56 protein-coding genes and 1 tRNA gene (1 of these 57 running past the window's edge) are annotated in these 57671 nt (G+C 36.1%); 35 read left to right on the forward strand and 22 right to left on the reverse strand.

The window, feature by feature from the left end; all coding sequences use genetic code 11:
* Positions 1 to 428 precede the first annotated feature (428 nt).
* From gatB to G580_RS0104430, 5 genes are read left to right on the forward strand one after another with little or no spacing between them, the layout of a single operon-like run.
* The gene (gatB, locus tag G580_RS0104410) at positions 429 to 1859 is read left to right on the forward strand and encodes an Asp-tRNA(Asn)/Glu-tRNA(Gln) amidotransferase subunit GatB (protein WP_028841198.1); all 1431 of its coding nucleotides are present in this window, start codon (positions 429 to 431) and stop codon (positions 1857 to 1859) included.
* 44 nt (positions 1860 to 1903) lie between these two features.
* Positions 1904 to 2986, forward strand: coding sequence for an S-methyl-5-thioribose-1-phosphate isomerase (mtnA, locus tag G580_RS0104415; protein WP_028841199.1), 1083 nt, complete (start codon positions 1904 to 1906; stop codon positions 2984 to 2986).
* Positions 2976 to 3599, forward strand: coding sequence for a redox-sensing transcriptional repressor Rex (locus tag G580_RS0104420; RefSeq protein ID WP_028841200.1), 624 nt, complete (start codon positions 2976 to 2978; stop codon positions 3597 to 3599). The genes mtnA and G580_RS0104420 overlap by 11 nt, the downstream gene beginning before the upstream one ends.
* 41 nt (positions 3600 to 3640) lie before the next feature.
* A complete protein-coding gene (locus G580_RS0104425) occupies positions 3641 to 4081 on the forward strand; it encodes a dUTP diphosphatase (protein WP_028841201.1) in 441 nt (146 codons plus the stop codon).
* Complete coding sequence (locus tag G580_RS0104430; protein WP_028841202.1) at positions 4078 to 5034, forward strand: FAD-dependent thymidylate synthase; 957 nt, start codon at positions 4078 to 4080, stop codon at positions 5032 to 5034. Before G580_RS0104425 ends, G580_RS0104430 begins: the two co-directional genes overlap by 4 nt.
* Here G580_RS0104430 and G580_RS09975 read toward each other — a convergent pair.
* From G580_RS09975 to G580_RS0104450, 4 genes are all read right to left on the reverse strand, one after another.
* The gene (locus G580_RS09975; protein WP_038041571.1) at positions 5031 to 5264 is read right to left on the reverse strand and encodes an FmdB family zinc ribbon protein; all 234 of its coding nucleotides are present in this window, start codon (positions 5262 to 5264) and stop codon (positions 5031 to 5033) included. The two genes, G580_RS0104430 and G580_RS09975, sit on opposite strands and share 4 nt — an antisense overlap.
* Before the next feature lie 120 nt (positions 5265 to 5384).
* Positions 5385 to 5912, reverse strand: coding sequence for a translation initiation factor IF-3 (infC, locus tag G580_RS0104440; protein WP_028841203.1), 528 nt, complete (start codon positions 5910 to 5912; stop codon positions 5385 to 5387).
* 80 nt (positions 5913 to 5992) lie between these two features.
* The gene (gene thrS / locus G580_RS0104445; RefSeq protein WP_028841204.1) at positions 5993 to 7936 is read right to left on the reverse strand and encodes a threonine--tRNA ligase; all 1944 of its coding nucleotides are present in this window, start codon (positions 7934 to 7936) and stop codon (positions 5993 to 5995) included.
* 36 nt (positions 7937 to 7972) lie between these two features.
* Positions 7973 to 8047: transfer RNA gene (locus G580_RS0104450), tRNA-Val, on the reverse strand.
* A 177-nt stretch (positions 8048 to 8224) separates the two neighbouring features.
* Here G580_RS0104450 and lpxD point away from each other — a divergent pair.
* The gene (lpxD, locus tag G580_RS0104455; RefSeq protein WP_028841205.1) at positions 8225 to 9247 is read left to right on the forward strand and encodes a UDP-3-O-(3-hydroxymyristoyl)glucosamine N-acyltransferase; all 1023 of its coding nucleotides are present in this window, start codon (positions 8225 to 8227) and stop codon (positions 9245 to 9247) included.
* A 34-nt stretch (positions 9248 to 9281) separates the two neighbouring features.
* On the opposite strand, the gene G580_RS09980 is transcribed toward lpxD, so the two are convergent.
* Both G580_RS09980 and G580_RS09985 read right to left on the reverse strand, forming a co-directional pair.
* Positions 9282 to 9440: a bacterioferritin-associated ferredoxin gene (locus G580_RS09980; protein ID WP_038041573.1), complete on the reverse strand. Its 159-nt coding sequence runs from the start codon at positions 9438 to 9440 to the stop codon at positions 9282 to 9284.
* Positions 9441 to 9464: 24 nt separating this feature from the next.
* Positions 9465 to 9983, reverse strand: coding sequence for a flavin reductase family protein (locus G580_RS09985; protein WP_051173091.1), 519 nt, complete (start codon positions 9981 to 9983; stop codon positions 9465 to 9467).
* A gap of 192 nt (positions 9984 to 10175) precedes the next feature.
* On the opposite strand from G580_RS09985, the gene G580_RS10990 reads away from it, so the two are divergent.
* Positions 10176 to 11078, forward strand: a complete 903-nt coding sequence (locus G580_RS10990) for a GGDEF domain-containing protein (RefSeq protein WP_051173093.1) — start codon at positions 10176 to 10178, stop codon at positions 11076 to 11078.
* Here G580_RS10990 and tadA read toward each other — a convergent pair.
* From tadA to kdsA, 6 genes are read right to left on the reverse strand one after another with little or no spacing between them, the layout of a single operon-like run.
* Positions 11068 to 11538 carry a tRNA adenosine(34) deaminase TadA gene (tadA, locus tag G580_RS09995; protein ID WP_038041575.1) on the reverse strand — a complete coding sequence of 157 codons (471 nt, stop codon included), beginning with the start codon at positions 11536 to 11538 and terminating at the stop codon, positions 11068 to 11070. The two genes, G580_RS10990 and tadA, sit on opposite strands and share 11 nt — an antisense overlap.
* 6 nt (positions 11539 to 11544) lie before the next feature.
* Positions 11545 to 13188, reverse strand: coding sequence for a 4-hydroxy-3-methylbut-2-enyl diphosphate reductase (ispH, locus tag G580_RS11270; RefSeq protein ID WP_083960799.1), 1644 nt, complete (start codon positions 13186 to 13188; stop codon positions 11545 to 11547).
* Positions 13185 to 13934, reverse strand: coding sequence for a RadC family protein (gene radC, locus G580_RS10005; RefSeq protein WP_051173095.1), 750 nt, complete (start codon positions 13932 to 13934; stop codon positions 13185 to 13187). Before radC ends, ispH begins: the two co-directional genes overlap by 4 nt.
* Before the next feature lie 17 nt (positions 13935 to 13951).
* Complete coding sequence (lptC, locus tag G580_RS0104490; protein ID WP_028841206.1) at positions 13952 to 14431, reverse strand: LPS export ABC transporter periplasmic protein LptC; 480 nt, start codon at positions 14429 to 14431, stop codon at positions 13952 to 13954.
* Positions 14398 to 14931: a KdsC family phosphatase gene (locus tag G580_RS0104495; protein ID WP_028841207.1), complete on the reverse strand. Its 534-nt coding sequence runs from the start codon at positions 14929 to 14931 to the stop codon at positions 14398 to 14400. Before G580_RS0104495 ends, lptC begins: the two co-directional genes overlap by 34 nt.
* Entirely contained in the window at positions 14888 to 15712 is an 825-nt protein-coding gene (gene kdsA, locus G580_RS0104500) for a 3-deoxy-8-phosphooctulonate synthase (RefSeq protein WP_028841208.1), read from the reverse strand. Before kdsA ends, G580_RS0104495 begins: the two co-directional genes overlap by 44 nt.
* A gap of 85 nt (positions 15713 to 15797) precedes the next feature.
* Here kdsA and G580_RS0104505 point away from each other — a divergent pair, with 85 nt between their 5' ends.
* The 8 genes from G580_RS0104505 to G580_RS0104545 all read left to right on the forward strand — a co-directional run bounded on the left by G580_RS0104505 (position 15798) and on the right by G580_RS0104545 (position 23580).
* A complete protein-coding gene (locus G580_RS0104505) occupies positions 15798 to 17360 on the forward strand; it encodes a radical SAM protein (protein WP_028841209.1) in 1563 nt (520 codons plus the stop codon).
* Positions 17361 to 17425: 65 nt separating this feature from the next.
* Complete coding sequence (locus tag G580_RS0104510) at positions 17426 to 17731, forward strand: MTH1187 family thiamine-binding protein (RefSeq protein ID WP_245542841.1); 306 nt, start codon at positions 17426 to 17428, stop codon at positions 17729 to 17731.
* A 19-nt stretch (positions 17732 to 17750) separates the two neighbouring features.
* Positions 17751 to 18953: an argininosuccinate synthase gene (locus tag G580_RS0104515; protein WP_028841211.1), complete on the forward strand. Its 1203-nt coding sequence runs from the start codon at positions 17751 to 17753 to the stop codon at positions 18951 to 18953.
* Positions 18950 to 19606, forward strand: a complete 657-nt coding sequence (gene fsa, locus G580_RS0104520) for a fructose-6-phosphate aldolase (RefSeq protein WP_028841212.1) — start codon at positions 18950 to 18952, stop codon at positions 19604 to 19606. Before G580_RS0104515 ends, fsa begins: the two co-directional genes overlap by 4 nt.
* Before the next feature lie 23 nt (positions 19607 to 19629).
* The gene (locus G580_RS0104525) at positions 19630 to 20223 is read left to right on the forward strand and encodes a phosphatase PAP2 family protein (RefSeq protein WP_028841213.1); all 594 of its coding nucleotides are present in this window, start codon (positions 19630 to 19632) and stop codon (positions 20221 to 20223) included.
* Positions 20201 to 21613, forward strand: a complete 1413-nt coding sequence (locus G580_RS0104530; protein ID WP_028841214.1) for an ArnT family glycosyltransferase — start codon at positions 20201 to 20203, stop codon at positions 21611 to 21613. The genes G580_RS0104525 and G580_RS0104530 overlap by 23 nt, the downstream gene beginning before the upstream one ends.
* 3 nt (positions 21614 to 21616) lie before the next feature.
* Positions 21617 to 22945 carry a DNA repair protein RadA gene (gene radA / locus G580_RS0104535; RefSeq protein ID WP_028841215.1) on the forward strand — a complete coding sequence of 443 codons (1329 nt, stop codon included), beginning with the start codon at positions 21617 to 21619 and terminating at the stop codon, positions 22943 to 22945.
* Positions 22946 to 23112: 167 nt separating this feature from the next.
* On the forward strand, positions 23113 to 23580 hold the full coding sequence (locus G580_RS0104545) for a TVP38/TMEM64 family protein (protein ID WP_028841216.1): 468 nt from the start codon (positions 23113 to 23115) through the stop codon (positions 23578 to 23580).
* Here G580_RS0104545 and hisF read toward each other — a convergent pair.
* From hisF to cutA, 3 genes are read right to left on the reverse strand one after another with little or no spacing between them, the layout of a single operon-like run.
* Positions 23570 to 24349: an imidazole glycerol phosphate synthase subunit HisF gene (hisF, locus tag G580_RS0104550; RefSeq protein WP_028841217.1), complete on the reverse strand. Its 780-nt coding sequence runs from the start codon at positions 24347 to 24349 to the stop codon at positions 23570 to 23572. The two genes, G580_RS0104545 and hisF, sit on opposite strands and share 11 nt — an antisense overlap.
* Positions 24350 to 24402: 53 nt before the next feature.
* On the reverse strand, positions 24403 to 24606 hold the full coding sequence (locus tag G580_RS0104560) for an FmdB family zinc ribbon protein (RefSeq protein ID WP_022855546.1): 204 nt from the start codon (positions 24604 to 24606) through the stop codon (positions 24403 to 24405).
* 56 nt (positions 24607 to 24662) lie between these two features.
* Positions 24663 to 24995, reverse strand: coding sequence for a divalent-cation tolerance protein CutA (gene cutA, locus G580_RS0104570; RefSeq protein WP_028841218.1), 333 nt, complete (start codon positions 24993 to 24995; stop codon positions 24663 to 24665).
* Positions 24996 to 25150: 155 nt separating this feature from the next.
* Here cutA and ndk point away from each other — a divergent pair, with 155 nt between their 5' ends.
* Positions 25151 to 25573 (forward strand): nucleoside-diphosphate kinase, encoded by a 423-nt coding sequence (ndk, locus tag G580_RS0104575; protein WP_028841219.1) that lies wholly within the window; start codon positions 25151 to 25153, stop codon positions 25571 to 25573.
* The gene (gene thiL / locus G580_RS10010) at positions 25573 to 26523 is read left to right on the forward strand and encodes a thiamine-phosphate kinase (protein WP_051173098.1); all 951 of its coding nucleotides are present in this window, start codon (positions 25573 to 25575) and stop codon (positions 26521 to 26523) included. Before ndk ends, thiL begins: the two co-directional genes overlap by 1 nt.
* Before the next feature lie 40 nt (positions 26524 to 26563).
* On the opposite strand, the gene G580_RS0104585 is transcribed toward thiL, so the two are convergent.
* Positions 26564 to 27007, reverse strand: coding sequence for an Hsp20/alpha crystallin family protein (locus G580_RS0104585; RefSeq protein ID WP_028841220.1), 444 nt, complete (start codon positions 27005 to 27007; stop codon positions 26564 to 26566).
* 173 nt (positions 27008 to 27180) lie between these two features.
* Between G580_RS0104585 and clpB the strand changes: the two genes are divergently transcribed.
* The 12 genes from clpB to rsfS all read left to right on the forward strand — a co-directional run bounded on the left by clpB (position 27181) and on the right by rsfS (position 41013).
* Positions 27181 to 29772 (forward strand): ATP-dependent chaperone ClpB, encoded by a 2592-nt coding sequence (clpB, locus tag G580_RS0104590; RefSeq protein ID WP_028841221.1) that lies wholly within the window; start codon positions 27181 to 27183, stop codon positions 29770 to 29772.
* Positions 29773 to 29921: 149 nt separating this feature from the next.
* On the forward strand, positions 29922 to 30428 hold the full coding sequence (hpf, locus tag G580_RS10995; protein WP_169357079.1) for a ribosome hibernation-promoting factor, HPF/YfiA family: 507 nt from the start codon (positions 29922 to 29924) through the stop codon (positions 30426 to 30428).
* Positions 30429 to 30430: 2 nt separating this feature from the next.
* Positions 30431 to 31303, forward strand: coding sequence for an RNase adapter RapZ (gene rapZ / locus G580_RS0104600; protein ID WP_038041578.1), 873 nt, complete (start codon positions 30431 to 30433; stop codon positions 31301 to 31303).
* Positions 31296 to 31733, forward strand: coding sequence for a ribosomal protein S18-alanine N-acetyltransferase (gene rimI, locus G580_RS10020; protein ID WP_051173102.1), 438 nt, complete (start codon positions 31296 to 31298; stop codon positions 31731 to 31733). The genes rapZ and rimI overlap by 8 nt, the downstream gene beginning before the upstream one ends.
* Before the next feature lie 3 nt (positions 31734 to 31736).
* Positions 31737 to 35903 carry a PEP/pyruvate-binding domain-containing protein gene (locus G580_RS0104610; protein ID WP_156874785.1) on the forward strand — a complete coding sequence of 1389 codons (4167 nt, stop codon included), beginning with the start codon at positions 31737 to 31739 and terminating at the stop codon, positions 35901 to 35903.
* A gap of 14 nt (positions 35904 to 35917) precedes the next feature.
* Positions 35918 to 37141 carry a type I glyceraldehyde-3-phosphate dehydrogenase gene (locus tag G580_RS0104615; protein ID WP_028841224.1) on the forward strand — a complete coding sequence of 408 codons (1224 nt, stop codon included), beginning with the start codon at positions 35918 to 35920 and terminating at the stop codon, positions 37139 to 37141.
* A gap of 18 nt (positions 37142 to 37159) precedes the next feature.
* Entirely contained in the window at positions 37160 to 37603 is a 444-nt protein-coding gene (gene nusB, locus G580_RS10025; RefSeq protein ID WP_038041580.1) for a transcription antitermination factor NusB, read from the forward strand.
* Complete coding sequence (cmk, locus tag G580_RS0104625) at positions 37575 to 38255, forward strand: (d)CMP kinase (RefSeq protein ID WP_038041582.1); 681 nt, start codon at positions 37575 to 37577, stop codon at positions 38253 to 38255. Before nusB ends, cmk begins: the two co-directional genes overlap by 29 nt.
* The gene (locus G580_RS0104630; RefSeq protein ID WP_028841226.1) at positions 38252 to 38560 is read left to right on the forward strand and encodes an HNH endonuclease; all 309 of its coding nucleotides are present in this window, start codon (positions 38252 to 38254) and stop codon (positions 38558 to 38560) included. The genes cmk and G580_RS0104630 overlap by 4 nt, the downstream gene beginning before the upstream one ends.
* A 1-nt stretch (position 38561) precedes the next feature.
* Positions 38562 to 40406, forward strand: coding sequence for a glutamine--fructose-6-phosphate transaminase (isomerizing) (gene glmS, locus G580_RS0104635; protein WP_028841227.1), 1845 nt, complete (start codon positions 38562 to 38564; stop codon positions 40404 to 40406).
* Between the two features lie 19 nt (positions 40407 to 40425).
* Entirely contained in the window at positions 40426 to 40629 is a 204-nt protein-coding gene (locus tag G580_RS0104640; protein WP_028841228.1) for a DUF6485 family protein, read from the forward strand.
* A gap of 3 nt (positions 40630 to 40632) precedes the next feature.
* A complete protein-coding gene (gene rsfS / locus G580_RS0104645) occupies positions 40633 to 41013 on the forward strand; it encodes a ribosome silencing factor (protein ID WP_028841229.1) in 381 nt (126 codons plus the stop codon).
* Here rsfS and hflX read toward each other — a convergent pair.
* From hflX to G580_RS0104675, 5 genes are all read right to left on the reverse strand, one after another.
* Positions 40910 to 42685 carry a GTPase HflX gene (gene hflX, locus G580_RS0104650; protein WP_028841230.1) on the reverse strand — a complete coding sequence of 592 codons (1776 nt, stop codon included), beginning with the start codon at positions 42683 to 42685 and terminating at the stop codon, positions 40910 to 40912. The genes rsfS and hflX overlap by 104 nt on opposite strands.
* Before the next feature lie 569 nt (positions 42686 to 43254).
* Entirely contained in the window at positions 43255 to 44463 is a 1209-nt protein-coding gene (gene tyrS / locus G580_RS0104660) for a tyrosine--tRNA ligase (protein WP_028841232.1), read from the reverse strand.
* Positions 44464 to 44478: 15 nt separating this feature from the next.
* Positions 44479 to 45993, reverse strand: coding sequence for a uroporphyrinogen-III C-methyltransferase (gene cobA, locus G580_RS0104665; protein WP_028841233.1), 1515 nt, complete (start codon positions 45991 to 45993; stop codon positions 44479 to 44481).
* A 15-nt stretch (positions 45994 to 46008) separates the two neighbouring features.
* A complete protein-coding gene (gene hemC / locus G580_RS0104670) occupies positions 46009 to 46923 on the reverse strand; it encodes a hydroxymethylbilane synthase (RefSeq protein WP_028841234.1) in 915 nt (304 codons plus the stop codon).
* A gap of 20 nt (positions 46924 to 46943) precedes the next feature.
* Positions 46944 to 47159 (reverse strand): FmdB family zinc ribbon protein, encoded by a 216-nt coding sequence (locus G580_RS0104675; RefSeq protein WP_028841235.1) that lies wholly within the window; start codon positions 47157 to 47159, stop codon positions 46944 to 46946.
* A 165-nt stretch (positions 47160 to 47324) separates the two neighbouring features.
* Here G580_RS0104675 and G580_RS0104680 point away from each other — a divergent pair, with 165 nt between their 5' ends.
* Genes G580_RS0104680 through G580_RS0104700 form a run of 5 tightly spaced genes read left to right on the forward strand, consistent with a single transcriptional unit; the run spans position 47325 to position 56600 of the window.
* Positions 47325 to 50411 (forward strand): AIR synthase-related protein, encoded by a 3087-nt coding sequence (locus tag G580_RS0104680; RefSeq protein ID WP_245542843.1) that lies wholly within the window; start codon positions 47325 to 47327, stop codon positions 50409 to 50411.
* Positions 50412 to 50426: 15 nt separating this feature from the next.
* Positions 50427 to 51752: a histidinol dehydrogenase gene (hisD, locus tag G580_RS0104685; protein WP_028841237.1), complete on the forward strand. Its 1326-nt coding sequence runs from the start codon at positions 50427 to 50429 to the stop codon at positions 51750 to 51752.
* On the forward strand, positions 51749 to 53095 hold the full coding sequence (locus G580_RS0104690) for an ATP-dependent 6-phosphofructokinase (RefSeq protein WP_083960801.1): 1347 nt from the start codon (positions 51749 to 51751) through the stop codon (positions 53093 to 53095). The genes hisD and G580_RS0104690 overlap by 4 nt, the downstream gene beginning before the upstream one ends.
* Positions 53095 to 54942: an ATP-dependent zinc metalloprotease FtsH gene (gene ftsH / locus G580_RS10030; RefSeq protein ID WP_038041585.1), complete on the forward strand. Its 1848-nt coding sequence runs from the start codon at positions 53095 to 53097 to the stop codon at positions 54940 to 54942. Before G580_RS0104690 ends, ftsH begins: the two co-directional genes overlap by 1 nt.
* Complete coding sequence (locus G580_RS0104700; RefSeq protein WP_028841239.1) at positions 54939 to 56600, forward strand: hypothetical protein; 1662 nt, start codon at positions 54939 to 54941, stop codon at positions 56598 to 56600. Before ftsH ends, G580_RS0104700 begins: the two co-directional genes overlap by 4 nt.
* Positions 56601 to 56604: 4 nt before the next feature.
* Here the strand turns inward: G580_RS0104700 and queF are convergent, their stop codons facing one another.
* On the reverse strand, positions 56605 to 56976 hold the full coding sequence (gene queF, locus G580_RS0104705) for a preQ(1) synthase (protein ID WP_028841240.1): 372 nt from the start codon (positions 56974 to 56976) through the stop codon (positions 56605 to 56607).
* Positions 56977 to 57147: 171 nt separating this feature from the next.
* On the opposite strand from queF, the gene ligA reads away from it, so the two are divergent.
* Positions 57148 to 57671, forward strand: the start of a protein-coding gene (ligA, locus tag G580_RS0104710) for an NAD-dependent DNA ligase LigA (RefSeq protein ID WP_083960802.1). The gene runs 1543 nt beyond the window's last position; the window shows 524 of its 2067 coding nt (coding positions 1-524); it begins with the start codon at positions 57148 to 57150; its stop codon lies off the right edge, out of view.

Below are 57671 nucleotides of genomic sequence, written 5' to 3' on the forward strand. Positions count from 1 at the left end.
CCACTTCCTTTAATTAAGTCTGCTTTATACGAATTGAGGCAAATGTTTGTAAAGAGATTTTATAAGGAGACACAATTCTCTTGACAAGTGTCTAAGAAGCCTCCTTCCTAAAATTAGATATCGCTTCTTTAAATCCAGGTAAACTCCTACTCCTGTATCTCTCGTTCATCTCCAACAATACCAAATATACCACCTTGTAAATCTAACCGCTTCCCCTCCTTCTTAATTTTGAGTTTAACTTCATCATTTTTACCAGGAGAGGGAGCTTTTTACCCCAAAAATTTAGACACAATTAATGAAACACCACCTCATAGTAGATAAAAGGAAATTTTAAATACATCTTCTACAGGTTAATATTGACACAGAATAAAAAAATTGTATGATAACGTTTATATTCTCAATATCAAATTCCTCTAAAGGAGTGGTTTATGGAATTTGAGGCAGTAATAGGATTAGAAGTCCATGCCCAGCTTAACACCCAAACTAAGATGTTTTGCTCATGTTCCACCAAGTTTGGTAACCCGCCTAATACTCAAGTTTGTCCGGTATGTACAGGACAGCCAGGGGTACTTCCAGTAATCAATAAAAGAGCAGTAGAATTTGCTATAAAATTAGGTTTAGCCCTTGGTTGTAAAATCAACAAAACCTCTGTAATGGCTCGTAAAAACTATTTTTATCCAGACCTACCCAAAGGATATCAAATCTCTCAGTACGAACTTCCCATAGCTGAGGGCGGCGAAATAGAAATAGAGGTAAACGGGACACGGAAAATCATACCCTTAGTTAGGATTCATATGGAAGAAGATGCGGGTAAGCTAATCCATGACGAGAAACAACCCTTTTCTTACGTAGATTTTAACCGGTGCGGAACCCCACTTTTAGAAATAGTAAGCACTCCCACTCTTTCTTCCCCTGAAGAAGCTGTAGCTTATCTTAAAACTTTAAGAAGAATCGTAAGATATTTAGGTATTTGTGATGGAAACATGGAAGAAGGAAGTTTAAGATGTGATGCTAATGTTTCGGTTAGACCTAAAGGAAGTGATAAATTTGGTACTAAAGTAGAACTTAAAAACATGAACTCATTTAAACACGTAGAAAAGGCCTTATCTTACGAAATAAAAAGACAGATAGGATTGCTTCTCGAAGGTAAAACCATAGTTCAAGAAACCAGACTTTATGATGAAGCTACCCAAACTACCCATCCGATGAGAGGAAAAGAAGAAGCCCATGACTACTGTTATTTTCCTGATCCAGACCTTATAGAAATCCAGATTGATGATGACATGTTACAAAAGGTAAAAAATGAACTTCCAGAACTTCCTCATGTGAAAAAACAGAGATTTTTAATGCAATATCAACTCACCCCTTATGAAGTAGAAATTTTGATAGAAGAAAGAGATTTTGCTGAATTTTTTGAAAAAACCTTAGAATTTTATCCTAATCCAAAGATGGTTTCTAATTTTATGTTAACAGAAGTTTTGCGTTATTTAAATCGAGATAACATAACCATTACTCAGTCAAAACTTACCCCTGAAAACTTAGCCCAACTTCTTAAGTTGGTTGAAGATAACCTTATTTCTATAACCATAGCCAAACAAATCTTTCCAGAGGTTTACGAAAAGGGTGTTGATCCTAAAAAATTGGTAGAAGAAAAAGGGTTAGTCCAAGAAAGTTCAGAAGAAAAATTAAAGGCTATCTGCGAAGAAGTAATCAGAGAAAATCCTGCAGAAGTAGAAAAATATAAAGCAGGAAAAAAAGGATTACTTGGTTTCTTCGTAGGACAAGTTTTAAAGAAAACCCAAGGAAAAGCCAATCCTAAAGTAGTTAATAACCTTTTGGAGGAGTTGTTAGAAAAATGAAAAAGAAAAAAAACAACATAAAAGCCCCAGCTCAAGCAGACATAATACAGGCCTGGATCTGGGATGAAGAAGGACTTTTTTTATTAGACCAAAGAAAGCTTCCTTTAGAAGAAAAATATGTTTTTTGTAACACCGTAAATAAAGTCAGGAAAGCAATCAAAGAATTGGTAGTAAGAGGGGCTCCTGCTATCGGAATAAGTGCTGCCATAGGATTCACCATAGGGTTTAAAAACTTTTTAGAAAAAACTAAGACTAAAAAATTTTCCATCAAACGTATAAGCGAAGAAATAGGAAAGATTAGTCTACTTTTAGAAACAGCCAGACCTACGGCTGTTAACCTTAAATGGGCTGTAAACAGAATGAGAGGGGTTTGTGAAAAATTTCTTAAAGAGGTTGAAAAACAACCAATAACATTAAAAACTTTAACAAAGCTTTATTCTATTTTAGAAAAAGAAGCTTTAAAAATCTGGGAAGAAGACATAAAAGGAAATCTATCGATGGCAACCTTTGGGAAAGATCTTATTTCTGAGGGAGGGGTTCTCACCCATTGTAATACCGGAGCGTTAGCTACAGGAGGTTATGGAACAGCCTTAGGAGTGATAAGAGAGGCTTATAAACATAAAAAAATCTTTGTGTTCGTAGATGAAACAAGACCTTTTTTACAGGGTGCAAGACTTACTGCCTGGGAACTTAGTAAGCTTAACATACCTTATGCTATCATCACTGACAACTCTGCGGGCTATCTTATAAAAAAAGGGAAAATCAAGGCTATCATAGTAGGTGCTGACAGGATCGCCTTAAACGGAGACACAGCAAATAAAATAGGAACCTATAGTTTAGCTGTCCTTGCTAACTATCATAAAATACCCTTCTTTGTAGCTGCTCCATCCTCTACGTTTGATTTAGAAATCTCATCAGGAGAAGAAATTCCTATAGAAGAAAGAACCTCTAAAGAGGTACTCTCTTGTGGAAAATCGAGGATTGCTCCTTTAAATGCTAAGGCCTATAACTTTGCCTTTGACATAACACCAGGAGAGTTGATTACTGCTATCATTACAGAAAAAGGGGTGATATATCCTCCTTACAACCAAAATATACCGAAAATCATAAAAGGGAATGAAAATTAAGGACCTACCAGAAAACACCTTAGAAAGATTAATTTTTTATCTTAAGATCCTCGAAAGCCTTGAGGATAAAGGTATCGTTTCCCTTTCTTCTGGAGAGTTGGCAGAACTTGCTGGAGTAACCTCTGCTCAACTAAGAAAAGACTTAAACTTTTTAGGAACCCTTGGCACTAAAGGTGTAGGCTATAACGTTAAAACTTTAAAGTTTAATATAAAAAAATTCTTAGGTCTTTCCCGAGAATGGAACCTAATATTAGGGGGCATTTCTCCCTTAGGGATATTTCTGTTAGAAAATAAAGAACTCCAGAAAGAAGGCTTCTACTTTATGGCAGCCTTTGATACCAGAGAGGAGCATATAGGAAGAATCTATAACGGAATTTCTGTTTACAACTTAGACCAGGTTTCCTATGTGTTTAAAGCAATTCAAGTAGACATAGGAGTTATTACCGCAGAAGAAAACGCAGAGGTTTACATAAAGACTTTTTTGGATCATGGATTACAGGCTATTTTAAACCTAACCAAAATCCCATTTTTTTCCAGGAATGATTCAATTCGGATAGAAAACCTTTCGTTTAGTTTAGGTTTAACCAAATTATCTTATTTTTTAAGTAGATAAAAATTTAAGTAAATAAAAATGTAATCGTAAAAGGAGTTAAAATGAAGGTAGAGGTTTGGAAAAAGGACGAAAGAGCCAAGCTTCCTGAGAGAAGTACCGAGGGTTCGGTAGGATATGATATTTTTGCTTTGGAGGATTTAGAAATTTTACCAGGAGAGTTTAAACTTATAAGAACAGGTTTAGTCATGAAAGCTCCCTACCCTTATGCCCTTTTAATTTTTCCTCGTTCTTCCCTTTTTAAAAATAAAGGACTTATCCTTCCTAACTCAGCAGGAATTATTGACTTTGATTACTGTGGTGCTGAGGATGAGATAAAAATACCTGTAGTTAACATCACCCAAAAGACTGCTTTTATAAAAGCTCAAGAAAAGGTAGCTCAGGCCATATTTATCCAGGTGGGATTTCCTGAAATAGTAGAAACTAAAGAACCACCCCAAAAAGCTTCCAGAGGTGGTTTTGGGTCAACAGGTGGCTACAAATGAAACTTGAGAAGTTAAGACATCTTCAAAAAGAACTTATTTCTGTAGTATTTGAAAACTCTGATATTAAGGCTATCACTGATTTTCTTTTTTTTAGCTATTTAGGAGCAAGAATATGTTATGCCTCTTCCCATCCTTTGGCCCTTTTTTCTGAAGAAAAATTTAAAAACTTTGAGACCTTTAAAAATTTTCTTCTTCATCTAAAAAAATTAGAACACTACAGTGTTTTTGCCCATACTCCGGTTTTCGTCAACACTGAAAATATCGAAGTTGAGCAAAAACTTGTGCTTGCACAAATTTACTTTAAAGTATTTTGGGATGAACCTAAAAAACAGGCCTTGTTTAATCTTAGACATCTTGCAGAAAATCTTTCAGAGGAACAATTTGCTAAACTAATAGAAATTCCTCCTGACTTAACCTCGATTGAGATTGTTTATTTTAAAAATAACCAAAACTTATATCAGGGCACACTCTTAGAGTTCCCTTACCATCTTCTTGAAGAAGACCATAATAACTTTTTTGCTACCCCTGAGGTCATCATCATAAAACAACTGAAACCTTATCCCTTTAACTGGGTTGGAGTAATCGTTCATAATTTTTCAAGAATCTTTAGTCACCAATTCGTAAGACACACCTGGCTTAATTTCAATCAACGTTCTCATAGATATACCGAGGTTGACAAGTTTATCTTACCTAAAAATTTTAGCGACTACCATGTTAAAACCTACCAAGAAATCATAGAATATACGATGAAGTATTACAAAGATTTTATGAAAGAATTAAAAAGAGAAAGTGCAAGGTTTTTAGTTCCTCAAGGTGTAGCTACCACTCTTTTAGCTACAGGGCCAGAATTCGTATGGGAAGATTTTATCAACAAAAGGGCGATACCTCAAGCTCAAGAAGAAATAAAAAATTTAGCGTTCCTGTTAAAAGAACATCTTTTTAAGAATCGTTAGAATTTTTTTTGAGAACCCTCTTCTTTAGAATTGCTTTTCTGGCCTTTTTCTTTACGGGCATAATCTGTAACATACCAACCAGAACCTTTTAAAATAAAACCGGTATTTCCGATAAGTCTTCTTAACTCTCCTCCACACTTTTCGCAAGTTTTAAGAGGATCTTCAGTAATTTTTTGCCAAATCTCAAACTGCTGTCCGCAAGCCAAACACTCATATTCATAAATAGCCATAAGCAACCCCCTTCTCCAAAATTCAAAACTTACCTGTGAATTTGAAGAAAAAATTCGTTGGAAAATATAATGCAGAATGATAACTTTTAAAGAGGATTAAACACAAAAATTATTAAAAACCTATTTTTTGACCAAAGGAGCCAGGATGGTTATCAGCTGTTTTCCCTCTAACTTAGGAGGACTTTCCACCTGAGCCTTATCCTTTACCGCCTCCAAAATAGCTAGTAACACCTTATCTGCCATTTCGGGATGAGCTATTTCTCTTCCTTTAAAAACAATTCTCACCTTTACTTTATTTTTGTCTTCTAAGAACCTGATAATATGTTTAATTTTTACTTCCAAATCATGTTTATCTGTTTTAGGACTAAGTTTAATTTCTTTGGTTTCAACCTGAACCTGTTTCTTTTTAGCTTCTTTAGCTTTTTTAGCCTCTTGATATAAAAACTCTCCAAAATCCATTATTTTACATACAGGAGGGTTGGCAGTAGGGACTATTTCTACCAGGTCTAAACCATAATCTTCGGCATACCTTAAGGCTTCGTTTAAAGAAACAATACCTATCTGTCTACCCTCAGGACCTATCAGTCTCACTTCTTTAGCCTTAATCTGTTCATTAACCCGATATTTTTTCTTCAACTCTTTTTGCATGCTAACACTTTCCTCCTAAGTGAATTTTAGTTTTTGGAGATGTTAAAACCTTAACCTTAACCTTATGACGAAGAGAAAACCTAAGACCTTTCATTAAGTTGATAATAAGGCTGATTTTCAGTTTTTAGTTTAGAGATAAGATCTTCCAAGGAAAGATTGTTTAAGACCTCTCCTGTACGGGACCTAAGGCTTATCACTTGATTTTCTTCTTCTTTATCTCCAAGGATTATCATGTAGGGCACCTTTTCTTGTTGAGCTATCCTTATTTTATAGTTAAGTTTCTCACTTCTAAAATCTCTTTCTACTCTAAAACCTGCTTTTTCTAAAGTTTGAGCGACTTTCTCTGCGTAAGGAATGGTTCTATCGGTAATGGTTAAAACCTTTAACTGTACAGGTGAGATCCAAAAAGGAAAGGCGCCTGCATAGTTTTCTATCAAAACCCCTAAAAATCTTTCTAAAGACCCTAACAAAGCTCTATGCACCATGATAGGACGATAAAATTTATTGTCTTCTCCTACATAAACCAAATCAAACCTTTCAGGCAGGTTAAAATCTACCTGAATGGTAGAACATTGCCAAAAACGACCAAGGACATCTTTAATCTTAAGGTCTATCTTAGGGCCGTAAAAAACTCCTTCTCCCGGGTCTATCTCATAAGGAAGTCCCTTGTTTTCTAAAGCCTTTTTAAGCGCCTCTTCTGCTTTGTCCCAAACTTTAGGATCTCCTACAAACTTTTCTGGTCTGGTAGAAACGAAAATTTTGTATTCATAAAACCCAAACACCTTAAGAAAATAAACTACTAAATCAAGAACATTGGTAAGTTCCTCTTCAAGCTGATCCTCACGACAAAAGATATGGGCATCGTCCTGAGTAAATCCTCTAACCCTTAAAAGGCCATGTAAAACCCCACTTCTTTCAAAACGATATACCGTCCCAAGCTCACAAAAACGGATAGGAAATTCTCTGTAGCTCCTTCTTTTTTGGTTGTACACATATATATGGAAAGGGCAATTCATCGGTTTTAACTGATAAGCTCTGTTTTCAAGCTCCATAGAAGGAAACATGTTTTCTGCATAAAAATCTAAATGTCCAGAAACCTTCCACAGGTCTCTTAAGGCTATATGAGGGGTATATAATAACTGATATCCTCGGTTAAAATGTTCTTCTTTCCAAAAATTTTCTATCAAATTTCTAATAAGTGCACCTTTCGGCAGCCAGATAACTAATCCAGGACCTATGTCTTCTTCTATCGTAAAAAGCTCAAGCTCCTTTCCTAATTTTCTGTGGTCTCTCTTTTTGATTTCTTCAAGTCTTTTTAGATATTCCTCAAGATCTTCTTTACTAAAAAAAGCAGTTCCGTAAATACGCCATAACATAGGATTTTTTTCATCACCTCTCCAATAAGCACCAGACACAGAAAGAAGTTTTATTGCCTTGATGTCTCCTGTTGAAAGAATATGGGGACCTCTACAAAGGTCTACAAACTCTCCTTGAGTATAGACAGAAAGAACATCTTCGTTAATCTCTTTTATAAGTTCAAGCTTAAACTCCTCTTTTAACGAAGAAAACAGTTTTTCAGCTTCTTCTTTGCTAATTTCCTTCCTTTCTAACGGTAATCTTTTTTGAATGATTTCTTTAACTTTTTTTTCTATTTTCTGCAGATCTTCCTCATTAAAAGGTCTTGTATAATAGATGTCGTAATAAAAACCCTCTTCTATCGCAGGTCCTATACCTAACTTTGCCTCTGGAAAAAGCTCCTTTACTGCTTGAGCAAGGACATGGGAAGCAGTATGTCTCAAAAACCATAAAGCTTCTTTGTTGTCAGGATAAACAGGGATAAGCTCGATTACCTCTCCGTTGCCCAAAGAAGTAGTAATTGGTGTATGCCAATCTAAATACTCTTCTTGAAACTTAAAACCTACAGGAATTTTTTTGAAAACCTTTTTGATTTCAGATAAAATTGTTTTTAAAGGTTGACCTGGCTGAAGGTCAAACTCCCCGATGTCCCGAATAACTATTTTCAAACCTAAACCCTTTTCTCCTCAAGGTTTAAACAAAAATGGTAGGCGCGGGCGGGATCGAACCGCCGACCTCTTGCGCGTCAAGCAAGCGCTCTCCCACTGAGCTACGCGCCTATAGTCTAATTAATCCTTAAAATAACAAAATTTTGGCTTATGTCAAGGTAAAAAAATAAAAATGTACCTAAAAATTTTTAGCCTGTTTATACAATTTTAACGTCCCCCTCTGGATTTTGTCATAAAGAATTGTATCTTTAAATGTATCTTTAAATGAAAAAACACGGAGGTGAAAACTTGAAAGCTTATAAACTATCTTTTATAGCCAAAAAAATAGGAGGAGAACTGATAGGAGAAGACCTTGAAATAAGAGGAGTTAATGCCATTCCTCTTGCCAAAGAAGATGAATTAATTTTTATAGACTCTTTTAAAAAAGTACCTCAGGCTAAAGCCTCTAAAGCAAAAGCTGTGCTTTGTCCTAAGGGTTTGGCCAATCAATTAGAAGAAAAATCTGTGGTCGAGGTAAAGGAGGTTAGGTTAGCCTTTGCTAAGATTACTGAACTTTTTAAAAAGGAACCTCGTATAAGATGGGGAATAAGTGAAAAGGCATTTATAGAAGATGGGGTGGAAATAGAAGAACCAGTTGCTATTTATCCTAACGTATACATACAAACTGGGGCAAAAATCAAAAAGGGGGTGGTCCTTTATCCAGGAGTTTTTGTAGGGGCCTTTTGTGAAATCGAAGAAAACACAGTAGTCTATCCTAACGTCGTGCTATACCCCTATTCTAAGATAGGAAAAAACTCCATCATCCATGCAGGGGTGGTTATAGGAGCTGATGGTTTTGGTTTTGCTCAAGAACCTTCAGATGAAGGCTATAAAAACGTTAAAATCCATCATTTTGGAGGCGTCTTGATAGAAGATGACGTTGAAATAGGTGCTAATTCTACAGTTGATAGGGCTGTTTTTGGGTTTACTGTTATCGGAGAAGGAACTAAAATTGACAATTCTGTCCAAGTTGGGCATAACGTTAAAGTAGGAAAACAAAACATTTTAGTTTCTCATACTGCCATAGGAGGAAGTGCTGTTTTAGAAGATTTTGTGATGATTGCAGGACAGGTAGGAATAGCTCCTTCAGCTAAAATTGGCAAAGGTGCAAGAGTAGCAGCCAAATCAGGTGTGGTGGGAGAAATACCTCCCAACACCGAAGTAGCAGGAATACCGGCTATAAAAGCAAATGTTTGGAAAAGGGCAATAATAATCTTTGAGAAGCTCCCTGAAATATATAAAGAACTTAAAAAATTCCTAAAGATTTCTTAGTTTCTTCCACAATCCTGTGGACGTCTCCTAAACATCAGGTCTTCTTGGGATTTCTAAGATGACATTCGCATTGTGCTTTTCTTTTTTTATCCATGATAAACTCTAAAATTTCAGAACGTCCTTGGTTTTCTTTTACATCTCTTACGATATCCTCTTTAGCAAAACCAAAACAATAACACACCAATTCTTCCATATCTTTCATCCCTCTTTTTTCTCCTTATTTCACCATATAAACCTTTTTATCGCAGAAAACAAAAAATCTTCCTGTTTTATGTAAGGGTAACTTCCAAAACTCTTTAAAACCTTCTTCGTCAAAAGCTTTAGCCTCCCAAAACAAAACCTCTCCTATATAAAAAACATGATCTCCTACCTCGATACCCTCTAACACTTTACATTCAAAAGTTGCCATACTCTCCTCTAACAAAGGTAACTTGAAGTTAGGACTTGGTTTGGTTTTTATGGCAAATTTTTTAATTTTGTCAACCTCTCTTCCCTTGACAGAACCTACGTTAAAAATCAGCTCATAGTTTTCTGTTATGTTTACCGAAAAAGCTTGATACTTATCAATAAGCTCTTTAGTATAATGCTTAGTTGCACAGGCAAAACCTATAGTAGGAGGTTCCACAGAAATAGGGGTTACCCAGGAGCAAGCCATAAGATTAGCCTTTCCTTGTTCTACGTTTCCACTTCCTATGATTACAGCCGGTCTTGGATGAAAGGCCCTGTAAAATTTCATGTTTAGCCCCCTTTAGTTTTTTAAGCTTATATTTTAAACACTGGTTATTTTATCTTACCAAAATAAAAAAACAATAACTAACCCACCGGGTCATCAACCCTGATTTTTGTTGCTATTTATTATTGACAAAAAAAAATTTTAAGCTACTTTTTTTACTATTAATTATAAAAAACAATATTTAGAGGTAAATCCATGTTAATAAAAGACGTGATGATCGATGAAGTCTTTAAGGTTAACCCTGAAAGTAGCCTACTAGAATTGGTTTGTTGTTTTATAGATAAAGAGATTGGAAGTGTGGTTGTAGTAGATCAACAACAAAAACCCATACAGATTATTACTCTAAGAGACCTGCCTAAAATTTTCTTATTTGCCCCAACACCTTCTAACGTAGAAGAAGTTCTTCAGGCTTTAGGTAAAGACAAGAAATCTCTTATAACTGTTAAAGTTGAAATGCCCCTTATAGAAGCCATAAACCTTATGGCCAGGTTTAACATAAGCCATCTTCCGGTAGTTGATGATAATTCTAAACTGTTAGGTCTTCTAAGCTTAAAAGACATAATAAAGTCTGTACCTAACATGATGTATATAGACCATCTTACTGGGCTAAACAACAGACTTTACCTTGATTTGCTAATCCCTAAACTTAAAAGAACTAAAGGTCCTATTGGTTTTATTATGGCAGACATAGACAACTTCAAAAACATAAACGACATCTATGGACATCTGGTAGGAGATGAAGTTTTAAAGGCAGTTGCCAAGACCTTGAGAAAAAACGTAAAAATAAGTGATGAGGTTATAAGATATGGAGGAGAAGAATTTTTAATCATCCTCTACAGGTGTGATTTAGACAAGGTAAAAATGGTTGGAGAAAGGTTGAGAGAACGGGTTATGGAAATAAGTTTTGAAAATAATCCTAATCTAAAGGTTACGATCAGTTTAGGGGGTTGTGAATACAGAGGAGAAAAAAACATAATGGGATACATTTCTTTAGCTGATCAAGCGCTTTATCGGGCAAAACAGTTAGGTAAAAACCGGGTTGAAGTTTTAAGATTAGAGGAAAAAAATGAATTTTGTGAGATAGGCCCTATTTTATAGTCTCTCTCTTTAGTCTAAAGAATTCTTTTAAAAGTTGGGCTGCTTGTTGCTTCAATAAACCTTCTTTCATTTTAATCCTGTGGTTTAACCTTAGATCACTGATTATTTGATAGAGGCTAACACAAGCCCCTGTTTTTTCATCTCTGGTAGCAAAGATCAATTCTTCTATTCTTGCAAGCACAAGAGCATAGGCACACATCGCACAGGGCTCAAGGGTCACATACATCTTACATCCCAAAAGTCTAAAATTACCAATCCTTTGACAGGCCTCTCTTATGGCTAAGATTTCGGCATGAGCTGTTGGGTCGTTTTGTTTTAGAATTTGATTTCTTCCTCTACCTATGATTTCTCCTTTAGGAGAAACAATCACTGCCCCCACAGGTACTTCATCTTCTTCAAAGGCTTTTAAAGCCTCTTTTAAAGCCTCTTCCATAAAATATAAGTCCTCTTCTCTGAACATCTCATACTACCCTAAACTTCTGATCAAAAGCCCACAGACTAAAAAAGTCAAGGAAACCATAATCACCAAGGTTTCTAAGTACACCACCTGGCCAAGAGGTCTTTTTTTCACTATCAAACTAAGTAAATAAGCTACCCCCCAAATCAGATAAAATACCCCGAACTTGTAATCTAAAAAACTTGTTAAAATAGTAATCAACAGTCCTCCTAAAACTAATAAGGTTAAAACTTTAAAGAAAATTTTTGGTTCATACGAAAAGGTAGAAAGCATAAAATTTTTCGGTAAAAAGCCATCGGTCTGAAAATAAACTATCTCTAAATAAAGTTTTAGGTATAAAATCACAAAAACAACTTGTAAAAAAATAACTCCAAAACTAAAAGTCCAAAAAGGATATAAATAAAGAGAAAGGGCTGACAAGAAAAGTATCTCCCAAAAAAAGGTTATCGGACTTCGATAAGTAAGAAAGTCAATCAACAAAAGTGCTATCACTAAACTTATTATCCTTGGTTTATAAAAAAAAGCGGTTATTAAGGTAAAAAAACCCGTTAGCACAGCAAAAAACAAAAGTTTTTTTTGATTTTGAGAAAGAAACCTGTGTTTTATCGGAAGGTAAAACTTAAAACTTTCTTTTAAAAGATTTTGGTTTAAAAGGTTTCTAAAAAGGCTAAAACTTAAAAACCATAAAAGAAGATAAGAAAACTTAGAGTTTAAAGGATGGTTAATCCCTAACAACAGCCCAAGAAAAATTAAAAATAGGGTTAACGACCAGGTAGCCGAAGAAAAACACATAGCTTTTAAAAACTTATAAAAAAAAGAAGTTCTATTCTTTAAAAAATCGACTACCTCGTTGATTAGCCAGTTAGGGGTTGAGGCTCCTGCGGTTATACCTACTTTTTTGTGTTTCTTCAAATCTTCCCAAGAAAGTTCTTCAGGACTTTCGATAAGAAATACATCTTTATTTTCTTTCTTAGCTACCTCTGCTAAGCGGTTAGTGTTGGCACTAAACTTTCCTCCTATAACTACGATAGCCGAACATTCCTCACAAAGCTTTCTAACCTCGTTTTGCCTGACTGCTGTGGCATTACAGATGGTATTGATGATCTTTCCGTTAGGATAAAGAGACGTTATCCTTTTAGAAAGATGGTTAAACAGTTTTTCGTCTTGGGTAGTTTGAGAAAGAATAACATAATTTTTAAGAGGTGGAAGGTTTATAACGTCTTCTTCTGAAGAAACCACATATCCTTTACCTTCACAATAACCAAGAATACCTTTTACTTCTGCATGATCTTTATCACCTATGATCACTACCTCTTTTCCCTCTGATACAGCTTTTTTGGCCAAAGCCTGAACCTTAAGGACCCTGGGACAGGTCCCATCTATAACCTTATGTTTTTCTGCCAATGCTTTATATTCTTTTGGAGGTACCCCATGGGCACGAATGATTACCATTCCTGAGGGAAGGTTTTCTTTAAAATTTTTCAACACTCTTACCCCAAAAATATCAAGAAGTTTTAAGGTCTGAGGATTATGGATTAAAGGACCATAAGTATAGATGGATGATTCTTTCTCGTTTAAAGCCTTTAATACTAAATTTACCGCCCTTCTTACACCCATGCAAAAGCCAGCTTTTTTAGCGATCTTTATCTTCATAAGATTTCTCTCCTTATCTCTGCCTTTAACCTATCTATATCCCCCTTTTCAGCCAAGCTGTAATAACCATTCTTACCTATGATAACATGGTCAAGTACCTTAATCTGAAGAAGTTCTCCTGCCAAAACAAGTCTTTTAGTAAGCATTAAATCCTCTTTAGAAGGGGTAGGATCTCCAGAAGGATGGTTATGGACGATCACTATGGAAAGAGCCTTTTTCTCCAGCGCTTTTTTAAAGATTTCTCTTGGATATACCGCACTTTCATGTAAAGTTCCTTCAAAAAGGGTTTCTCCTCCTAAAACCTTAGATTTAGTATCAAGAAAAAGAACTTTTAACACCTCTCGGTCTAAATTTTGCATTTCATATTTAAGATATTCGTATACCTCTTGCGGAGACCTTAGGTATTCTGACTTTGTCGCCCTACTCTGAAGATATCTTCGAGCAACCTCATGGATAACCTTTAAAGGTAAAATAGCTTTTTCCTTAAGTCCCTTAAACTTTTTAAGTTCTTCTAAAGGAGCATCAAGTACTTGGTCTAAAGTCTTATATTGCTCTAAAAGAGCTCTTGCAAGTTTTCTGGTATCTCTATAAGGTAGGCTAAACATCAAGAGAAGCTCAAGCAAGTCTTCATCTGTAAAACTTTTTGACCCTTCTTTAAGAAACCGTTCTTTTACCCTGGATCTGTGTCCTTTGGCCTTTTCATAAGCCTCTATCAAAATTTTTTGAGAATATTTTTTTTCAGACATGTTAGAAGATAATAAGTTTAAAAACTCATCTGAAATTGAGCCCTTCCTTGCACCTGAAAATTACCTTCTTTTATATTATAGGTCATACCCTTTCCTCTAACTAACATCCCTTTTTGTTTTACTAAAACCTCTCTTTCCGTAAAAAGATAATTCTTCTTAGGGAAAAATATCAACTCTTCGGTATATACTTCTCCGTGGTTTTCAGTAAGCAATTTTACATTGCCTTGAAAAACTATTTTGTCCTCTTTCGGATAGTAATAACCTCTCTGAGAAGAGACGTTAATTCCTTTGGATGGACTGATTAAAGTTAAACCTTCTGCCCAAAAGGCACCTTCTTTATCACGTTTAAAGAAAGATGCTTTAAGCTTCCAAAGAAGTCCTTCTTTACTGTAAAAACTGTACTCCAAATCTTTGGCTACCATACGAAAATCTTTGGATAAAGAAGGAAAAACTAAACACAACACTAAGATAGATAAAATTGCAACGACTCTTCCCATTTTCCCTTAGCCTTTAAAATAAGGTCACAAACCTCCCTTACAGCCCCCTTTCCTCCAGGGAAATTGGTTATGTAATGGACATACTCATTTACCGGAGGCCATCCATTAGGAACTCCTATGGCTAACCCTACCCTTTTTAACACAGGAAGATCTATCCAATCATCTCCCACATAGGCAATTTCTTCGTCTTTAAGACCTTTTTCTTGTTTGATCTTCTCATATATTTTAAGTTTGGTTAATTCTCCTTGAAAGACAAAGATGATACCTAACTCTTTGGCTCTGTGCTGGGTAACTTGAGAAAACCTGCTTGAAAGGATGGCTACTTCAACTCCAATTTTTTGTAAAAGTTTTATTCCCATTCCGTCAAGAACATTAAAATGTTTAACCTCTTCCCCTTCACTGGTAAGGATGATCCTTCCATCGGTAAGCACACCGTCTACATCTAACAGAAGTAACTTAATTTTCCTCGCTTTTTGTAGAATTTCTTGAGGAAAGTCCATGTTTTTCTAACACCTCTCTTAAATCTTTAATTTGATAAAGTAGAGGATCTAACCACCTAAGAGGTAAAGAATTGGCTCCATCACAAAGGGCTTTTTCTGGCTCTGGATGAACCTCCATAAAAATCCCATCTACTCCTACTGCTACTGAAGCTCTCACCAAATATGGGATAAACTCTCTTTCCCCTCCAGATTTACCTTCTCCTCCTCCAGGAAGCTGAACGCTGTGGGTAGCGTCAAAAATAACCTTATCACTAAACCTCTGCATTATAGGAATGCCTCTAAAGTCTACCACCAAATTTCTGTACCCAAAGGTATAACCTCGCTCGGTAGTCCATACCTCTTGAGAGGTAAACTGTTTAGCCTTTTCTACTGCGTATTTCATATCCCAAGGGGAAACAAACTGACCTTTTTTGATGTTGACCACTTTTCCAGTTTTTGCTGCCTCTACTAACAGGTCAGTTTGTCTACAAAGAAAGGCTGGGATCTGAATAACATCCACCACCTCAGCTACAGGTTTAACCTGCCAGGTTTCATGAACATCGGTAGTAACAGGAACCCCTATTTGGGTCTTCACCTCGTATAACCAAGCAAGACCTTTTTCAAGTCCAGGTCCTCGATAGGAAAAAATAGAGGTCCTGTTAGCCTTATCAAAAGAGGCCTTAAACACGAACTCAAAATCATACTTAGTAAGAAGCTCTTTAAGTTCCTTGGCTATATAAAGGGTCAACTCAAGGTCTTCTAAAACACAGGGCCCTGCTATGATTAAAAACCTGTTCTTCATAACCATTACCTTTCTTAGAATTTCAAATTTTTAAAAAGTATTTTATAATCAATTTGACATACTTGCAACCCTGGGAAAAAACTACATGGACTATACAAAGTTTGAAAAAAATTTCTTTCGTAAAAAATGGACAGGAAGAATTTCTATAGCTTTAGTATTTCCTAATCATTATCAAGTTGGCATGTCTAACTTAGGATTTCTTTATGTATATCAAAGACTTAACTTTTATCAAGAAATAGTATGCGAACGGGTGTTTTTACCAGAAAAAGATGAAAAAATAAGGTCTATTGAAAGCTATCGTCCTCTTAAAGATTTTAACCTTGTAATTTTTTCCATACCCTTTGAAGTAGACTATATAAATGTTTTAAAAATCCTACAAAAAGGAGAACTTGGGTTAGACCCTACTCAAAGGACACAACCTGTGTTAGCAGGAGGAGTGGCTACTTGGTTAAACCCTGAGCCAATTTCTTCTTTTGTCGATGCTTTTTTACTTGGAGAATGGGAAGAAATAGAAAAGAAGATAGTTCCTTTTTTTATAGAACATTTTAACGACAAAAAAACACTCCTTGAAAAATTAAGCACTTTAGACTTTGTTTACCTTCCTATGTCCTCTGACCAAAAGAAAATAAAAGTAGCCAAAGTAAAAAAACCAGAAAAGATGGTTTATTCAGATCTTATCAGTCAAAAAGCAACGTTTTCTGAAACCTATCTTATAGAAGTAGCCAAAGGCTGTGGGAGAGGTTGTAGATTTTGCGCCTCAGGTTTTATGTATCGTCCTCCCAGAGGTTATCCAGAAAAATCTCTATCTGAAGTGCTACAAAACATCCCAGAAAATTCTAAGGTTGGTATAGTAGGGCTTGAATTTGTCGATAGAAAAGAAATTCTCAAGTTTGGCAAAAAGCTTTTAGAGAAAGGTTGTATCCTTAACTTTTCTTCTCTTAGGATAGATGCCTTAAACGAAGATTTTTTAGAACTTTTAAAAGGGACAAAAAGTGTAGCCATTGCACCTGAAACAGGGTCTCAAAAACTTAAAAAAGTTATTAATAAAAACCTCAGCCCAGAAGAAATCTTTGAGGTGTTAGAAAAATTTCAGCAAAGAGGTTTAAAAAACATAAAATTTTATTTCATGTTAGGAATACCCTTTGAAAACCAAGAGGATTTAGAAGAAACGGTGAAGTTTATAAAAAAGATACTCGCACAAAGATACAACCTTAATCTTTCTTTTACCTTCTCTTTCTTTGTTCCTAAACCTCATACCCCTTTTCAATGGACAAAATTTTTAGGTTTAAAGGATTTAAAAGAAAAAGAGAAATGGATAAAAAAAGAATTAGGACATGTTAAAAACCTAAAGGTTGAACCTCCTGAGGAGGCACTTTTACAAACTCTGATAGCCCGAGGTAACAAAGAATTAAAAGATTTTTTAATTAGTTTAGCTCAAGGGCCAAACCTTAAAAAGGTTATAAAAAGTATGCCTAAGGTTTTAGAAAGTTTGTGCCCCCAAGATTCGTTAGAGACAGAATTCCCATGGGATAAAATAGAGTTAGGGGTAAAGAAAGAGTTCCTATGGAATGAATGGCAAAAGGCAAAAAACTTAAAACTAACTGGTTTTTGCCATCCTGAGAAATGTAAACTCTGTGGAGCCTGCTAAAAGCAAACAGATTGAGTTGCTATCCAAAAAACCTGTGGTAAAATATTTGTATTATGAGTGTGTTGATGGCGATAAGCATCTTTCCGGTAGATAAGGGAGAAAGTTTAAGTAGTTTTGTAGCTAGGGCTGTAAAGATAATAAAAGAGTCTAACTATCCTTATGTAGTTACTCCTATGGAAACGGTGGTAGAAACAGAATCGATAGAAGAGGCTTTGAAGCTTGCCGAAGAGTGTTTTAAAGCTTTAGAAGTAGATTGCAACAGGATCATCGTTAACATAAAAATCGACTATAGAAAAGGGAAATCAGGTCGTATCAAAGGAAAAGTCGAATCGGTACAAAAGAAGATCAACGAACCCTTAAGTACTATCTAAGAAGGAGGTTTTTTCTCAGATGCCTAAGAAAATTGTCTTAGCTTATTCTGGTGGGCTTGATACTTCAGTAATTTTAAAATGGCTTATAGAAAAATATCGATGTCCGGTGATTGCCTTTTGTGCAGACCTTGGACAAGAAGAAGACTGGGAAGAGATTAAACAAAAAGGACTTAGTTGTGGAGCTGAAAAGGTTATCATAAGAGACCTTAAAGAGGAGTTTGTGAAAGAATATGTATTTTTTGCCATAAAAGCTGGAGCAAGATATGAAGACTGGTATCTCATGGGAACCTCTCTTGCTCGCCCACTTATCGCTAAAGAACAGATAAAGATTGCCCTTGAAGAAGGGGCTGATTCCGTAGCCCATGGAGCAACAGGAAAGGGAAACGACCAAGTAAGATTTGAACTTACTTTTTCCGCCTTGGCTCCTCATCTTAAAGTAATTGCACCCTGGAGAGAATGGGATTTTAAAGGAAGGCAAGACCTGATTGCTTACGCCCAAAAACATGGTATCCCAATTCCAGTAACCCCAGAAAAACCCTATAGCATCGATGCCAACCTTTTTCATATAAGCTATGAAGGAGGTATTTTAGAAGACCTGTGGACCGAACCACCAGAAGATATGTTCCTTATGACAGTATCTCCTGAAAAGTCACCTGATAAACCAGAATATATCGAGATAGAGTTTGAAAAAGGAGAACCAGTAGCAGTTAACAGAGAAAAATTAAGCCCTGCTAACCTTCTAAAGAAACTCAACGAAATAGGAGGAAGACACGGGGTTGGCAGAATCGACATGGTAGAAAATCGGTTTGTAGGACTTAAAAGCCGAGGCATTTACGAAACCCCAGGAGGAACCATCTTACATATAGCCCATAGAGCTTTAGAACAGATTACACTTGATAGAGAGGTAATGAGGCTTAAAGATAGTCTTATGCCTAAGATAGCAGAAATGATATATTATGGTTTTTGGTTTAGTCCTGAGTTTCAGGCGTTGAAAACCATGGTAGAACAAACTCAAGAAAGGGTTTCTGGAACGATAAAAGTTAAACTTTATAAAGGAAATGTAATGATAGCAGGGAGAAAAAGTCCTAACAGTCTATATAAAAAGCGTTTGGTGAGTTTTGAGGAAAAAGAAGGATACAATCCTAAGGACGCAGAAGGTTTTATAAGACTTCAGGGATTGAGATTGAAAATCTACAACCTATCGAAGGAGGAGGAAGCATGAAAATCTTTGTTGACACCGCTAAGATCGAAGAAATCAGAAAGGTTAAGGAATGGGGTATCCTTGATGGAGTAACTACCAACCCTACCCTTCTTTCTCAAACAGGGAAACCTTGGAAGGAAGCTGCCCTTGAGATTTTAAAGGAAGTCCCAGATTTGCCGGTTTCTTTAGAGGTTTTAGCTACAGACTTTGAGGGTATTGTTAAAGAAGCGAAAGAACTGGCTAAGATGGGAGATAATGTAGTTATTAAAATCCCCTTTACTGTAGAAGGGATAAAAGCTGTCCAAGCCTTGGCTGCAGAGCAAATTCCCACAAACGTTACCTTAGTTTTCAGTCCTATGCAAGCTCTTATTGCTGCCAAAGCAGGAGCCACCTATGTTTCTCCCTTTGTAGGAAGAATAGATGACATCTCTTATGATGGAATATCTGTCCTGGAAGAAATCATCCAGATTTATGCAGCTTATGGGTTTGAAACTGAAATCATCGCTGCAAGTATACGTCATGTAGACCATGTAAGAAAATGTGCTCTTTTAGGGGTAGACATTGCAACCATTCCTTTTAAAGTAATAGAACAGATGTTTAAGCATCCTCTCACTGACATAGGCCTTGCTAAATTTTTAGAGGATGCTAAAAAAGCCAACATTTCTATCCTGTAAAAGCCTGAGTTTTAAGGGTTGCCTTGTTTTTATGTGAGTTAGACCTCAAATTATTTTATGTTATCAACCATTTTAGACATAGGTTGTTAGACTTAACCTTACCTTATTTTAGCCATCCAGACCTTATTTATGTCTTTTTTGTTACGTCTGGATGGCTTATCCTTAAAAAGAAAACTTTACTACAAAGTTTGATAATCTGGATTTTTTTAATCTTAGGGTATGTATGGGTAGATTTTAGCTGTGCTAAAATTCTTAAGCCTTATTTCCAAAGACCAAGACCTTTTGTATCTCAGGAAAACCTTTATTATTACTCTGATCAAAAACATCGGTACCTTAACCAACCTTTAAAAAAAGACACTTCCTATAGTTTTCCTTCAAATCATGCTTCAAATGTTGCTTTTACTTCTGTTTACTTAAGTCTTTTTTATCCTCCTTTTGCCTGGGGCTGGACGTTGTTTATGTTGTTGGTAGGTTGGTCAAGGATATACCTTGGACACCATTATCCCTTTGATGTGCTGTTTGGTTTTTTCTGGGGTGGTTTTTGGGGATGGACGTTTTATCTTTTGGTAAAAACCCTTCTTAAAAAGTTAAGATATGAAGAAAAATTTTCTGCCTAAGCCACTTTTCTTTTTATTCTTTTTGTTCTTGATAAAACTCTTATATCTACTGCTTTTAAACCTGCCTCTTTCTTATGACGAGTCTTATTATTGGGACTGGTCAAGAGATCTTGCTTGGGGATACTACAGTAAACCACCGATGGTTGCATGGTTAATTAAGATTTCAACCGGTTTTTTTGGAAATTATGAATGGGCAGTCCGCTTACCTGCACTTTTTTCTATTACCTTTACCACCTTATTTTTTTATCTAATCCTAAAAAAACGCATTCCTTATGAGAAGGAACTTTTTTTAGGCTTAACCTGTCTTAGCTTAATACCTTTACTTACTGTTTACAGTTTTATCATGACCATAGACCCTCCTCTTATACTTTTTTGGACTGGAGCTACCTATTTTTTCTTAAATTATTTAGAAACGCTAAGGATAAAAGAGGCTTTCTTGGCTGGTCTTTTTATGGGCTTAGGTCTTCTTACCAAACAGACGATGTTAGGTTTTATAGCGATTGCCATAGGATATATCCTATGGTTTAAAAGACCTGCCTTAAAAAAAACTGTAACTTTTCTTATGTTTGGATTACCTTTCTTGATGATTCTACCCAATCTTTATTGGAACTGGATAAATGGTTTTGTTATGTTTAAACATACAGAGGAACATTTTTCAAGAACCGGGATAGAGTTATCCAAAGGACTAAAAACAATTCTTGAGACTTTACTACTCTATACCCCTTTAGCTTTAGGTTTTATACTCATGGCACTAAAAAACTTAAAAGATGAGATATACAAAACCAGAGATTTTATTTATTTTCTTGGGCTTCCGTCTTTATTATTCCTGGGGCTTTCTTTTATGGTAGAAATAAACGCAAACTGGATCTTACCTTTTATGGTTTCAGGACTAATCTGGGTAGTTTATACCCTTCCTTTTCCCAGATTTATCACTTTTCTCAGGCTTAACCTCCTTTATGGTCTTTGTTTCCTTATACTGACCCTGTCATTTGGAGCCTTTTTTGACCGCTTTCCTGACGTTACCCGAAACCTTTTAAAAAAATTTTTAGGATGGAGAGAACTTGCCTCTTATGTTGAGACCTTTTATGATAGGAAAATTCCTATCGTTGCCTCTTATCGAGATATAGCTTCCTCTTTAGCCTTTTATCTAAAATCTCACCCAGAAAACATTTATGTAGTACAAAAGCACCCTTACCCACAAAATCAATACCATCTATGGAGAAAAGACTCAGATTTATCAGGAAAAGAGGTTATCTTTATCCAAAAGAACCCTATTCCTCCTAAAAACCTCAGGAACCCTGTTAAACTTGGGGAAGTTCGGGTTAAAATATCTAAAAAAACTTATAAAGAGTTTTTTATCTGGAAAGGAATTTGGGAAAAGGAAGGATAAAACATGCCTTACTATTGTCAGGAATGTGGTTATAAAAGCCTCAAATGGTTAGGACGCTGTCCTGAATGTGAGGGATGGAATACTTTTATAGAAGAAAAAGAAAGCTCGATAAAACCAAAAAACAAAAGCAGAATAAATAATAAACCGATAAAGGTCTTAAAACTTTCAGACATAAAGTATGAAGTAAAACCAAGGATTTTAACAGGTCTTAGTGAACTTGATTTGGTATTAGGAGGAGGATTTGTGCCTGGGTCTTTTATCCTTATAGGAGGAGACCCAGGAATAGGTAAATCCACCCTCCTTACTCAAGTAGCAGGTGTGCTTGCAGAAAAGGGATTAAAAATAGTTTATCTATCTGCCGAAGAATCTGCTGAACAAGTTAAGTTAAGGGTTGAAAGACTGGGGTTGGGGGAGGAGGTTTTTTTTATAGGAGATACTGAACTTTCCACGGTAATAGAAGAGTTGAAAAACATAAAACCTGACCTTCTGATAGTGGATTCCATCCAAACAGTTTTTTTACCTGAGTTAGAGAGCCCTCCAGGTGGGGTTTCTCAAATAAGAGAGTGTGCTAATCTCCTTATGCGCTTTGCCAAAGAACAAGAGGTAGTAACGATAGTTGTAGGCCATATTACCAAAGGAGGCTTGATTGCAGGACCAAAAGTTTTAGAACATTTGGTAGACGTGGTACTTTATTTGGAGGGAGAGAAAGAAACAGGGTTTAGAATTTTAAGAGCAGTAAAAAACCGTTTTGGTCCGGTAAATGAGATAGGAGTCTTTTTGATGACCTCAAAAGGTTTGGTTCCTCACTCTCAATGTGAAGACCTTTTTCTGTCAGGGGAAGAAAATGCGGCTGTATTTTGTGCGATAGAAGGAACAAGACCTTTGCTGGTAGAGGTACAATCCTTGGTTGCCAAAAGCTTTCTTGCTTTACCAAGAAGGACAGCGGTTGGATTTGACCCTATAAGGCTATCTTTAATGGTTGCTATCTTAGAAAAAAAACTAAATTTCAATTTTAGTAATCAAGACATTTATGTTAAAATATCAGGGGGAATCAAGATAACCGATCCTTCTGCAGACATGGCAGTAGCTGTTTCTTTGGTGTCAAGTTTATTAGAAAAACCTCTTCCAGAGAAAACCATTTTTATAGGAGAAATCGGGCTTTCCGGTGAGATAAAACCAGTAAGAGAAATAGCCCTCCGGCTAAAAGAAGCAGAAAAGAAGGGGTTTAAAAAAGCCTTTGTTTCAGAAAAAGTAAATCTTCCCCAAAATAGCCTATCGTTAGAAATAATCCCTTGTAGAAAGCTTTTAGAAGTTTGTGAAAAAATCTTTTAGTAGAAAATTAGTAGAAAAATATAAAACCCTATGTTTGAAGATTTTATAAACCTTTGGGATAGCAGAGAAGAAATAAGAGGGTTCGTAAAAAATCATACGATAGCCGGAGGTATTTTATTTGTTTTTTACAAGCTTTACAAGTAATAATAGCCCCTCTTCCTGGAGAAGTGACAGGATTTTTTGCAGGTTTTCTTTTTGGAGGGATCTATGGGTTTATGTTAAGTATGGCAGGCTTGATGGTAGGATCTTTAATTTCTTTTTATATAGCAAGGTTTTTAAGAAAAAAATTTCTAAAAAAATACCGTCAATCTCCCACCTATTTGAAGGTAAAGAAAATTTTTTATAAACATGGGCTTACCGGAATGTTTTTACTTTATCTTTTTCCTGGGTTTCCCAAAGACTTGCTAAACTATTTACTCGGTTTTATGCCTGTCTCTTTAAAAGGTTTTACAGTGGTCTGTTTTTTAGGTAGAATCCCAGGCACTTTTGCCCTTTCCCTTCAGGGAGATGTAGTCTACGGTGGGCATCCTCAAAGTATAATTTTAGTAACTCTCACTTTTGTTATAGTTTTTTCAATTTTTTTGCTGATTAAAAAAAGAATTGAAGGTTGGTTAGAAAGAGATCCTACCACTTAGTTCTTACCTTTACCCCCTTTTTAGCTAAGTAATCCTTGATTTCTTTCACGGTATACATTCCATAGTGAACCATAGAGGCTATAAGCGCTGCATCAGCTTTACCTTCGGTAAGAACCTGATATAAATGTTCAGGGTGACCTGCACCACCTGAGGCAATAACTGGAATGTTTACCGCCTCTGCTATCATCCTGGTAACGGTTAACTCATAACCTTCTTTAGTGCCGTCTGCATCTATAGAATTAAGACAAATCTCTCCTGCCCCTAAGTTTTCTGCTTCTTTTGCCCACCAAACAGCATCTATCCCCATCGGTTGCCTTCCACCTTTTATCCAAACCTCATACCCAGAGGGTATCTTAGAAGATGGTTCAACCTTTTTCACATCCATACCAAGCACGATACATTGAGAACCAAAGGCCTTAGCTCCTTCATAAATCAGTTTTGGATTAAGCACAGCCGCGGTATTAACCGAAACCTTCTCTGCTCCTGCAAGCAAGACCTGTCTCATGTCTTCGACTGACTTAATTCCACCTCCCACTGAAAAGGGAATAAAAATCCGTTCAGCAGTCCTTCTAACCACGTCTATCATGATCCCTCGATGTTCTGCACTGGCAGTAATATCGTAAAAAACTATTTCATCAGCCCCTTCTTGATAATACTTTTCTGCCATCTCTACAGGGTCGCCTACCTCTACATTGTCTTTAAACTTTATTCCTTTAGTCGTTTTACCATCCTTTACGTCAAGGCATACAATTATTCTTTTACTTAACATGTAAAACCCCTTTACACTTTTTTAAAAGGCAACCTGCCTTTTTATTTTTAAACTCAGCTAAAACCAAACCCTCCTCCACAAGAACTCTTTTTATAATCACCTACCCCTTTCATCATCGCACATACATTAGATACTACCTTTTCTACCTTTTCTGAACCACAAAAGGGACATTTTACCTCTTGTTCTTCTGTTTTACTAAAAATAAGTTTTTCAAAAATCCTTCCACAATCATAACACCTAAATTCATAAATAGGCATACCCTTCCCCTCCTATATCCTTAAATTTAGCTTCGTAGTAAAATAATAAAAAATTTTTAAATTTCAACCCCTGCTTCTTGTAAAAGCCATCTATAAAAACAAGGTGTAACCTCAGAAACCTCTATTTTTGCGATGCAAGGGCAAGAATAAGAATGGTTTTTAAGTACCTCTTTTTCTACCTCAGGATAGAGAAATTCGCGGGTTTTTACTATTAAAACAGCTTCTTGAGAACTTTCTATCTTACCTTCCCACCAATACATAGAGTTAATGTTAGAAAAAAGGTTAACGCAACCACAAAGTCTTTTTTCAAGGAGTATCCTTCCAACTTTTTGAGCCTCTTCTGAATTGGGAAAGGTTATGTAAACAAATACAATCTTATCTTGTGCCATACTTACCTCCTGTTTAAACTTCCTTCTAAAAGAGCTAAAGTATAATTATACCTTAATTGTTATAAATTGCCAAAAAATAAAGGTTTTTTCTGCTGTTGGAAAATAACAAAAAAGTTTTATAATTGAGCAAAAATCAGTTTATGAGGAGGGGTTAGATGGAAAGAACGTTGGTTATGATTAAACCTGACGGAGTCCAGAGAAACCTTATAGGAAAGGTTATTAGTATTTTTGAAGAAAAGGGGCTCAGGGTGGTTGCTTTAAAAAAGGTTAAACTATCTAAGGAACAGGCAAAACAATTTTATGTCGTACACAGGGAACGTCCTTTTTTTGAGAGTTTAACTGATTACATGAGTTCTGGTCCTGTAGTGGCTATGGTTTTAGAAGGAGAACAGGCTATAAAAAGGGTACGTGAAATCATGGGAGCAACCGACCCTAAGGAAGCTCAAGAAGGTACCATAAGAAAACTCTTCGCGATAGACAAGGAAAAAAATACTGTTCATGGTTCAGACAGCCCTGAATCTGCCGCTAAGGAAATACCCTTTTTCTTTAGCGAATATGAACTTCTTAGCGCTGAATAATGACCGAAAAAGAATGGATAGGTTATTTAAAAAAATATCTTTTTGAAAAACCTCCTGTTTTTAAAACCTATAACGAAGACTGTACTGTTATTCAAACAGGTGAGACAGAATTTTTACTTATTACAACTGATGCTCTGGTAGAAAAAATTCATTTTAAGTTAGACTATTACTCTTTTTTTGACTTAGGCGTTAAATTAGCCAACTCTAATTTAAGCGACATCGCTGCCTGTGGAGGAGAGCCTAAATGGGCTCTCCTTACCTTAGGAAGTCCTATCCCTATCGACGTTAATTGGGCAGAGCCTTTTTTACAAGGGCTTAATCAAAGTTTAAATAAGTTTGGTGCCTTTTTGGTAGGTGGAGACACTGTTAGAAGTCCCTTTTTCTTCTTTAATCTAACTTTGTTTGGTAAAACCAACTTACCTCTTTTAAGAAAAGGAGCCAAAGAAGGAGATTTGATCTTTGTTTCAAGACCCTTAGGAGGAAGTTCTGCTTTTTTAAGAATGGTTAAAACCTCTCCTTTAAAAGAAATACCTGAAAATCTCAAAAAAGCCCATCTTTACCCAGAACCAGAGATAATCTTAGGTAAAGAACTTTCTTCGAAAAATTTAGTTACCTCAGCCATAGACATCTCCGACGGTCTTTTACTTGACCTTTGGAGGATATGTGAGGAAAACTCGGTTGGTGCTGAGTTATTACAAGAGGCTATACCTATCGAGCCCGGAGCCACCTTAGAAGATGCCCTTTCAGGAGGAGAGGACTACGCCCTTCTTTTTACTGTTTCTCCCTCTAACTTACACCAAATAGGTGAAATCGAAACAAAACTAAAAAGAAAGCTTTTCTACATAGGAAAAATTTTGCCTGAAAAAACTCTTTATTTGGTTAACGAAAAAAAAGAAAGATTAAAGCTAAAACCCGAAGGGTTTGACCACTTTAGTTTTAAAGATGTTTAAAAAAACCCCGAGGAGACCTCGGGGTTATTCTGTGGAAGATTTATTTCTCTACGTTAATCTTAATAACCTTTTTCTTTTCTTCAGGCTTTTTAGGTAGAGTTATCTTTAAAACACCATCTTTATAAGAAGCTTCTATTTTTTCTTCTTCAATCTCGCAGGGAAGAGGTATAGACCTCATAAAACTTCCATAAAACCTTTCAATCCTATAGAAGTTTTCTTTCTTCTCCTCTTCTTCCTTTTTCTTTTCTCCTTTAATAACTAAAACATTATCCATCAAACTGATTTCCATATCTTCAGGTTTTACACCTGGTATATCAACCTTTACGATAACTTTGTCTTCTGTTTCTGAAACATCTACAGCAGGTACCCAACTTATACCTTCCCATCTTTCTATTGACAATTCTTTACCAAAAAATTCTTGCCATATACGATCCATTTCTTTTTTTAAGTCTTGTAATGGACGCCAAAGGATTAAATCTGCCATATTTATCACCTCCTTTTTACTTTATTTTTTTATTTTCAACTTTAAAAATAAGTATACACTCGAAAAGTTTCAAGTATCAATTTACCAAAATTTTTAAAGGTTTTGACTATTGAAAGTGTAAACATCGTATTTAATTTTTAAACAAATAACAATATTAAAATGGAGGTTAAAGAATGAAGCTTGACAGATACACTTTTAAAGCTCAAGAGGCTTTACAAGAAGCTCAAAAATTGGCTGAGAGGAAAAATAATACTCAGTTAGAGCCAGAACATCTCTTATTAGCTTTGGTCACCCAAGAAGGTGGGATTATCCCTATCATTCTCGACAGGTTGGGTGTAAACTCGAAAATCATTGCTTCTGAGCTTGAAGAAATTTTAGATAAATTTCCTAAACTTACCCAAGGAGCTTACCAGTTATATCTTTCTTTAAACCTTAAGCAGATTTTAGATAAAGCCGAGGGATTAGCCCGAGAAATGAGAGATGAGTATGTTTCCACAGAACACCTATTTTTAGCTATCATAGATAGTCCGACTAAAGCAGGAGAAATTTTAAGGAAACGTGGGGTTACCTTTAGCAACACAAAAGAGGTTATCAACAAAATAAGAAAAGGACAAAGAATTACTGACCAAAATCCAGAAGAAAAATATCAATCTTTAGAAAAGTTTGGTAGAGACCTTACTGCTCTTGCCAAAGCCGGAAAACTTGACCCTGTGATAGGAAGAGACGAAGAAATAAGAAGGGTTATGCATATTTTAAGTAGAAGAACCAAAAATAACCCGGTGTTGGTCGGAGAGCCAGGTGTAGGTAAAACAGCCATCGTAGAAGGATTAGCTCAGAGGATAGTAGCTGGAGATGTTCCTGAGATTTTAAAAAACAAAAGAATTATTCAACTTGATTTGGGCTCTTTGATAGCAGGAACTAAGTTTAGAGGAGAATTTGAGGAAAGACTAAAGGCGGTTTTAAGAGAGGTGCAAGCAAGTGAAGGAGAAATCATCCTTTTTATAGATGAGATACATACCTTGGTTGGAGCTGGTGCTGCTGAAGGAGCTATGGATGCTGCTAACATGTTAAAACCAGCCTTGGCAAGAGGCGAATTAAGATGTATAGGAGCTACTACCATCGATGAATACCGTAAGTACATAGAAAAAGACCCTGCCTTAGAAAGGCGTTTCCAACCTGTATATGTAGATGAACCCTCTCCAGAAGAGGCTATCGCTATTTTAAGAGGGCTAAAAGAAAAATATGAGGTTCATCACGGAGTTAAGATTACAGACAACGCTATCGTAGCAGCGGTAATGCTTTCTCATAGATATATTACAGATAGATTTTTACCTGACAAAGCCATAGACCTTATAGATGAAGCGGCAGCTAAACTTAGGATTGAAATAGATTCTATGCCTACAGAAATAGATGAGATAGAAAGGAAAATCAAACAGTTAGAAATAGAAAAAGTGGCTTTAGAAAAAGAAACCGACCCAAAGGCCAAAGAAAGACTTGCTAAGATTTTAGAACAACTTCAAGACCTTAGAAATAAGGTAGAACAGTTAAGAGAACGGTGGCTTAAAGAAAAAGAAATAATTCAAAAAATTAGAAAACTTAAAGAGAGGATAGACCAATTAAAGGTCGAGGCTCAACAAGCAGAAAGAAAGGGAGACCTAAACCGGGTAGCAGAAATTATCTATGGTATCATACCTCAGCTCCAAAAGGAACTTGATGAGGAAAACGAAAAACTTGCTGCAATCCAAAAAGAACATAAATTCTTAAAAGAAGAGGTAGACGCAGAAGATATAGCCCAGATTATCTCTAAATGGACGGGAATTCCTGTAAGCAGGCTTTTAGAAAGCGAAAGAGAAAAACTTCTTAGGATAGAAGAAAAACTAAAAGAACGGGTAGTAGGACAAGATCATGCGATTAAGGTTATCTCAGATGCTTTAAGAAGAGCCAGGGCTGGACTAAAAGATCCCAACAGACCTATTGGTTCTTTTATGTTTATAGGTCCTACAGGGGTGGGAAAAACTGAGCTTGCTAAAGCTTTGGCTGAGTTTATGTTTGATACCGAAGATGCTATGGTTAGGATCGACATGACAGAATATATGGAAAAACATTCGGTATCAAGGTTGATAGGTGCCCCTCCAGGATATGTAGGTTATGAAGAAGGAGGACAACTTACAGAAGCTGTAAGAAGAAGACCCTATTCAGTAATACTTTTTGACGAAATAGAAAAAGCTCATCCTGATGTGTTTAATATCTTATTACAGGTACTTGATGACGGAAGACTTACAGATGGAAAAGGTAGAACAGTAGACTTCAGAAATACCATCATCATCATGACTTCAAACGTAGGTAGCTTTTACTTCCAAGACCTTTCCTTGAGTCATACTGAGATAGAATCTAAAATACATGAACTTTTAAAGGCTACTTTTAAACCTGAATTTTTAAACAGAATTGACGAAATCATCATCTTTAATAACCTGCAAAGAGAACATATCATAAAAATAGTGGACATACAAATCAAGTATCTAAACGAAAGATTAGCTGAAAAGAACATGAGTTTGGAACTCACCGAAAAAGCAAAGGAATTAATAGCTACCTATGGATACGATCCTACTTTTGGAGCAAGACCTCTAAAAAGGGCTATACAGCGTTACATAGAAAACCCTTTAGCCTTAAAGATTCTTGACGGGACCTTCGTAGAAGGGGATAAAATCATCGTAGACGTAAACGATTTTGGAGAGTTTGTATTCACCAAACCACCAGTTCATTAATAACCTTAGTAACTTCCCCTATCCTCTATATCCTTCCAACTTTAAGGGTATGAGGGGTAGGGATTGAATTTTACGTGAAAATTGGTAAACTTTATCATAAAAATGTAAAATGAATCTTTTAAACTTTATTTAAGGAGGGTTTACGAATGATGGAATTTAATTTTACGTTTAAAGGTCTTGATCCTTCAGAGGCTATCAAACAGTATGCTGAAAAAAAGATTAGTAAGTTTGAAAAATATTTTGAAGGGCCTGTAAACGTACAAATAGTTTTCAAGAGAGAAAAGTTCAGAGAAATCGTAGAAATAGTTCTTAAAGGTGATGGGGAAGTATTGGTGGTAAAGGAAGAAACTTCAGATATTTATGAAGCCATAGACCTTGCTTATGAAACTTTAGAAAAACAGGTGAAAAAATTAAAGGAAAAAAGAAAAGAGTTTAGAAAAGGAAGAACCGTTGAAATGTCAGGAGAAGCCTCAGTTCCTAATTATGAAGTCAAAAAAGTTGAGATTAACCATCTTTCCACCGCAGAGGCTATAAACTGGTTTAAGAAAAACGATAAAGAGAATTTTTTTGTTTTTTACAACACCGATTATGATAAAATATGTGTTCTTTACTTAAAGGATGATAAACCAGTGGTTCTGGTACCAGAATTTGCTTAAAGATGCCTAATTTAATCATCATAACTGGCACCTCAGGTTCTGGGAAAAGCACAGCTTTAAAGGCTTTTGAGGATTTAGGCTACCTTGCCATAGACAACTTTCCTACAAGACTTTTGATTCCCTTTTTAAAGGAAGTCAAAGAAAGCCTGTCTACAGACAAGGTAGCCTTAGTAATGGATTTAAGGGATAAATATTTTTTGTCTGAGTTTAAAACCGTACTTTCTGAAATAGGCACCTTAGGTTATTTTTGGGAGCTCATCTTTCTTGATGCAAGGACAGATGTTATCATTTCAAGGTTTAACCTTACAAGAAGATTGCATCCTCTTTTAAGAGAAAAAGAAGTTGGTTTAGAAGAGGTTATAGAGAGGGAAAAAGAACTTTTAGCAGACATCAGAGAACTTGCTACTCTCTTTATAGACACCTCTAACTACAACGTCCATCAACTAAGAAATGAAATTTTTACAAGGTACCAGACAAGAACTGACCTGAAAAATTTAGTCTTACATTTTATCTCTTTTGGATATAAATATGGAATACCTCCTGAAGCAGATTATGTCGTTGATGCAAGAATCCTTCCTAACCCTTATTTTAACCCAGAATTAAAACCTCTTAGCGGAGAAGACTTTCTTATTAAACAATATTTACTAAACTACGATGTAACCAAAATATTCTTAAATTTTTTAACTGAGTTTTTAAATTGGTTAATACCTGTTTATGCCAAAAGCAACAAAAGATATCTTACTTTAGCCATAGGATGTACTGGGGGTAGACATCGTTCAGTTGCTCTAATCGAATTTTTAGTAGAAAATTTAAAGAAATCTGCGTTTGAAGTAGAGTTTATAGTGTCTCATAGAGATATTAAAAAAGATGTTTAAAATCGAAGTTTTGAACCAAGAAACAGACCTTGAGTTTATAGCCCTTACTGAAAAAGAATTGTTTAAAGATGACCCTTGGGACTATACAAGGCTTTTGTCTGAGTTTAAGAATTCTTTTTCTCAAATATGGGTGTTAACCAAAGAAAAAGAAAAACTTGGCTATCTGGTGTTTAGGATGATCTTAGACGAAGCAGAACTATTAAGGATAGGAATAAAAAAGGAACATCAAAACAAAGGGTTAGGAACTTATTTTTTAAAGGATTTTTTAAATTATCTTAAACAGCAAGGGGTTAAAAAAGTACATTTAGAACTAAAAATAGACAACCATCCTGCACTTAAGTTATACCAAAAAATGGGGTTTCAAAAAGTCTACGTTAGGAAAAATTACTATCAAAGTAGCGATGCTTTAGTTATGACCAAAGACCTTTAAGTGATGATAGAAAAGTTCACTTCTAAAGCCTTATTAGCCAATTTAGCCTACACTTTTGTAGAAAATGTACAGTATGACCCTAAGTATAACGTTTTCCCAGAAATTTATGCTAAGTTTCCAGGTCTTAGACAACAAATAGAAAACCTCTTAAAAGAAGCCTTCCATCCTTATAAAAATAACCTTCTTGTTTTAGAAGAACTTAGAAGTTACTTCTTAAAAAACCTTTCGATTTTACTTAAACATTCATACAGAAACAGGGCTTACTGGTTGATTTTTGACCTTTTGTTTAAGTTTTTTGGTAAAGACCAGGAAATTAACATCAAGACTACAGAGACTATCTTTTCTATCCTTGATAAAACAGCTGACCTAATCGACCAAGAAAGTTTTTACGAGCTAATCCCTGTTTTAAAAGAAATTTTAAAGGCCATAACCAACCTTCCAGAAGAATATTTTTTAAATTTTTTAGAAAACTACTATTCTTTTAAACGTTTAGTTCAAAAACTGAGCAAACTTTCTTTTTCCCGAGAACTTGAGTTAGTTTATATAGACCTTCTTAAAAAAACTTATGTTTCAACCTATACTTTTTGGGGAAAATTAGCCAAAACCTGTGAGGCTAATCTTATACAAAACCCCTCGGACATAAAACTTAAAGAGAATTTTTTAACCTCAAACTATTTTGAAAGTCTCATCAACTCATTAACTGAAAAATCTGTTACCTTATCTCATCTTTTATCTCTTCCAGATCATTTAGACCTACTTAAAAAATTAAAAAATTTTATATCTTCTATCAATCAACTGAACCACTACAATATTTCTGACGAACTAAAAATCAATTTTCTTTTTGATTTGATAAAAGCCCCTATTCTTAAACTCATCCATGAAGAATTAATCAAAGAAGTAAACCATAATTTAATCTTAATGATTAACGCTAAACCTTACCAAAACTTAGACGAATTTATCAGAAAATTTTTTGATATTCTAAAAGAAAAACTCAACCTTTATCCACGGACTGCCCTTGAATGTATTAAAAACATAGGGATTTGTATTTTAAACAAAAAAGAGGTTTATCTTATAGAAGTTTTGATAAATGAAATCATAAAGTTTGGGTTTCAACCTCCACAGATCAAAGGGATAGGTCTAAATTGGAAAATCATCCAAAACCCGCACCATCTCCTTAACATAAAAACTTGGCTTGAGATTTTTAAGGTTAATCCTGAATGGTGTAGTAGTCTCTTGGCTGCTATGATCTTAAATCTAAGACTATATGGAATTTCTATCAAAGATACAGATCTTTTTCAGAAAGAGATTACCCAGCTACTTAACGCTCCTATCAAACCGGTTTACAACCTTACCAAACAGTTTTGTAAACTACTACCTGTTTATTACAACGAAATCGGAGCAGAAGGTCTTATAAGAGACCTATCAACAGAATTAGATGAACTTTTTAACAGGCAAGATTCTTTAATCCATTTTTTAAGAAAGTTTATACATATCGAAAACTCAAGCTTAGCAGTTGAATTCATAAAAGATATTCTTAAATACTGGTTTACCTTGGAAGATAGACATGTTTTAAAATATTTACCAGAAATACTTCATACCAAGTTGAAAAATGAAGAAATTGAAATGCATATCAAAATGCAAGGTTTACTTCAAGCTGTTTTTCAGAAAGCAAATTTAAAAAATTTTGAGGAACTTTTAAACATAGACCTTTCATCTTTGGAAAAAATCCTTAAAGAAATAGACTTTGAAGAAACATATAAAAAGAAACTTTATCTTACGGTTTCTTTGTACCATTTAGAATATCAGAAGTATTTTGGAGTTTTAAAAGATATAAACCTTTTGTTAACCCAATATGACGAAAAGGAATTTCCTTTTATCGCCGAACTAAAGGAGCTTTTACAAAAAGAGCCTCAAGATTTATATGAGGTTTTAGAAAAAATCTTAGCTTGGATGTCTGACCTGAAAGAGGTTATCCTGTCTAAGCAGACCTATCCTCCTATAGAAGAAATCCTTCAGAAAAGGCATGTAGCTGTAGACATTCCCTCTATGTATGGTAGATATAAAGAAAAAAAATTTGATGCGTTAGGACTTACCTTCCGTCTGGAATATCTTGCCAACCTTTTTTTTGAAAAGCTTATAGAACGGTTTGACCTTCAGTTTATCACAAGAGCCTCTTTTTTTAAAATCCTAAAAATATTAAAGCTCTTTAAAATGGCCTTAGACATAGATGGGATTTTTTCACAAAAATTTGAATCCTCGTTAAACCTTCTTGAATATTCTTTGAAAAGTTATCCTTTAACCTATAATCAATACCTGGACATTTTTCGTGGATTATTAGAGGGGGTTCAACATATAGTAAAAGTTTACTATGTAAACCCCTTCCTCAAGGTCTTTCCCTTGGTATTTCAGACACTAAGCGAAGAAGAAATTTTAGAAAAGTACAAAAAATGTTTCTGTGGTTTAGAAAAAGAGCAACGTTATTTTTGTATAAGTGAGGTAGTAATAAAAGACCTTATAGGAGAGGCTTTTGGTCTAACCCATTTAGACCGTTTTCTTAAAAAGATCTACGATATCCTTTCTTCTTATTTAGAAAAAATCGCTAAAGAAGACTTGAATTTATTAATGAGCTATGACCCCAGAAGAACCCTCTCTTTTATACATAAACCCAACAATTTAGTAACAGACTTGATTTATCTCGGAAACAAAGGATACATTCTTACGGTGTTAGCTCAGCAACAAGAAATAAAAAACAAAATACCCCCAGGTTTTATTCTAACTACAGAAGTGTTTAGATGTTACCCTCTTATAAAAAAATATCCTGAATTATGGCTTGATTATACTGAAAAAATTGAACAAAATATAAAGATGTTAGAAAATATTTCTCAGAAAAAATTTGGAGGAAAGGAAAATCCTTTAATATTAAGTATAAGAAGCGGGGCTGCTCTTTCTATGCCTGGGATGATGAACTCTATCTTGAACGTTGGTCTAAATATTGAGACGGTGGAGGGATTGGCCAAGGTTTCTGGGAATACATGGTTTGCTTGGGATACATACCGCAGGTTTATTCAGAGCTGGGCCATGGCTTTTGGGGTACCTCGAGATTTTTTTAACCATCTTATGCGAGAGCATAAACGAAAGTATAAAGTAAAGAAAAAAAGGGAGTTTAGCGGAGAACAGATGCAAGAACTTGCGTTACTCTACAGGAAAAGTATTCAAGAATTAGGAATTCCAATGATAGATGACCCTTGGGAACAGCTTTTTAAGGGAATTGAATTGATTTTAACCTCTTGGTTTAATGAAAAAGCGAAGTCCTATCGAGAGATAATGGAGCTTTCTGATGAATGGGGAACGGCTGTAATAGTTCAACAGATGGTTTTTGGAAACATAGGCGACCAAACAGGTACAGGGGTAACACTTACCACCTCTCCTGTAGGCAAGTTTCCAAGAATTCTTCTGTGGGGGGATTATACTTCTTACAACCAGGGAGAAGACATCGTATCAGGTTTAGTCAACGCCTACCCAATTTCAATAGAACAAAAGAAAATAGAAGAAAGAGAAGGGCCTTGTTTGCAAGAAGCCTTTCCAGAGGTATATAAAGCTTTACTTGATTTAGCGTATTATCTTGTCTATGAAAAAGGATGGGGACACCAAGAAATCGAGTTTACTTTTGAAGGAAACTCCATAGACTCTCTTTATATTTTACAAGTAAGAGATATAATTCTTAGAGAAGAGAGGGATATTCCTTTCTTCTCTAAAGAGTTGCTAAAAAATTTAGATTATATCGGGAAAGGGATAGGAGTTACAGGGGGTTTAATCTCAGGAAGGATAGTTTTCGGTTGGGAAGACATCGTAACCATGGATGCAGGAGACCCTTTGGTGTTAGTAAGATATGATACCGTACCAGACAACATTAGAGAAATCCACAGAGTAGATGGAATCCTTACGGCAAGAGGAGGGCAAACCTCTCATGCTGCTATCGTAGCCTCAAGATTAGGCAAAATCTGTGTAGTTGGCTGTGAAAACTTAAGTATAGATGAACTAAAGAAAGAAGTGAGAATTAATGGACACAAACTAAGGTTAGGAGAATGGATTACGTTAAACGGTATAACCGGTCAAGTTTTTAAAGGGAAGATCAACCTTTTAACCAAAGCCTCTAAATATAACCTATAAAAGAGGAGGGTGCTATGAAATTAGGAATAAATGGATTAGGAAGAATTGGAAAACTTACTTTGTGGCATCACATAGCAAGAAAGTATTTTGACGAAATCGTAGTAAATGTAGGGAGGGAAGTTGGAACTTCGTTTGCTGATATCGCAAGTTACTTAGAAAAAGACAGCACCTATGGATGGCTTCCTGTATATCTTTACGGGCATAAAGGTAAAAGAGTTATCGAAAATTTAGACGAAAAACAGGGAACGATGTATATAGACGGTATTAAAATAAAAATCTTAAGAACCAGCAGAAACCCTAAAGACATAAACTGGAGAGAAGAAGGGGTAAAACTGGTGGTTGATTGTACCGGAAAGTTTAGAGATCCAAACGTAGACCCAGAGGATTCTAAAGGTTCAATCAGAGGTCATTTTTTAGGGGGAGCTGAAAAAGTAATTCTTTCAGCTCCTTTTAAAATTAAAGATAAAGAAAAAGGCATCCCAGAAGACGCAACCACCATAGTTTATGGAATAAATGAAGAAGTATATCAACCTAACAAACACAATCTTATTTCAGCTGCTTCCTGCACCACTACTTGTTTAGCTTATATGATCAAACCTCTTTTAGACTATTTTGGAGTAGATAGGATACTTTCTGCTTCGATGGTTACAGTTCACGCTGTAACAAGTTCTCAGGTAGTACTTGACCGTTTACCCAAGGAGGGGACAAAAGATCTAAGGAGGATGAGGAGTATCTTTAATAACATCATCCTTACCACTACTGGTGCTGCAGAAGCTCTTAGTTTGGTCATACCTGAGATGAAAAAAGTAGGATTTATGGCAGAAAGTGTAAGAGTTCCGTTAAACACCGGAAGCTTGATCATCCTGACGGTTAACATCCAAGATGAAAGCATAGAAAATCATATAGATAGAGAACTTATCAACAACATTTATAAAGAGGCAGCCAATACTAAATACAAAGAGTTTTTGATTTTCACCACAGAACAAAACGTCTCTTCTGACATCATAGGCTATCCTAAAGCAGCCGCAATAATTGAGGGAAGTGAAACCCATACCAGAACTGCAGCTGCCAAGGTAGACATCTGTAAAGCTCTTCCAGAAGGTAACAGCACGATATGCACTCATGTAGAGATACCCATTACCCAAGTGGTGGTTTACGGTTGGTATGATAATGAGCTGGGTTCTTACACCAACATGTTAGGAGAACTGACGGTCTATATAGCTGAAAAGATGCTTTAGGCGTGGTTAGTGTCAGTTATGATTAGAAGAAAAGGTAGAGAAATAGCTTTACAAATTTTGTACCAAAAAGAACTATCTAACGTCTCTATAGAAGAGGCTATAGATCTTTATAAAAAATTTCTTAACATAAACAGTCCAGAGGCTCTAAAGTTTGGAGAAGATTTAGTAAGAGGTATTACTGAAAACTTAGAGTTTATTGATTCTATCATAAGAAAATATACCCCTTCCTGGCCTTTAGAACGGATAAATGTTACAGACAGAAATATATTGAGAATAGCGGTATATGAAATGTTTTTTAGACCTGACATTCCTGAAATAGTTTCTATCAACGAAGCAATAGAAATAGCGAAGATTTATGGCACTGATGATTCGCCAAGTTTTATAAACGGTGTCTTAGACAGCATCTATAAAAAAGAACTAAAGGCGCATAAAAATGAAAAAGCCCAAGATAATAACCATTGACGGACCTGCAGCCTCTGGGAAAACCACCATAGCTAAGCTTTTGGCTAAATCCCTTGGATATTGTTTGTTAGAATCAGGGGCTTTTTATAGGTTGGTTACCTACCTACTTTTAAAACACAATCTTTACGAAAAATTTATCCAAAAAAACTTAAACCTTATAGAAACATTAAGCAAGCTTTTTTCTTCAGTAAAGATAAACCTTACGGCTGAGGCAACACAAATTTTTTACGAAGGAAGAGAAATAAAATCTGAACTCAGAGAAATCCAAGTAGAGGAAAGAGTTTCTGTGGTAGCTTCTATACCAGAAGTAAGAGAATTTATCAAAGATTTTTTAAGAAAGTTGGTGAACAACCGTTTAGTAGTAGCAGAAGGGCGTGATATGGGAAGTGTGGTTTTTAAAGATGCTGAGGTTAAAGTTTTTCTTACAGCTGATGAAAGGATCAGGGCTGAAAGAAGATATAAAGAAAAAACCGAAAAAGAAAGTCTACCTTATACACAAGTGATGGATAGTTTAAAAAAAAGAGACCAACTTGACAGCACAAGAAAGGTAGCACCTTTAACTGTTCCCGAAGGAGCTTTAATCTTAGATACCTCTGAATTAACCCCTAAAGAAGTATTAACCAAAATTCTTCATCACTTAGAAAAAGTATGAAAGGTGATTTTTTAAGTATAGAGGAGTTTATCAAAAAAGAAAAGGAAAAAGCTCGTAAACTTAGACAAACAAGATGGTGGAGAAGACAGTTAGAAAGAGGGATGTGTTATTATTGTGGAAGAAGAGTAGGTGTGAAAAACCTTACGATGGATCATAAAATTCCTCTTTCAAGAGGAGGCACCTCAGACAGGCTTAATATAGTCCCTTGTTGTAAGGAATGTAACAATAAAAAAAGATATCTTTTGCCTTGGGAATGGGAAGAATACACTAAAAAACTCAAATCCGAAAAAGTAGATGGAGAATGATATGTGCGGAATAATAGGGTATATAGGAGATAGACCGATCATTCCTGTTTTGTTGGAAGGTTTAAGAAGGCTTGAATACAGGGGTTATGATTCAGCAGGGATAGTGTTTTTAGAAGATGAAGAAATAAAAATAGTTAAGACTAAAGGAAAAATCTTAAACTTAGAAGAAAAACTCTTTAATGATTTCCCTAAGAAAGCTAAAGCTCCTGGGTTAGGACATACCAGATGGGCTACCCATGGAGAACCTTCTGACGAAAACGCCCATCCTCATTTTGACTGTCACAAATCTTTAGCCTTGGTGCACAACGGCATCATAGAAAATTACTATGAGTTAAAGACTAAACTTATAGCTAAAGGTCATAAGTTTTACTCAGCAACTGATACTGAAGTAATCGTGCACTTAATAGAAGATTTTTTAAACCAAGGGATACCACTTAAAGAGGCGTTTTTTAAGGCTCTAAAAGAACTAAAAGGTGCCTATGCTGTGGCTTTGATTCATAAAGAAAATCCAGATTTCATCTTGGTTGGAAGAAACCAAAGTCCTGTAGTAATAGGTTTAGGGCAACAAGAAAACTTTATAGCCTCTGACATCCCTGCCCTTTTACCTTTTACTAAAGAAGTTTTGTTTTTAAACGACGGGGAAGTAGCTATCCTGAGCAAATATCAAGTAGAAATCTATGATTTATCAGGCAATCCTGTTGCAAGAGCCCCATATCATGTGACCTGGGATATAGCCTCAGCTGAAAAGGGTGGTTTTGACCACTTTATGCTAAAAGAAATCTATGAGCAACCTGAAGCCATAAAAAACACGATGTTAGGAAGGATTGATTTGGATAAAAACCAGATTGATTTTTCTCAGGAAGGATTAGACCTAAAATTTTTAAAGGGAATACAGCGATTTTATATCGTTGCTTGTGGTACCTCTTATCATGCTGGATTGGTGGCAAAATATCTCATAGAAAAAGAGTTAGGTCTTCCTGTAGAGGTAGACATTGCCTCTGAATTTAGGTATAGAAATCCTATCTTGGATGAGAAAACCCTTTTCATAGGAATTTCACAATCAGGAGAAACAGCTGATACCCTTGCCAGTTTACGTTTAGCTAAAGAGAAAGGTGCTAAAACCCTTTCTATCTGTAATGTGGTAGGAAGTACTATCGCCAGAGAAAGCGAGGTTGTATTATATACTAAAGCTGGGCCTGAAATAAGTGTGGCTTCTACTAAGGCTTTTTCTACTCAGGTTTTAACCTTTATCCTCTTTACCTTTTATCTAAAACAGCTATTATTCGGAGAAAATGAAAAAAAACAAAAAATTGAGGCCTTGATAAAACTATCATCTCAACTGAAAATTTTTATCGAAAAGGTCCATCCTAAAGTTAAAACTTTGGCTCAAAAGTGGTATCAAGCACAAAATGCACTTTATTTAGGAAGAAACATCCTTTATCCTATAGCCTTAGAAGGTGCGTTAAAACTTAAAGAAATATCTTATATCCATGCAGAGGGTTATGCAGCAGGTGAGATGAAACATGGACCCATAGCCCTGATAGAGGAAAAAGTTCCTACTGTAATCCTTGCAGCCAAAGAAACGGGCATTGTTTACGAAAAAACTTTGTCTAACGCTGAAGAAGTAAGGTCACGTAGAGGGCCTATTATCTCATTGGTAACCGAAGGGGCCAAAGAATTCCAAAAAATTTCTGACGAATACATAGAAGTTCCCTTGACTTTCTATGAATTTTTACCTATTTTTTATGTAGTTCCTCTTCAACTTTTAGCCTATGAAATAGCTACTTTAAGAGGTTGTGACGTAGATAAACCAAGAAACTTAGCCAAAAGCGTAACAGTTGAATAAAAAAGATAGGAGTAGGCTTATGGAATGTAATAGGGATAAAAACCTTAAAAATTGTAATTGCTCTTATGATCCATGTCCTAAAAAGGGGATTTGTTGTGAATGTTTACATTACCATAGAAAGATGAGACAACTACCAGCTTGTTTTTTTCCACCTGAGTATGAAAAAACCTATAATAGAAGTTTTGAACTTTTTGCTAAATTAGTTTCTGAAGGGAAGGTATAGAAAATGGAAAGCAAGGTATTGGCAGAGGTAATCTTAAACTTACTTGAAGATAAAAAAGCAGAAAACATAGTGCTTATTGATGTGAAGGATAAAGTAGATTATGCTGACTATTTTATCATATGTAGTGCCCATTCAACCAAACATACTCAAGGACTTTCAGACCATGTTTTGTTTGAATTAGAAAAAATAGGTATCGAGCCTTTAGGTATAGAAGGAGCTGAGCTGGGACAATGGATAATTCTTGACTTTGATTCTGTTATAGTCCATCTTTTTTACGAACCTATACGTCAAGTTTATGCGTTAGAGGATCTTTGGATGGATTTTCCTCTTCCAAGGAAACAGGCTCAAGCCCCTCTTCCTTTGGATACTCAAGAGGAGGTTTAAACAACTTTTCTTCTATTTTTGTTAAAAGTAGGTCAAGGTTATCTCCTTTTTTAGCTGAGATAGGAATGGCTTGATATCGATTAGAGAGGGCTTTTAGTAGTTGAAGCTCTGAAGGAGGTAAAAGGTCAATTTTGTTAAAAACCATCAACAAAGGATAATGTAAAAGTTCCATCTCTTCTAAAATCTGGTTTACGGTTTCTATTTGGTTTTCAAAATCTGGGTTACTTATGTCTACGACGTGAAGCAATAAGTCTGCTGAGTATAATTCTTCAAGGGTGGCTTTAAAGGCTTTTTTAAGGTCTTCTGGTAGGTTTCTTATAAAACCTACGGTGTCTGTGATAAGAAATACTTGATTGTTTGGGGTTCTTATAGCTTTGGTTACAGGATCAAGAGTAGCAAAAAGTTTATCTTCTGCCAGGTATTGACTTTTTGCCAAAGTATTAAACAAGGTAGTTTTGCCTGCATTGGTATAACCTATTAAGGCAACGGTCTTAAAGGCTAATTTTTTCCTGCGTTTTCTTTTTATATCTCTTTCTTGAGAAATCTTTTCTAACTCCCTTTCTAACTTAGCAATACGGTCCTTTATCCTTCTTTTATCTATTTCTAACTTAGTCTCTCCTGGACCTCTACCTCCTATACCTCCGGTAAGTCTGGAAAAAGCATCGTCCTTAGCCCTAAGTCTTGGGAGAGTGTATTTCAACTGAGCTATTTCTACCTGGATTTTTCCCTCTTTAGACTTTGCTCGTTGAGCAAAGATATCTAAAATAAGTTGAGTTCGGTCTATAACCCTTAAATCAGTACTCTCAGTAATGGCTCTTACTTGAGAGGGGGTAAGCTCCCGGTCAAAAATCAAAAGATTAGCACGGTTTCGCAAGGCAAGGATCATCAGCTCAAGCAGTTTTCCTTTTCCTATTACATATCTTGGGTCTGGACTTGTCTTTTTCTGAACTATTTCTCCTACCACCGTTACCCCTGCGGTACGGGCTAACTCTCTTAACTCAAATGCCCTTCCCTCTAAATGAGGATCGTTATGTTCTCTTAAAAAAATAAGAATAGCCCTATCTTTTTGTTCCTCTACCTCCTTAAGTGGTTTTACCCGTTCAAGCTCATCCTCTAAGTTTTTTATTAGCTCTAAAAAGTTTTCTTTTAACTCCCAAACATAACATGGTCTTAAAAAATAAAAAAACTGATTTTCTTTGTCTGAAAGAGACCCTCCTGCAAAAAACTCTGGATTAGGGATAATATGAGCTATATGAATTTTACCTGGTTCTCCGTTTGGATTAACCTCTAAAGCCCCTATTAAATCAAGTCTTAAAAGAGCAAGGTCTATCAAATCATCCTGATCAAGCTCAGAATGTGTGGTTTTAGAGGTTAAAAGATGGGTATGAACAAACCGTAAACCCTTTAACCTTGCGATGTGATCACGATATCCTCTTAATTCTGGGATTTCAATCCGGTTAAACGTACCCACTATCACATAATCTATCTCACCCTTTCGGTTAATAAGAAGGCCGACCTGACGGTTTAGGTCTGCTGAAACCTTAGCCAGTTCTCTTGCCAATTCATGAGAAATAATAGACGCAGAAGGAACCCTCCTTCTATAGAACCTTTCTAAGTTTTTTAACTCACTTGGCTTTAAACCTACGGTATATCCAAATACGTTATATCCCATGCCTCCTCTTTATATTTTTGGTTTTGTCTAAAATTTTAATACACGTTTAGCATGTTTAAAGTCTATAACATTAAAAATTAAAAAAATTATCCCCACCAATCGGTCCCAAATTATTATAGCCTTTATTAAACTTTTTCTAAAAATTTAGTATCATAAAGGCTTTAGTACAAATTTTAAGTATATAAATTTCTATGGTTAATAAAATCTCTGTTCTTATCTTGATACTATCATAAAGTTGGTTTAAAATATTTTTAAAGTATAAAAAGCTTGAGTAAAAATTAGATGATAGTAGTTACAGTAAAATGTTTTAAATGCAGGCGTACCTTTGACAAGGTTTTCCCTGATAGCGAGCTTTTTTTTATGTCAAAAACCATAACCTGCCCCTTTTGTCGGTCTCTCAACACACAAAAAGTAATGGTCAGTCAAGTACCTGATGAAAAAGAACCTAAATGCGATTTTATCATCGAGTGTCTTAAAAAAGGCTGATAGTCCCATTTAACCCTGCTTGAAAGCAGGGCAAAAGTTTACTGCTACTTAAAATAAAACAACAAAAATGATAAAGACTTGACCTAATTTACAATTACTTTTAAAAACTTCTTTTTCCCTATCCTAAATGTATACTCCCCTGGTGAAAGATTTAGTTCCTCTTGAGTCAAAACCTCTTTATTTAAATCTATAGCCCTTTGAGCTATAAGACGCCGGGCCTCAGAGTTACTCTTTACTAAGCCTTGATCTTTTAAAAGTCCCGGTACCCATACCTTGCCTGCTGGGATTACTACCGTAGGCACCTCGGTAGGTAGCTCTTTTTTACTAAACACTCTTTCAAACTCTTCTTCTGCCTTAAGGGCTGCCTCTTTTGAATGAAACTGGGTAACGATATGCTTGGCCAACCTCTTTTTTACTTCCTTAGGATGTAACTCTCCTTTCTCTACAGAAGCTTTCATGTTATCAATCTCTTCTTCTGAAAATTCGGTAAGAAGTAGATAGTATTTCCACATAAGCTCATCTGGTATAGACATAAGTTTTCCAAACATTTCATAAGGTGGTTCCATAATTCCTACGTAGTTACCAAGGCTTTTACTCATCTTTTGGACACCATCAAGCCCCTCTAATATAGGTAAGGTAAGAATAACCTGAGGTTCTTGGTCATATTCTCTTTGAATGTCTCTTCCTATCAATAGGTTAAAAAGTTGGTCGGTACCTCCTAATTCTACGTCTGCCTCAAGTGCTACTGAATCATAGGCCTGAAAAAGAGGATAAATAAGCTCATGAATACTTATAGGAAGTCCACTTTCAAACCTTTTTTTAAAGTCCTCTCTTTCTAAGATCCTTGCAACGGTATATTTAGCACATAACCTAATCATGTCTTCAGCAGTCATTTTAGACAACCATTGACTGTTAAACACAATCTTCGTTTTTTCTGGGTCTAAAATCTTAAAAACCTGTTCTTTGTAGGTTTTAGCGTTCTCTAAAACCTGTTCTTTAGTAAGAGGAGGACGGGTTTCAGACCTACCAGTTGGGTCCCCTATCATAGCAGTAAAATCACCTATTAAAAAATAGACTTCATGGCCAAGGTCCTGGAATTGTTTCATCTTCCTTAAAAGTACCGTATGCCCAAGGTGAAGGTCCGGAGCTGTAGGGTCAAACCCTGCTTTTATCCTAAGAGGACGTCCCTCTTTATAAGACTTCTCAAGTTTTTTTATTAACTCATCTTCTTCTATCAAATCAACCGTTCCCCTTTTAATGAGCTCTAATGCCCTTTTTATTTCTTCATTCATCACTCCCTCCACTTTTTAAACGGTTTTATCTGTAAAATAAGTTAAAATTGCCTCTACCAGACCTGGTATGGTATATTCTTTAGCCTCTATCTGTGGGGTAACACCATGCTTTATAAGTTCTTGAGAGGTAATAGGGCCAATAGAAGCAAAAAGCGTATTTTTTAAGTCTCCTTCTTGTTCTAATTCTAACAAAAGCCTAAAGAAATTCTTAACCGTAGAAGAACTGGTAAAAGTTATGACGTCTACCCCCTGTTTTAACTCTTCTTTAAACGCATTTTTTGTTTCTTCAGGAAGTACGGTTTGATAGATTGAAACTATGTCTACGATGGCTCCAAGTTCTTCTAACCCTTTAGGTAACACATCTCTGGCTTCTTTAGCCCGTGCAATAAGCACCTTCTTTCCTTTCATAGGTATTTTTGAAAAAGCTTCTAAAAGCCCCTCTTGGGTAAAGTTTTTTTCAGGAATAAGGTCAGCCTTAATACCCCAACCTTCTAAAGCCTCAGCCGTTGCCTTTCCTATTACAGCTATTTTTAAATCCTTTAAAGCCCTCAAATCCCTTTCGGTTTCTAACAGAGCTTTTATAAAAAACCTAACCCCGTTTTCAGAGGTAAAAACCAGCCAATCATAAAGGGTTAATCTTTCTAAAAATTCGGTGTTATAAACTGGTACAACCTTTATCAAAGGCAACTCTACCACCTCTGCCCCAAGTTCTTCAAGCAAAGAAGAAAGTTTACTTGCCTGTTCTCTGGTACGTGTAACCGCTATTCTTTTACCAAAAAGAGGTTTCCTTTCAAACCAGTTAAATTGAGGTCTTAGTTTTACCACCTCTCCTACTACGATGATAGCCGGAGGTTTTAGCCCTACCCTTTCTACCTCGGCTACGATGTTTTCTAAACATCCGGTAACTACTTTTTGCTTAGGAAGGGTTCCCCACTGGATCAAAGCTACTGGGGTTTTAGGGTCTTTGCCTTCTTTTATCAAATTTTCGACGATATATTTAAGATTTTTAACCCCCATCAAAAAAACTAAAGTTCCAAGTTTAGCTAAAGCTTTAAAATCGATTTTACTTTCAGGTTTTCCTTCTGCCTCATGTCCGGTGATGATGGCTAAGGTAGAGGTATAGTCACGATGGGTAACAGGAATCCCAGCATAAGCCGGGACTGCAATCGCAGAGGTAATACCAGGAACTACCTCAAAAGGAATACCCTCTTTAACAAGCTCCTCTAACTCTTCACCACCTCTACCAAAAAGAAAAGGATCTCCCCCTTTAAGCCTTACGACTTTTTTCCCTTCCTTGGCTTTTTTTACTAAAAGTTTATTGATTTCTTCCTGTGGTAATGTGTGTTCTCCTCCTTTTTTACCTACATAAATCTTTTCAGCCTCTTCTTTACAAAAAGAAAGAAGTTTGGGGTTAGCTAAATAGTCATATACCACTACCTCTGCTTGTTCTAAAATTCTTTTTCCTTTAAGTGTAAAAAGATGTGGATCTCCTGGACCAGCACCTACCAGATATACCTTTCCTTGAGTCATGTTTTATCTCCTTGTTTAGCTGCTTTGATATATTTCGGATAAAATCTTTTCTCCTCCTAAAGAAAGAAGACACTTTGCAAGCCTTTCCCCTAAGATTTCTGGATTTTCGACCTCCCCCTTTTCAACCTGTTTGTAGAACCTTTCTCCTTCTAAATCACTTATAAAACCCACCATAAAAATTTCGTTTCCTTCTAACCAAGCATAGGCTCCAAGAGGAACTTGACAGCCACCTTCCAAAGTTTTTAAAAAGGACCGCTCAGCCCTTATACATATCTCTGTAGGCTCATGATGAATACAGGAAAGCAAATTTTTTATATCTAAGTCGTCCTTTCTTATCTCTACAGCTAAAGCTCCTTGACCTACAGCTGGAACCATTTCTTCTATAGAAAATCTTTTATATTCTATGCAAAGATTTAACCTTTTTAAACCAGCCTCAGCAAGCACAATCCCTGCAAACTGACCTTCTTTCCATTTTCTTAAACGGGTATCTACATTTCCTCTTAGAGGTAAAATTTCTAAATCCTTTCTGAGTTTTTTAAGCTGCGACATCCTTCTTAGACTACTTGTTCCTACTCTTGATTTAGATGGAAGGTCTAAAAAATCCCGATCTGAAATCCAAACATCAAAAGGAGACTCTCTTTCAGGAATACAACCTAATTCTAAACCATCAGCCAGCACCGAAGGAACATCTTTAAGACTATGAACTGCCAAATCTATCTCCTTTCTTAAAAGAGCCTCTTCTATCTCCTTAACAAAAAGGCCTTTTCCTCCTATTTTACTCAGAGGGGAGTCTAAAATTTTATCTCCTGTGGTCTTGATGATTACCTTTTCAAGGTGAATGTGGGGGAAAAACCGTTTAAGACGCTCTATTACCCAATCGGTTTGAGCTAAAGCTAACTTACTTCCTCTGGTACCAACTTTTATTTTCACAAACCCTCCGATAGACGAATTTATCCACAGCTACTGCAACTTCCACCTTTACAGGTGGCGCAAGCAGAACCAGATGAGCTTACAAACTTAGAACCTGATTTAAAAGCTACTTGTGAAATAAGTTTAGTAACTTTTGGGCTTTTACATTTTTTACATCTTACTTCTTCTGTAGGTTTTAAAACAAGCTCTTCAAAGACCTCTCCACATTCTTCGCATTTAAACTCATAGATAGGCATGGAGCTTAACTCCCTCCTTTTAAAAAACTTTAACTAAAACGATTTTAAAATAAACCTTTCTACCGTTTAGTCAAGCCTTAAAGAACGTTGGAAAAACTTTAAAGATATAATAATCAAAATATTCCACAAACCTCCACTTGCAGGGATTGAAAAAAATAGCAAAAAATGATATATTCAAAATCTATGAAAGCCATAAGAATAGAAGTAGCGGTTAAACCTGAAATTAAAGACGTTTTTGGTCTAAAAGTCCAAAAGAAGATCGCTACAGACCTTAATCTTGAGGTTGAAGCTGTTAAATTTATCAAAGTCTACTTGGTAGAAGGGGATTTTTCCCTTGATGTTTTAGAAAAATTTGCTCAGTCTGCCCTTTGTGATCCGGTAATTCAAACTTACACCCTTAACCATCCGATAGGGTTAAAGCTCCAGTATGATTTCGATTGGGCTTTAGAAATCGGATACAGGCCAGGAGTTACAGATAACGAAGGGAAGACAGCCGAAGAAGCTCTTTCCTACCTTATTGAAAGACCCTTAGATTCACAAAAAGAGGGGGTTTATTTTGCTAAACAATTCCTGATTAAAGGAAAACTTTTAAGGAAAGACATAGAAAAAATTGCTAAAGAACTTTTGGCTAACGAGCTTATAGAAAGATGGTTTATTCTTTCTAAAGAAGAATTTTTAGAAAAAATTGGATTTACTTATCCTGTTCCAAGGGTCACTGAATATTTTCCTCCTTTAGTTAACACTTTTGACTTAAAATCTTTTTCAGACGAACACTTATTAAATCTTTCCAAGCAAAGACTTTTAGCCTTAAATTTAGAAGAAATGAAAAAGATCCAAAGTTTTTTTTCTGATCCAGAGTTCATCCAAAAAAGAAAGGAAGTTGGGCTTAACGAAGAGATTACCGATGTTGAGTTGGAAAGTCTTGCTCAAACCTGGTCTGAACATTGCAAACATAAGATTTTTAACGCCAAAATTTTTTACAAAGATTTAGATACTGGGCAAGAAAAAGAGATTGATAGTCTTTTTAAGACCTATATCAAAACTTCTACCGAAGAAATTCGTAAAGAAAAAGGAGAAAAGGACTTTTGTTTGTCTGTTTTTGTAGATAACGCAGGCGTTATAAAACTCGATGAAAACTGGGCTTTAGCATTTAAAGTAGAGACCCATAACAGCCCTTCAGCCCTTGACCCCTACGGTGGTGCTTTAACAGGAATAGTAGGGGTTAACAGAGATCCTTTGGGCACAGGAATGGGTGCTAAACTAATCTTTAACACCGATGTCTTTTGTTTCGCTCCCCCTAATTGGGACAAGCCTTTACCTCCGAGGGTACTCCATCCCAAAAGAATTTTTGAAGGGGTAAGAGAAGGGGTAGAGCATGGTGGTAATCAGAGTGGTATTCCTACGATAAACGGTTCTATCGTTTTTGATCCAAGATATATAGGTAAACCTCTGGTTTATTGCGGAACAGGTGGACTTTTACCTTTATATCTGAACGACAAACCTTCTTGGAAAAAAAAGGCTAACCCGAATGATTTAGTAGTGATGATAGGTGGAAAGATAGGTAAAGATGGAATTCACGGTGCTACCTTTTCTTCAGAGGCTTTACATGAAGGTTCTCCAGCCACAGCTGTACAAATAGGGGATCCTATTACCCAAAAAAAATTGGTTGATTTTATCTTAAAAGCACGAAAAGAAGGTCTTTACAATTCTATAACCGACAATGGTGCTGGAGGGTTGTCTTCCTCAGTAGGAGAGATGGCTAAAGAAGCTGGTGGGGCCGAAATAGACTTAGCCAAAGCTCCTTTAAAATATCCTGGTTTAAGACCTTGGGAGATTTTAGTTTCAGAAAGTCAGGAAAGAATGACCTTAGCTGTTCCTCCAGAGAAAATCGGAAGGTTTTTAGAGTTGGCTGAAAAAATGGGGGTTTTAGCGACAGTCTTAGGAAATTTTAACGATTCTGGTTACTTCCACGTAAAGTATCAAGAAAAAACAGTAGCCTTTTTACCTTTAGAGTTTTTACATGAAGGGGTACCGCAACTAAGACTTTTTGCCGAATGGAAGACCCCTCAATATCCGAAAAAGTTAAATCTTGAACCTCCTCAAAATTATGGAGAAGTTCTTAAAAATCTTTTAAGTTCTTACAATATCTGTTCTAAAGAATACGTAGTCAGGCAGTATGACCATGAGGTACAAGGAGGTAGTGTTATTAAACCTTTAGTAGGGGCTGAAAATGACGGTCCAAGTGATGCCGCTATCCTCCGTTATGACCTAACCTCTGAACGTGGAATAGTAGTTTCTCACGGCATATGTCCCAAGTTTTCAGATTATGATACCTACTGGATGGTAGCTAATGCTATAGATGAAGCTATAAGAAATGCTGTAAGTGTGGGGGCTGACTTAGAACATATGGCAGGTCTTGACAACTTCTGCTGGTGTGACCCTATAGAAGGAGAAAAAAATCCTGACGGAAGGTATAAATTAGCTCAGTTAGTAAGGGCCAACATGGCTCTCTATGATTTTACCAAAGCTTACGGAGTCCCTTGTATCTCAGGAAAAGACTCTATGAAAAATGACTACCTAATGAATGTAGGGTTAAAACCAGATGGACCTAATCCTTATGGTGTAGGAGTAATTCTTCCTGATGGGACCCTTAAAATTTCCATACCCCCTACCCTACTCTTTTCTGTAGTAGCAACCATTCCTAAAGTTGGTTTAGCGCAAACGATGGAAGTGAAAGCTCCGGGAGATTTAGTCTACCTTTTAGGAATAACCAAAGAAGAACTTGCTGGGTCAGAATACTTCAGTCTACTTGGACTAAAAGGAGGGGTCGTTCCCAAGCCTAATGCCTACCTTAACAAAAAACTCTACCTAAAACTAAGAGATGCTATTTATTCAGGACTTGTTTCTTCTGCCCATGACGTTTCAGACGGTGGTTTAGGGGTATGTCTTGCTGAGAAGGCTTTTTCTGGTGGTTTTGGTCTTTTTATCGACCTAACGACCGTTCCTTATGAAGGAGAAAAAAGAGAAGATTTTATTCTATTTTCTGAAAGTGCTGGGAGAATAGTAGTAACGGTAAAAAAAGAAAAAGCTAAAGATTTTGAAGCTTTGATGAAAGATGTCCCTTGTTCTTTGATAGGAGAAACCACCGAAGAACCTTACTTAATGATAAAAGGTTTCGGAGAAAAGGTGCTAATAAAAGAGCCTCTTAAAGAGCTTAAAGAGGCCTGGCAAAAACCCTTCAAAAATTGGTAAGAAGAGGTAAATAACATGCCTCTAAAAATTTTTTCCTATCCTTCTAAAAGAGCTGAAACCTATCTCAATAAGCTTTTAAACCGGGTAGAAACCTTTCCTACTAAAAAAGAAAAATATGTAAAGTCTATAGGAGATAAGGTAAAAAAGTTTGGAGACAAAGCTCTTTTAGAGTATACCCATATCTTTGATAAAGTCTCTTTAAATCCATCAGACCTTAAGGTAAAAGAAACAGAGATAGAAAAGGCTTACCAAGAAGTATCTGAAGAACTTGTCAGTGCTATCAGGCTTGCAGTAGGAAAGGTTAAACGTTTCCATGGTCAGCATTTACCTACTTCTTGGTTTATTAAGCAGGAAAAAGAGGTACTTCTTGGTCAGTTGGTTACTCCGGTAGAGGCGGCAGGAATTTATATACCTGGAGGTACTTCAGGAGAAACCCCTTTAATTTCTACCGTGGTGATGACAGCAGTTCCTGCAAAGCTTGCAGGGGTTAAAAGAATAGTTATGGTATCTCCTCCTCGAAAGGATGGAAGCTTACATCCTGGACTTCTTGTTGCAGCTAAGGAAGCAGGAGTAGATGAAATTTATAAAGTAGGTGGCCCTTGGTCTATTTTTGGATTGGCCTATGGGACAGAAACTTTACCTAAGGTTGATGTCATCTGTGGTCCAGGTAATATCTATGTTACCATAGCTAAAAAACTGGTCTCGTCTCAAGTAGGCATCGATATCTTAGCAGGCCCAAGTGAGGTTTTAATAATAGCGGACGAAACCGCTAACTCTGAGTTTGTGGTTTGGGACTTACTTGCCCAGGCTGAGCACGACCCTATGAGTCTCGCTGTGTTGGTTACTACCTCTTCTTCTCTTATAAAAGAAGTTAAAAAACTTCTTCCTTTGGCTCTAAAGAAAGGATTAAGAAGTGAGATAGCAGAAAAAGCCCTAAAACAAAGAGGTGCGGTTTTTAAAGTAAGAACTCTTGAAGAAGCTTTTTATCTTGCTAATATCATCGCTCCTGAACATTTAGAGTTGATGATAACAAACCCTATGGATCATCTTTTTAAAATAAAAAATGCCGGGGCGGTGTTTTTAGGTGCCTTTACCCCAGAAGCTGTAGGAGACTATATAGCAGGGCCTAATCATGTTTTACCGACTATGGGGCTTGCAAGATTTTCCTCTTCTCTTTCTCCAGAAAAGTTTCTAAAAAAAATAAACTTTATCCAGTATTCAAAAGAGGCATTGGTTAATGAAGCTTCTAAGGTTATCCTTCTTGCTGAGACTGAAAACCTTCCTTCTCATGCAGAAGCTATAAGGGTTAGAATAAAAACTTTAAAAAAGGGGAACCTATGAAAAACCCCTTCTGTTATTATGAATTTTTAGAAGAAATCACTGAAGAAGTTTCTACTGAGATAGAAACCTTAGGCCCTTGTAAAATACCCAATCCTATGTCACTTTCTCCAGGTTGTTTTGTAGATGATACTACAAAAATAACTTTAAGACTTAACGTAGATTATTTAAAAGCTCAACTAACCCAAGAAAAATCAGTTATTTCTTTAGAGGTAGCTGGACCAAGACCTTATATCTATTTTGATCCGTCTAAATTAAAAGTAGGTATAGTAACCTGTGGGGGGTTATGTCCTGGTATTAACGATGTTATAAGATCCTTAGTTATGACTCTTTATTATTCTTATGGAGTTGATAAAATCTTAGGGTTTAAGTATGGGCTTCAAGGTTTTATCCCAAGGTATGGACATGAAGTGATAGAGCTTTCTCCAGAAAAGGTAAAAGACATTCATTCGATGGGAGGGACCTTTCTTGGTACCTCCAGAGGACATCAATCTGTAGAAGAGATAGTTGACACCCTTGAAAGGTTAAACATCAACCTTTTATTTATGATAGGAGGGGATGGTACTTTTAGAGCAGCTAACAAGATTAAAGAAGAGATAGATAGGAGAGGAGTAAAAATAGGAATTGTTTGTGTTCCTAAAACGATAGACAACGACATCTGGTTAGTTTCAAAAACCTTTGGGTTTAACACGGCGGTAGAAATGGCTTGTTATGCCATAAGATGCGCCCATACAGAGGCTATCGGAGTGCCTAATGGTATAGGGTTAGTAAAACTTATGGGAAGACATTCAGGGTTTATCGCTGCTGCAGCAACCTTAGCTACCAGAGAAGTCAACTTTTGTCTTATTCCAGAGATGGATTTTGACTTGGAAGGACCTCAGGGACTTCTTTGTAAGTTAGAAAAAAGATTGTTAGCAAGAAAACATGCGGTTATAGTGGTGGCTGAAGGGGCTGGACAAAAATATGTACAAAAAGACCCTCCGGAATATGATGCTTCAGGTAATCTAAAATTAGGAGATATAGGCAAGTTTTTAAAGGAGAAAATCGAGGAATATTTTAAGCAAAAAGGGCTTCCTGTGGTCATACGTTACATAGACCCAAGTTATATCATAAGAAGCGTTCCTGCCAACGCAGAAGACAGAATCTTTTGTGGATTTTTAGCTCAGTATGCCGTTCATGCTGGTATGGCAGGAAAAACCGGTCTTATGATAAGTTATCTCAACGATCAGTTTGTCCATGTACCGATAAAAGAGGCGGTTAAGAAACGAAAACAGGTAAATCTTTATGGCCGATTCTGGCTTTCGGTTTTAGAATCTACAGGACAAGGTACGCTTAAAAATAGCTGATGAAAAGGGCTCAAAAATTAGTTTTAGTTATCATTTCTTTTTTGATTCTTTTAACTTCTGTGGTAGCGATTGAAAAACTTTATCCCAAATACGAGCTTCTTACTTATAGTGAGTTTAAAACCTTAGTAAGGTTTGGATTGGTTGACAATCTTACCCTAAAAAAACTTGAAATTACAGGAGATTTCCGTGGACAAGCTGCAGATAAACTTTATGAAATTAGAAACAAACCAGTAAAGATTTCCAGTTCTTTTAAAGTCTACAGAACAGAGGACCCTGACCTTTTAAAACTCCTTGAAGAAAAAGGGATCAGATATCAGGTTAAACCCGAGAACAACCACTGGATTGGGTTATTTTCCTGGTTAATACCGTTGATAATACTTATTGCCTTTTGGCTTTTCCTTTTTAAACGGTTTACGTCGTCAGACGGAGGGATCATCAGTTTTGGTAAAAGTAAGGCTAAAATCTATGTGGAAGACGAAATACAAGTAACCTTTAAGGACGTAGCTGGGGTTGATGAGGCTGTAGAAGAACTAAAAGAAATCATAGAGTTTTTGAAATATCCTGAAAGGTTTACCAAGCTTGGAGCCAAAATTCCGAAAGGAGTATTATTAGTAGGTCCTCCTGGTACAGGAAAAACCCTTCTTGCAAGAGCTGTAGCAGGTGAAGCAGGTGTCCCCTTTATTTCTATTTCAGGGTCTTCTTTTGTAGAAATGTTTGTGGGAGTAGGAGCTGCCAGGGTGAGAGACCTTTTTTCTCAGGCAGAAAAAATGGCTCCTTGTATCATTTTTATAGATGAAATAGATGCAGTTGGAAGAGTTAGAGGGATTTCTCCTGCAGGAGGTACTGAAGAAAGAGAGCATACCCTGACCCAGCTTCTTACTGAAATGGATGGGTTTGACCCAAAAAAAGGAGTCATCATCATTGCAGCCACCAACCGTCCTGAAATTTTAGACCCTGCCCTTCTCCGTCCAGGAAGATTTGACAGGGTGGTTGTGGTTGATAGACCTGATTTAAAGGGGAGAGAAGAAATCCTTAGGTTGCACAGCAAAAATATCTCTCTTGGTCCAGATGTGGACTTAAAGGTTATTGCCGCAAGAACACCTGGGATGGTGGGAGCAGACCTTGCTAATGTTGTAAACGAAGCAGCTTTGCTTGCCGCAAGAAAGGGCAAAAATTATGTTGAGATGGAAGACTTTGAGGAAGCTATCGATAGAGTAATAGCAGGCCTTGCTAAGAAAAACCGTTATATCTCCCACGAAGAAAAAACCAGAATAGCCTATCATGAAGCAGGACATGCGGTGGTAGCCTCGGTGTTAACACCCCAGGAAAAGGTGCACAGGATTTCTATCATCCCGAGAGGTATTTCTGCCTTAGGTTACACCTTGCAACTTCCTACTGAAGAAAGATATTTGATGACCAAAACTGAGCTTTTAGCCAAAATCTCTGTACTTTTAGGTGGTAGAGCTGCCGAAGAATTATTTTTTAAAGAGGTTTCTACAGGAGCTCAAAACGATTTAGAAAGAGCTACCGAAATAGCAAGAGCTATGGTCATGGATTACGGAATGAGTGACATCTTAGGACCGCAAACCTTTAGAAAAAGAGAACATCTGTTTTTAGATGTCCCTTTTAAAGAAAGGGAAATGGTTTCTGAACAAATAGCCTCTCTTATAGACCAAGAAATAAGTCAAATTCTAAAAACTTGTTACGAAACTTCTCTTAAAATTCTTTCAGAAAGGATAGAAATTTTAGAAACCATTGTTAAGATTTTAATGGAAAAAGAAGTTTTAGAAGGAGAAGAATTGGAAAAATTGCTCTATCAAAACCCAAAAGGAGGAAACAGTCAATGAAGTTCATATCTAAAGTCTTAACCTTAGTCTTTTTTATTCTTTTTACCTACCAACTCAGTTTTAGCAGTCTTCCCCCTGAAGTTTATGAACAGGTCAAAAAAGACTTTTCTCCTCTTCCCGGGTTGCTTATCGGTATAGAAGAAAGAGAGCTCATAATCGATAAAGGTTTGGTGCAAGGGGTTAAAAATAAAGATATTTTTATGGTTTATAAAAGAGGAAAAAAAATCGTCCACCCTGAAACTCAGAAAACCCTTGGATATCTAAAAGAACCTGTCGCTAAAATAGAAATTGTCAGAACAGACGAAAACTTTGCCATGGCAAAGGTTATCTATCAAAAAGAGCCTTTAACCGTTCCTATGCCGATTACCAGGTATACAGACTTAAAAATTCTTGTTATCATTGAACATACCAATCCCAACGAAAATCTCTTTCTAACCCTTAAAAACAACCTTCCAGACTGTACTATAATTTTTGATCCTAATCTCAGATTTAACCAAATAACTCCTGAATACTTATTAGCTGAAAAGTTTGACCTTCTCTTTGTAGAAGAGGAAAACACCATAAAGGTATATAACTCAAAGTTAGACCTTATAAGATATTATGGAGGACTTTCTTATTCAAAGGTATCTACCTTACCCTATCTTAAGCCTTCCCAACCTAAGGCAGAACCTAAACCCTTAGGTGTGGTACAACCATCCATCATAGGTAGAACTAAAGGGGATGTGGTACAAGCTGAAATTACAGATATAGATAACGACGGAATCCCAGAAATGATTTACTTTAACTCACAAGGACTTTTTATCGTCAAACTAAAAGGAGGGCTTTTAGCCTATTACAAACCTGCTTCAGGAAAGATAGTAAATTTTTCTGTAGGACCAACTGGTTGGATCGCTTTAAACGTATACGACGATAGAGTTGGGATGAAAAGTGAAATTTTATATTATACTAATCAAGGACTTAACCCAGTCATAACCAATATCAACCTGATTTTAAACTTTGTAGATTATACTGCAAGAGGAATTAAAGATACCCTTTTAGGACAAACCTTTGACCCAGAAACCTTTTTTGGGAAAGAGGTATTTATTCTGAAAAGAGAGAACAATCAGCTTATCTATGCCAACAAACTTAACCTTTTTGAAGGATATCAAAATATAGGGACCAGCTTTGTAGACTTTAACCTGGACGGACAACCTGAAATTTTAACTTACTTAGATGACGGAAGATTAGGGGTGTATAAAAACAATCAGCTTCAATGGACTTCTCCTTATGCTATAGCCCAACATTTTTATGAAATAAGGCTTACAAAAGGGAAAAAGGGACAAGAAGTAGTTAAAAAAGTGGTATTACCCTTTGTTTCCCCTCTGGTTCAGTATGCTAACGGTAAAACCTTTGTATTTTTTGCTTCAACAGAGTTTCCTTTAAACACCGTTAAAAAAGATCTAAAATACCTTCCTTTAGATAGCGCTACTTCCCAGATTTTTGTCTTAGGGTTTGAAGGAAACTATTATTATAAAAACCTTACTTCTGCTCAAAGAGGATTTATTACCGGAATTGGATACGATAATAATCTTCTTTATTTTACAGTAGTAAGAGGAAAATATCCTGTGGATACAGAGACAGAGCTTTATAGCCTTATTTTGGGAAGGTCTTCTTTTTAGGATTTTAAGGTTTTTCTACGGTTATGACGGTATGAACGTTTCCTCTGGGGTGAAAATCCCCTATTACTTTTAATTTTTTAGGTTCTAAAGCCTTCCAGAGGGCATCGAAGATCTCGTTGGTAGCGGCTTCATGAGAGATGTAGCGATTTCTGAACTTGTTAAGCCATAGCTTTAACGACCTAAGCTCAACGATTTTTTCATTAGGTACATATTCGATCTTGATTACGGCAAAATCTGGATATCCAGACCTGGGGCAAAGGCAGGTAAACTCAGGAAAAGTTATGGTTATGGTGTAATCTCTGTCAGGATAAGGATTAGGCCAAGGCTCAAGTTCTGCCTGTTCTATGGCTAATTCACCATACTTTTTCTCACTCATGTGGTTAATTATAACATCTTAATAATTAATGCCAAGAGTGAAAACCTTTATTTTAGAAAAAAAACCTAAAAACTAAACCTTGGAACAACTGTCTTCATTTGATAAAAGTTGTCTTTATCGATTTTAAGGTATAAAATTAGCAAAAAACACTTCAATTTTCGGAGGTTTATCATGCCAGAGGAGAAAAAAGAGTATCCTCACATCCCTCAGGAAATCATAGAAAGGGTTAAAAAACTTAGGGAAGAGATAGAGTATCATAATTATCGTTATTATGTACTTGATTCACCTGTTATTTCTGATGCTGAATACGATGCGTTAATGAGAGAAATTAAAGAGTTAGAAGAAAGGTATCCAGAATTGATTACTCCAGACTCTCCTACCCAAAGAGTAGGATTTAAACCAGCAGAAGGATTTAAAGAAGTTCCTCATGCAGAACCAATGCTATCTCTGGATGATGCGATGGATAAAAACGAAGTATTAGAGTTTGATAAAAGAGTAAAAAAATTTCTGGGATTACCTGAAGAGGCTCAGATAGAATATACGGTGGAGCCAAAAATAGATGGTCTTGCGGTAGAGTTGGTTTACGAAGAAGGGATATTAAAATTAGGAGCTACCAGGGGCGATGGATATGTAGGAGAAGATGTTACTGCTAACATCAAAACCATTAAATCTATCCCTCTAAAACTAAAAAAGTT

The organism is Thermodesulfobacterium hveragerdense DSM 12571 (genome assembly GCF_000423845.1).
In the GTDB taxonomy this organism is placed as follows: Bacteria; Desulfobacterota; Thermodesulfobacteria; order Thermodesulfobacteriales; family Thermodesulfobacteriaceae; genus Thermodesulfobacterium; species Thermodesulfobacterium hveragerdense.

Excerpts from the sequence above, each read along its gene's own strand:
- thiL (WP_051173098.1), top strand. The coding sequence starts at position 25,573 with ATGACCGAAAAAGAATGGATAGGTTATTTAAAAAAATATCTTTTTGAA.
- cmk (WP_038041582.1), top strand. The coding sequence starts at position 37,575 with ATGAAAAAGCCCAAGATAATAACCATTGACGGACCTGCAGCCTCTGGG.
- G580_RS0104640 (WP_028841228.1), top strand. The coding sequence starts at position 40,426 with ATGGAATGTAATAGGGATAAAAACCTTAAAAATTGTAATTGCTCTTAT.
- G580_RS0104510 (WP_245542841.1), top strand. The coding sequence starts at position 17,426 with ATGGCGATAAGCATCTTTCCGGTAGATAAGGGAGAAAGTTTAAGTAGT.
- G580_RS0104690 (WP_083960801.1), top strand. The coding sequence starts at position 51,749 with ATGAAAAACCCCTTCTGTTATTATGAATTTTTAGAAGAAATCACTGAA.
- radC (WP_051173095.1), bottom strand. The coding sequence starts at position 13,934 with ATGTCTGAAAAAAAATATTCTCAAAAAATTTTGATAGAGGCTTATGAA.
- G580_RS0104675 (WP_028841235.1), bottom strand. The coding sequence starts at position 47,159 with ATGCCTATCTATGAGTTTAAATGCGAAGAATGTGGAGAGGTCTTTGAA.
- G580_RS0104610 (WP_156874785.1), top strand. The coding sequence starts at position 31,737 with ATGATAGAAAAGTTCACTTCTAAAGCCTTATTAGCCAATTTAGCCTAC.
- hpf (WP_169357079.1), top strand. The coding sequence starts at position 29,922 with ATGGAATTTAATTTTACGTTTAAAGGTCTTGATCCTTCAGAGGCTATC.
- G580_RS0104585 (WP_028841220.1), bottom strand. The coding sequence starts at position 27,007 with ATGGCAGATTTAATCCTTTGGCGTCCATTACAAGACTTAAAAAAAGAA.
- ispH (WP_083960799.1), bottom strand. The coding sequence starts at position 13,188 with ATGAAGATAAAGATCGCTAAAAAAGCTGGCTTTTGCATGGGTGTAAGA.
- G580_RS0104420 (WP_028841200.1), top strand. The coding sequence starts at position 2,976 with ATGAAAATTAAGGACCTACCAGAAAACACCTTAGAAAGATTAATTTTT.
- cobA (WP_028841233.1), bottom strand. The coding sequence starts at position 45,993 with ATGACTCAAGGAAAGGTATATCTGGTAGGTGCTGGTCCAGGAGATCCA.
- hisD (WP_028841237.1), top strand. The coding sequence starts at position 50,427 with ATGCCTCTAAAAATTTTTTCCTATCCTTCTAAAAGAGCTGAAACCTAT.
- cutA (WP_028841218.1), bottom strand. The coding sequence starts at position 24,995 with ATGGCACAAGATAAGATTGTATTTGTTTACATAACCTTTCCCAATTCA.
- G580_RS0104505 (WP_028841209.1), top strand. The coding sequence starts at position 15,798 with ATGGACTATACAAAGTTTGAAAAAAATTTCTTTCGTAAAAAATGGACA.
- queF (WP_028841240.1), bottom strand. The coding sequence starts at position 56,976 with ATGAGTGAGAAAAAGTATGGTGAATTAGCCATAGAACAGGCAGAACTT.
- lptC (WP_028841206.1), bottom strand. The coding sequence starts at position 14,431 with ATGGGAAGAGTCGTTGCAATTTTATCTATCTTAGTGTTGTGTTTAGTT.
- G580_RS0104425 (WP_028841201.1), top strand. The coding sequence starts at position 3,641 with ATGAAGGTAGAGGTTTGGAAAAAGGACGAAAGAGCCAAGCTTCCTGAG.
- hflX (WP_028841230.1), bottom strand. The coding sequence starts at position 42,685 with ATGGGATATAACGTATTTGGATATACCGTAGGTTTAAAGCCAAGTGAG.
- G580_RS0104495 (WP_028841207.1), bottom strand. The coding sequence starts at position 14,931 with ATGGACTTTCCTCAAGAAATTCTACAAAAAGCGAGGAAAATTAAGTTA.
- clpB (WP_028841221.1), top strand. The coding sequence starts at position 27,181 with ATGAAGCTTGACAGATACACTTTTAAAGCTCAAGAGGCTTTACAAGAA.
- G580_RS0104615 (WP_028841224.1), top strand. The coding sequence starts at position 35,918 with ATGAAATTAGGAATAAATGGATTAGGAAGAATTGGAAAACTTACTTTG.
- tadA (WP_038041575.1), bottom strand. The coding sequence starts at position 11,538 with ATGTTCAGAGAAGAGGACTTATATTTTATGGAAGAGGCTTTAAAAGAG.
- fsa (WP_028841212.1), top strand. The coding sequence starts at position 18,950 with ATGAAAATCTTTGTTGACACCGCTAAGATCGAAGAAATCAGAAAGGTT.
- G580_RS0104700 (WP_028841239.1), top strand. The coding sequence starts at position 54,939 with ATGAAGTTCATATCTAAAGTCTTAACCTTAGTCTTTTTTATTCTTTTT.
- gatB (WP_028841198.1), top strand. The coding sequence starts at position 429 with ATGGAATTTGAGGCAGTAATAGGATTAGAAGTCCATGCCCAGCTTAAC.
- G580_RS09975 (WP_038041571.1), bottom strand. The coding sequence starts at position 5,264 with ATGGCTATTTATGAATATGAGTGTTTGGCTTGCGGACAGCAGTTTGAG.
- glmS (WP_028841227.1), top strand. The coding sequence starts at position 38,562 with ATGTGCGGAATAATAGGGTATATAGGAGATAGACCGATCATTCCTGTT.
- tyrS (WP_028841232.1), bottom strand. The coding sequence starts at position 44,463 with ATGAATGAAGAAATAAAAAGGGCATTAGAGCTCATTAAAAGGGGAACG.
- G580_RS0104515 (WP_028841211.1), top strand. The coding sequence starts at position 17,751 with ATGCCTAAGAAAATTGTCTTAGCTTATTCTGGTGGGCTTGATACTTCA.
- ftsH (WP_038041585.1), top strand. The coding sequence starts at position 53,095 with ATGAAAAGGGCTCAAAAATTAGTTTTAGTTATCATTTCTTTTTTGATT.
- G580_RS09980 (WP_038041573.1), bottom strand. The coding sequence starts at position 9,440 with ATGGAAGAATTGGTGTGTTATTGTTTTGGTTTTGCTAAAGAGGATATC.
- G580_RS0104430 (WP_028841202.1), top strand. The coding sequence starts at position 4,078 with ATGAAACTTGAGAAGTTAAGACATCTTCAAAAAGAACTTATTTCTGTA.
- rimI (WP_051173102.1), top strand. The coding sequence starts at position 31,296 with ATGTTTAAAATCGAAGTTTTGAACCAAGAAACAGACCTTGAGTTTATA.
- G580_RS10990 (WP_051173093.1), top strand. The coding sequence starts at position 10,176 with ATGTTAATAAAAGACGTGATGATCGATGAAGTCTTTAAGGTTAACCCT.
- G580_RS0104680 (WP_245542843.1), top strand. The coding sequence starts at position 47,325 with ATGATATATTCAAAATCTATGAAAGCCATAAGAATAGAAGTAGCGGTT.
- hisF (WP_028841217.1), bottom strand. The coding sequence starts at position 24,349 with ATGTTAAGTAAAAGAATAATTGTATGCCTTGACGTAAAGGATGGTAAA.
- rsfS (WP_028841229.1), top strand. The coding sequence starts at position 40,633 with ATGGAAAGCAAGGTATTGGCAGAGGTAATCTTAAACTTACTTGAAGAT.
- ndk (WP_028841219.1), top strand. The coding sequence starts at position 25,151 with ATGGAAAGAACGTTGGTTATGATTAAACCTGACGGAGTCCAGAGAAAC.
- G580_RS0104530 (WP_028841214.1), top strand. The coding sequence starts at position 20,201 with ATGAAGAAAAATTTTCTGCCTAAGCCACTTTTCTTTTTATTCTTTTTG.
- radA (WP_028841215.1), top strand. The coding sequence starts at position 21,617 with ATGCCTTACTATTGTCAGGAATGTGGTTATAAAAGCCTCAAATGGTTA.
- infC (WP_028841203.1), bottom strand. The coding sequence starts at position 5,912 with ATGCAAAAAGAGTTGAAGAAAAAATATCGGGTTAATGAACAGATTAAG.
- rapZ (WP_038041578.1), top strand. The coding sequence starts at position 30,431 with ATGCCTAATTTAATCATCATAACTGGCACCTCAGGTTCTGGGAAAAGC.
- kdsA (WP_028841208.1), bottom strand. The coding sequence starts at position 15,712 with ATGAAGAACAGGTTTTTAATCATAGCAGGGCCCTGTGTTTTAGAAGAC.
- G580_RS09985 (WP_051173091.1), bottom strand. The coding sequence starts at position 9,983 with ATGAAATTTTACAGGGCCTTTCATCCAAGACCGGCTGTAATCATAGGA.
- G580_RS0104630 (WP_028841226.1), top strand. The coding sequence starts at position 38,252 with ATGAAAGGTGATTTTTTAAGTATAGAGGAGTTTATCAAAAAAGAAAAG.
- nusB (WP_038041580.1), top strand. The coding sequence starts at position 37,160 with ATGATTAGAAGAAAAGGTAGAGAAATAGCTTTACAAATTTTGTACCAA.
- G580_RS0104560 (WP_022855546.1), bottom strand. The coding sequence starts at position 24,606 with ATGCCTATTTATGAATTTAGGTGTTATGATTGTGGAAGGATTTTTGAA.